We start from the raw sequence: 57234 nt of genomic DNA, 5'->3' as shown, positions 1-57234 counted from the left end.
CACCCAGCTGTGGCGCGAGGCGGTCGAGCTGGGCTGGAGCGCCATCCCGTTCGGCGAGCACCTTGGTGGGCTGGACTTCGGCTGCATGGGCCTGGGGCCGATCTTCGAGGCCAAGGGCCAACACCTGGCGGCGACGCCCCTGTTGTCCAGCGTGGTCCTGGCTGGCTCGTTGCTGGCCTTGGCCGGCTCGGCGCAGCAGCACAACGACTGGCTGCAGGCAGCGATCCTCGGTGAGCGGCGCTTGGCCCTGGCACTGGAGGAGGGTGCCCGTCACCGGCCCAGCGACGTGGCCATGGCGGCGGTCGCCGAGGGCGACGGTTATCGCCTGAGCGGGGAAAAGTTCTGGGTCATCGATGGTGTCGGTGCCGATGCCTACGTGGTGGTAGCGCGCACCGGCGGCCAAGCCAGCGAAGAGGCCGGCATCAGCCTGTTCCTGGTCCCAGCCGACAGCCAGGGCCTGGAATGCACGGCGCTGCCACTGATCGACTCGCGCAACAGCGGGCGCCTGCGCCTGGACCAGGTGCGTGTCGGTCGCGAGGCGCTGCTGGGGGAACCCGGGGCAGCCTGGGCGGTGCTCGACGCGGTGCTCGATCGCGGCCGCGCGTGCCTGGCGGCGGAGCTGCTGGGGGCGGCGCAGCAGCTGTTCGCGACCACCGTGGACTACCTCAAGACCCGGGTCCAGTTCGACGTGCCGATCGGCTCGTTCCAGGCCCTGCAGCACCGCGCCGCGCACCTGTACACCGAGCTGGCCCTGGCGCGCAGTGCGGTAATGGCTGGCTTATCGGCGCTCGACGACCCGCAACTGGACGCCGCCCGGCGTGGGCGGCTGGTCAGCCTGGCCAAGTGGAAGGCCGGCGATACCGCACTGCAGGTCGCCAACGAAGCGGTGCAGATGCATGGCGGCATCGGCGTCACCGACGAGTTGGATGTCGGCCTGTACCTCAAGCGGGTACGGGTGGCCCAGGCCTGCCTCGGTGACCGCGACTTCCATTGCGAACGTTATGCCGCCCTCGACGCGGCCTGCGCCTGAGCGCAGCGGCTGGAGATCCCTGATGAGCATTGACCATTGGCGGCATGCCTGGGCGCAGTTGATCGGCCCCGGTTCACCGTTTGAAGTGATGACCCCGGCCGCGGATGGCCCGCGGCATTTTCGCCATGCGCCACGCAACCTGATGCAGGTGTTCGACGCCGCACGGGCGCATGGCGACAAGGAGTTCGTCGTCTGGCAACAGCAGCGCCTGAGCTTTGCCGACTATTTCGACGCGGTCGACCGCCTGGCTGGCCAGCTGGCGGGCCGTTTGGGCCTGCGCCCTGGCGAGCGGGTGGCGATTGCCATGCGCAACCAGCCGGCCTGGCTGGTTGCGTTTGCCGCCATCCAGCGCTGCGGCGCGGTGTGCGTGCCGCTCAACAGCTGGGGCCTGCATGATGAGCTGTTGCACGGCGTGGAGGACAGCGGTGCGCGCCTGCTGATCGGCGACGAGGCGCGTCTGGCCGTGCTCCAGCACGACCTGGCCGCGGCCGGGCGGACCTTCATCGTGGTCGGGCGCGCCGCCGACGCCGGGTTGCCTGCGCACTGCCTGCGCTACGAGGACCTGCTGGCGGCCGAACCGCTGCCGCTGGCGCCAGTCGACCTGGAGCCTGATGCGCCGGCGCTGATCCTCTACACCTCCGGCACCACCAGCCGCGCCAAGGGCGTGTTGTCCAGCCATGGGGCGATCTGCCAGGCGCTGACTGCGCTGGAGTTCCAGGGCGCATTCTGCGCGATGACCTCGCCCGAGCGTGTGGCCGGCATGCTCGGCAGCGGCTTCGCCTCGACCAGCCTGATGGCGGTGCCGCTGTTCCATGTCAGTGGCCTGCACGCGCAGTTCCTGTCGGCCTTGCGCGGTGGCCGGCGCCTGCTGCTGATGTACAAGTGGGATGCCGAACAGGCGCTGGACCTGATCCGCGACGAGCGCTGCACCCAGTTCAATGGCGCCCCGGTGATGATGCAGCAGCTGCTGGCCTCGCCGCGCTATGACGGCGCCGACACCGCCAGCCTGTTCGGCCTGGGCCTGGGCGGCGGAGCCTCGTCGGCCGGGCTGCTGGATGAGATGCTCGTGCGCAAGCCCGAGGTGATCGCCGGCAGTGGCTATGGCCTGACCGAAAGCAACGGCATCGGCGCGGCGATTGGCGGTGACCTGTTTGCCTATCGCCCGGCCACGGCCGGCTGGCCGTTGCCGATTGTCGAGGTGTGCATCGGCGATGATCCCTTGCAATCGTTGCCGACCGGCCGCGAAGGGCTGATCTGGCTGCGCTCGCCGACCTTGATGCAAGGCTACTGGAACCTCGCCGAGGCCAGCCGGCAGACCCTGCGCGACGGCTGGCTCGACACCGGTGACCTCGGGTACCTGGACGACGAAGGCTTCCTGTTCATCAGCGGCCGGGTCAAGGACCTGATCAACCGCGGTGGCGAGAAGATCTCCGCGGCCGAGATCGAAACCTGCATCAGCGACATGCCCGGCGTGCTGGAAGCAGCGGCGTTCGCCGTCGCCGACCCGCTGCTCGGGGAAGTGGTGGCGCTGGCGATCCACGGCGCTGCGGCCAGCCTGCCGGCCGACGAGCAGATACGCGCGTTCATCGCCCAGCGCCTGGCCGCCTACAAGGTGCCGGCCCAGGTCTACCGCGTCGACCAGCCCTTGCCACGCAATGCCACCGGCAAGGTGCTCAAGGCCGAGCTCAAGGCCCGTCTGGTCAGTGCCTGATGCTTAGTCCCTCCGGACGATGCCGTGCCGGCAGGAACCGGAACAATGAAGCCATACCACAAGCTTTATCAGCGAAGGAGGCAGTACATGAAAACAACAACAACTGTGATGCTCGCAGCCGCTCTGACCCTCAACAGCGGGCTTATCACCAGCGCCAACGCCGCCGTGCCACCTGCGCAGGCCGCCCGCCTGGGCAAGGACCTGACCTGCGTCGGCGCCGAGCAGGCCGGCAATGCCGAGGGCACCATCCCGCCCTACACCGGCAAGTACCTGGGCGAGGTGCCGGGCTGGAACCACGTCAAGTTCTCCGGTGACCAGCCGGTGGACCCGTACGCCAATGAAAAGCCGATCCTGGTGATCACCGCGCAGAACATGGACCAGTACGCCGCGCACCTGACAGACGGGCAGAAGGCGTTGCTGAAGAAGTACCCGACCAGCTACAAGATGAACATCTACCCGGGACACCGCGACTTCCGCTACCCCGACTACGTGTGCCGACGCGTGATGGACAATGCCCTGCATGCCCAGCTGGTCAACGATGGGCTGGGTGTCGAGGGCCTGGGCCAGGTGCCGTTCCCGATTCCCAAGAACGGCATGGAGGTGCTGTGGAACCACCAGCTGCCGGCGCGTGCCTACACCGAGGAGAAGATCTCCGACCTCGCCTCGGTACTGCCCAACGGCAGCATCGGCTGGGGCCGCGCCCATGCGCGCAACCTGTCGCAGGCCAACTCGCCGACCGTGGAGCCAAAGACCTCCGATATGGTCCAGGCGATGAGCTACAACACCACGCTCAAGCCGGCCCGTGACAACGGCGTGATCAGCATTGCGCACGAACCCTACAACTTCGTCACCTCGTCGCGCCAGGCCTGGTCCTACAGCCCGTCAACCCGGCGTGTGCGGCAGATGCCGGGGTACGGTTACGACCAGCCGATGATCGGCACCAACGGCACCATGACGGTGGACGAGGACCGCCTGTTCAACGGCGCCCCGGAGCGTTACACCTGGAAGCTGCTGGGCAAGCGCGAGATCTACAGCCCGGCCAACGCCTTCAAGGCCAACGCCGGCACGGTCAAGTACGCCGAACTGCTGACCCCGAACCATCCCAACCCTGAGTTCATGCGTTATGAGCTGCGTCGGGTATGGGTGGTCGAGGCCGACCTGAAGGAAGGCTACCGCCATGTGTACGGCAAGCGCGTGCTGTTCATCGACGAGGACACCTGGAACGCGGTGATGGCTGACAACTACGATGCCCGTGGGCAGCTGTGGAAGCATGCGATGGTCAACTACTACTACCACCCGGACATGAGTGGCTGGCAGGCGGGGTCGCAGTTCTTCATGGATCTGAACTCGGGGCAGTACACCGGGTATGGCATGACCAACGAAGCGAAGAAGGGGCCGATTCTGAACGAGAGCAAGTTTACGCCGGATATGTATACCGCGGATGCGGCGCGGGCGATTGGGCGTTGATGGGCTGAAATCCCGGACGTGAACAAGGCCTGGCAGGGGAGACCCTGCCAGGCCTTTTTGATGTTTGTGTGATGTGGGGCCTGTCTTGGGATGTGCAGGGGGGCGGAAATCGAGCGCCGCGCGGGCGGCGCTCGATCTCACAGGCGCTGAACTACTCGAGGCAGGCACTCCGGCCCCTACACCGCCACCGCGCCAACCACCTTGCCACCTGCCAACCCCTTGATCTGCGCCCGATACCGCGGCAACGCCAGCGCCAGAAACACCGTCGCCAACACCAGCAACACCACCGAAGCCGCCAGTGCATACCGCAGTGACTCCCCCTGCAAACTCGGCAGGAACAGGTCACTGAGCATCCCGATCAACAAAGGCCCCAAGCCAACCCCCAGCAAGGTCATGGCCATGACAAAGATCGCCGTGGCCTGGGCCAGGCGGTTGGCCGGAAACAGATGGGTGATCGCACCCAGGCACGGCGTCGCCCACCACACCCCAAAGAAACCGAACGCACTGTAGAACAGAAACGCCTGTGGCACCGGCGTGTCGCCAATATAAAACGCAGTCCCCTGTGGCCAAAGAAAGTAGGCCAGCGCAAACGGAATGCTCAGCAGCGTACCCAGCAGCGGCACGCCAATCTGCCAACCCACATCACGCCGGGCCAGGCGGTCGGTGAGCATGCCGCACACCAAGGTACCGATGGTCGAACCACTGCCGCCGATCACCCCCACCAGAAAGCCCGCCTGCTGCATGTTCAGGCCATGTGAACGGATCAGGAAGCTCGGGCTCCAGGTGCCGATGGCATAGCCGGCAATCGCCGCCGCGCCGCCAGTCAGCACCAGCCACAGGAACGACGGCATGCGCAGCAGCTCGCCGAGGGTCTGCAGCCAGCCTTCGGCTGGCGCGGCGCTGGCCTGCTGCGGCCGCACCGGCTTGGGGGCGCGCACGGTCAGCAACAGCAACAGGCCGAGCAAAATGCCGGGCGCGCCGATCAGCAGGAACGCGTAGCGCCAGCCGTGCTGCTGGGCAATCCAGCCCCCCAGGCCGAGGCCGACGATGGCGCCCAGGCTCGAACCGAGCATCAGCACCGCCAGGGCGGTGGAGCGGCGCTGTGGCGGGTACAGGTCGGAGACCATCGCCACCGACGGCGCGGTGCCGCCGGCTTCACCGATGGCCACGCCGATCCGCGCCAGCACCAGGGTGAAGAAGCTGCCGGCCATGCCGCAGAGCATGGTCATCAGGCTCCAGGCCATGCAGCTGAAGGCGATCACCGGCTTGCGCCCGATACGGTCGGACAGCCGCCCCAAGGGTAGGCCGAACACCGTGTAGAACACCGCGAAGGTCACCCCTGAAAGCAACCCGATGCCAGTGTCGGAGATGCCGAATTCGAGCTTGACCGGCTCGATCAGGATCGCCATCAGCTGGCGGTCGATGTAGTTGAAAACGTAGATGCTGGCCAGCACCAGCAAGGCGTAGTGGGTACGCCAGGTCACGGGAGGGGATGGGTTCACAGCACAGCTCCGTTTCTTGTTTTAGGTGCGCCCGATGCTCGGCGCATATGGGCACGATTTCATCGTCTGTTCAGACCAGTTTCGCTGCTCGCACACGGCCTTGGCCAGCCCTGCAGCGGGCACTGCAGGACTAGTCTCGACGGACGATGTTTCGCACCTGGCCAGGGTGAATCATTCAGCTCATCTCCGGTGTCGCGCGCCCCTTGCGCACCGGCAACAAGAAGAGTGAAGGAGCTGAAATGAGCATCTTGTTCGAGCCTGTGCGGCTGGGTGACCTGCAGTTGGCCAACCGCGTCGTCATGGCCCCGATGACCCGCAGCCGCGCCGACCGCCAAGGTGTGCCGGGCAGCGATATGGTCGCCTACTACCGCCAGCGGGCCAGCGCCGGGCTGATCGTCGCCGAGGGCACCGCGCCATCGGCCAGTGGCCTGGGCTACTGCCGCACCCCGGCCATCTACAGCGCCGAACAGGTCGCCGCCTGGCGCGAGGTGACCCGTGCCGTGCACGGCGAAGGGGGGCGCATCGTGCTGCAGCTTATGCACGTGGGGCGCGCTGCCAGCCACCATAACAAGCCACTCGGCGCCGCCACGGTGGCGCCCTCGGCGATCCGTGCGCGCACCCAGCTGTTCAGTGACACGGCTGGCATGGTCGACACCGAGATGCCCGAGGCGCTGTCCCTCGAGGGCATTGCCGGGGTGATCGACGACTATCGCCAGGCCGCGCTGAATGCCCGCGAGGCGGGCTTCGATGGCGTCGAGCTGCACTGCACCAGCGGTTACCTGCCCATGCAGTTCATGGCTGCCGGCAGCAACCAGCGCAGCGATGGCTACGGTGGCGACGCTCGGAACCGCGTGCGTTTTGCCAAGGAAGTGCTCGAAGCCATGGCCGCCGCCATCGGCGCGGGCCGGGTCGGTCTGCGCCTGTGCCCCGGCAACCCGTACAACGACATCGACGACCACGAGCCGGCCGTGACCAGTGCGGTGCTGTGTGCGGCGGTGGCGCCGTTGAACCTGGCCTACCTGCATGTCATGCGCTCGCCGGTGCCGGGGCTCGATGCGTTCGCCCTGGCACGCAGCAACAGCGCCCAGGCGCTGATCCTCAACGATGGCTTCGACGGTGCCTCGGCGCAGGCTGCGCTGGCGGCCGGCGAGGGCGCTGCGGTGTCCTTTGGCCGCCACTTCATCGGCAACCCGGACCTGGTCGAACGCCTGCGCGACGGGCGGCCGTTGGCCGGCTTCGACCGCAAGACCCTCTACACCCAAGGGGCACGCGGCTACAGCGATTACCCCAGCTGGCAGGCCAGCGCGGAGGTGGCGCAATGAACCTGCCGCAGCCGTTGCACCTCCCGACCCAGCAGCCAGTCAGCCGCGAACAGACCCAGGCCTTGCTCGACCTGCGTGGCGCCGCAAGCGCGCAGATCAAGCCACGCGACCTTTACACCCTGGCCGACCGCCTGGAAGCGCAGGCCGATCGCCAAGGTGAACGCCCGTTCCTCATCTATGGCGAGCAGGTGCTGAGCTACGCCGAAGTCGACCGCCTCGCCGACCAGGTGGCCCATGCCTGCCTGGCCCGCGGGCTGCGCCCCGGCGACGTGTGCGCCCTGGCCATGGAGAACCGCCCGGCGTTCTTTGCCTGCTGGTTCGGCCTGGTCAAGCTCGGCGTGGTGGTGGCCTTCATCAACACCCAGGTGGCCGGCAAGCCCTTGGTGCATGCGTTGCAGACCACCCACGCCAAGGCCCTGCTGGTTGGCGAGGAGTGCCTGGGCAACCTGCAGGCGACCGAAGGCTTGCCGCCACTGCCGCTGTGGCTGGTCAACGATGCCGAGCAGCCATGGGCGGGTGAGCTACCGACCGGTATCGACACCACCTTCACCGAGGACCTCGCCGCCGCGCCGCGCAGCCGTTTCCCACGGGCGCTGCGTGCGCAGATAGAGGCCCAGGCACCGACCCTGCTGATCTTCACCTCGGGCACCACCGGCCTGCCGAAAGCGGCGCGCTACAGCCATATGCGCTGGATGTCCTCGGGCGACGTGATGGAAGTGACCTTGCAGGCTAGCAGCGCCGATGTGTTCTATTGCTGCCTGCCGCTGTACCACGGCGCGGCCGCCACCTCGGTCACCTCCACGGCACTGCGCGTGGGCGCGAGCATCGTGGTGCGGCGCAAGTTCAGCGTGCGCGAGTTCTGGAGCGACGTGAACCGCCATCGCATCAGCGTGTTCCAGTACATCGGCGAAATCTGCCGGTACCTGCTCAACCGCCCGGTCCAGGCCGGGGAGCGCCAGCACAGCCTGCGCTGCATGCTCGGCGCCGGCCTGTCGGCGGAGGCATGGCAACGCTGGGTCGAGCGGTTCGGCCCGCTCCAGGTGTTCGAGGGCTGGGGCGCCACCGAAGCCAACACCAACCTGATCAACGTCGACAACTACCTCGGTTCCTGCGGCCGGGTGCCGGACTGGAACCGCACCAACCTGCGCCTGGTGCGCTACGACGTCGAAAACGACTGCCACCCGCGTGACGAAAACGGCTTCTACCAGCTGTGCGAAGTCGGTGAAGTGGGCGAGGCCATGGGCTTTATCGTCGACCACCCCGACATCGGCGGCGGCCGTTTCGAGGGCTATACCTGCGCGGCCGCCACCGAAAGCAAGATCCGCCGCGATGTGCTGCAGGCCGGCGATGCCTGGTGGAGCTCGGGCGACCTGCTGCGCCAGGATGCCGATGGTTACTGCTATTTCGTCGACCGCATTGGCGACACTTTCCGCTGGAAGAGCGAGAACGTCTCCACCCAGGAGGTGGCCGACGCTCTCAGCGACCTGCCGGGCCTTGAGCTGATCAACGTCTACGGCGTGCAGGTGCCGGAGCACGAGGGCAGGGCGGGCATGGCCGCGGTGCTGATGCAGCCGGGCGAGGTGTTCGATCCGCAGGCGTTCTACCAGCTGACCGAGGCCCGCCTGCCACGCTATGCCGCGCCGCTGTTCGTGCGGGTGAGTGCGGCAGCGGACCTGACCAGCACCTTCAAGCTGCGCAAGGTCGACCTGCAACGCCAGGGCTACTGCCCGCAAGCCTGCGCCGACCCGCTGTTCATCCGCGACGAAGGCAGCGCCAGCTATCAGCCCTATTCGCTGCAGATGCTGGCCCAGGTCGGCCTGCCAGCGTTCGTCGGTGGCCAGCATGGCTGAATACAACGCCGATGGCCACGAACTGGCGGGCGGCCTGCGCTACCCCTGGCCGCAGGCCCAGTGCAGCGGGGAATGGCGCGAGGTTGCAGACGGCCTGTGGTGGCTGCGCATGCCGCTGCCGTACCGCCTCGACCACATCAACCTGTACCTGCTGCGCCATGGCGACGGCTGGGTGGTGGTGGACACCGGCATGAACACCGAGCAGACCCGTGCCGCCTGGGAGCAGGTGTTTGTCGGGCTGTTCGCCGGGCAGCCAGTGCTGGCGGTGATCTGCACCCACTACCACTCCGACCATGCCGGCGTCGCCGCCTGGCTCGCCGAACGCTACCGCTGCCCGGTCTACATGACCGCCAGCGAATACCGCTCGCTGTACGTGACGGTGCCTGCGGGGCAGGCGCCGGGTTGGGACTTCCACGACTTCCATGCCAAGGCAGGCTTCAGCGGCGAGCAGATCGACGAACTGTACCGGCTGATCCAGAGCGGCCACTTCCGCCCGCTGCATTTCAACAGCTACCGGCGCCTGCAAGACGGCGACCGCCTGCCCATCGGCAATCGCCAGTGGCGTGTGGTGGTGGGGCGTGGCCATTCCCCCGAGCACGCCTGCCTGTATGCCGAAGACGGCAGCGTACTGATCGCCGGCGACCAGGTGCTGCCACGCATCACGCCGACGGTGGGCGTGCATGCCACCGAACCCGAGGCCGACCCGCTGCGTGACTGGCTGGCTTCGCTCGAACACCTGCGCAGGCTGCCCGACAGTGTGCTGGTGCTGCCGGCCCACGAGCGGCCGTTCTACCACCTGCATGCGCGCCTGGACCAGTTGCAGGCCCATCACCAGGCCCAGCTGTCGCGCCTGTTGGCCAGCTGTGACGAGCCGCGCAGTGCGCTCGAACTGATGGCCGTGCTGTTCCCCAAGCTGTCAGGGCGTTTCGACGAACTGATGGCGCTTGGCGAAACGTTGGCCCATGCCAACTACCTCATGGCCGAAGGGCTGCTGGTGCGTGAGCTGCATCAGGGGCGCCACCGCTACCGCCGTGGCACGCCGGGGCAACCCGCAGCTGCGCCCGGCCCGACGGCAACGTTGACCATTCCAGGCAGCCAGCCGGCTGCCCTTCAGGAGAGTCCGTGTGATCGACAAGAACAACAATAACGATACTGGTCTTGCCAGCCGCGGTTTGCCGCTGGCCGGCCTGACGGCGGCGATTGCCCTGGCATCGGCGTCGGCCTGGGCGGGGGAGACCATCGAGTTCGACAATGGCGCCACCATCGACTGGTCGGTCACCACCAGCTACGGCATCGGCGTGCGCCTGGCCAAGCCCAGCGACCGCCTGATGGGCGTCAACGCCGACGACGGCGACCGCAACTTCAACCAGGGCAGCCTGACCACCAACCGCCTGGGCGCACTGGGCGAGATGATCATGCGCATGGACAACTACGGCGCCGTGGTGCGCGCCAGTACCTTCTACGACGACGTCTACCACCGCAAGAACGACAACAACTCGCCGGCCACCGTCAACAAGGACGGTGACAACGACGAGTTCACCAGCGATGCCAAGTACTACAGCGGTGGCCGTACCCGCCTGCTGGATGCCTACGTGTTCGGCGGTTGGCGGTTCGACAACGACTCGATGCTCGACGTCAAGGCCGGCCGCCATATCGAATCCTGGGGCGAGAGCCTGTACTACCCCGGGGTCAACGGCGTGCAGAACCCCTCGGACGCGGTCAAGGCCGCGCAACCCGGTGTCGAGGTCAAGGAAGTGCTGCTGCCGGTGGGCCAGGTCTCGGCCTCGTACCGCTTCAACCCGCAGTTCACCTTCGGCGCCTACCTGCAGTACGAGTGGAAGGGCACCGAGCTGGCCCCGGTGGGCAGCTACCTGTCGGGCACCGACGTGATCGGCCCGGGCCGCGAATTCCTGATCACACCGACCGGCAACATGCCTTACCGTGGCACCGACGAGCCCCGCGACAGTGGCCAGTGGGGCGTACAGCTGCGCTACCGGCCGGTGCCGGCGCTGGAACTGTCGCTGTTCCACGTCAACTACCACGACAAGAACCCGGCCACCGCATTGGTGGGCTACAGCCCGGTGCCGGTGGGTGGCGGCTTGTTCGCCTTCGCCGCCAACGGCTACCGGGTGAAGTACTTCGAGGACATCAAACTTACCGGTATCAGCGCCTCGACCAAGCTCGGCGAGACCCAGATCGGCGGCGAATGGTCGTACCGCGACGGTGCGCCGGTGATGGTCAACACCGGCCTCGGGCCGACCCCGGCGCGCGGCAAGGGCCAGCAGTTCCAGCTCTCGGCGATGCGCGTGCTGGGCGACCGGCCATGGGCCAGCCAGACCACCCTGACCGGCGAGATCATCCACGTGAAAGTCGACAGCGTCGATGCCACCTCCGCGGCCGGCAACCTGCAGGGTGTGGCGCTGCTGCCGAGCCTGGCACCTTTGGTCGCGGCGTCCGACAACTACACCTACAAGACCTCGACCGGCTGGCGCACGCGTGACGCCAGTGCCTACACCGTGGGCGCATCGTTCAGCTACCCGGGGGTGTTCCAGGGCTGGGACCTGGAGGTGCCGGTGCGCTTCTCCAACGTGTTCAGTGGCTCGACGCCCATGGCCGGGAGCATTTCCGGTGTGCAGGGTGACTGCCGTATCAGCGTCGGTACCACCTTCAAGTACCTGGGCAACCTGGAAGCCGCGCTGACCTATGTCGGCTACCTCGGCTCGCCCGACGCGATCAAGCGGCCCTATGCCGACCGCGACTACGCCACCTTCTCGTTGAAATACACCTTCTGACCGATCACCTGACAACGCTGGCGCCTGCGGGCGCTGGCATGGAGGCACCATGGGGCTCAAAGGCCACGCAGCAATAGTCGGTACCGCGCAGTACAAGCCGGAGAAGTACGCCACGGCACCTACAATGTTCCACCTCGAACAGGTCGCCGACCTGGCCGCCCAGGCCCTGCGCGATGCCGGCCTGCAAGCCTCGGACCTGGACGGCCTGGTGATCAACGGGCCGCAGTTCCACGAAGCCTCGGTGTTCGTCCCGGCCATGGCCGCCGAGTACCTGGGTCTGCGCCTGAACTTCGCCGAAGTGGTCGACCTGGGTGGCTGCACCTCGGTCGGCATGGTCTGGCGCGCGGCTGCCGCCATCGAACTGGGCCTGTGCCAGGCGGTGCTGTGCGTGCTGCCGGCGCGCATGGCGCCCTTGGGGCCGGATGAAGACCCAGGCTGGATGGCCAGAGCCATGCGTTTTGGCGGGCATAGCACGGCGTTCGGCGCACCGGAGGCGGAGTTCGATCTGCCGTACGGGCACATGGGCCAGAACACCGGCTACGCGATGATCGCCCAACGCTACGCCTCGCAGTTCGGCTACGACCCACGGGCCTTGGCGAAAATTGCCGTGGACCAGCGCACCAATGCCCAGGCCAACCCGCAGGCGATGTTCTTCGGCCAGCCGCTGACCGTGGAGCAGGTGCTGGCCAGCCGCATGGTCGCTGACCCGCTGCACGTGCTGGAGATCGTCATGCCGGTGGCTGGCGGCGCGGCGCTGATCATCACCAACCAGGAACTGGCAGCGCGTGCGCGCAAACGCCCGGCGTACATCACCGGCTTCGGCGAGCACCTGGCGTTCAAGTCGCCGACCTACGCCGAGGACATGGTGCACACGCCGATCGGCCCGGCCTCGCGCCGCGCCTTCGCCATGGCCGGGCTGAAGCCTGCCGACGTCGATGCCGCGCAGATCTACGACTGCTACACCATCACCGCCTTGCTGACCCTGGAAGACGCCGGTTTCTGCGGCAAGGGCGAGGGCATGGCGTTCGTCCGCGAGCACGACCTGACCTGGCGGGGTGATTTCCCCATGAACACCCATGGCGGCCAGCTCAGTTTTGGCCAGGCCGGCTCGGCCGGCGGCATGTCCCAGGTCATCGAGGCGGTCACGCAGATCGCCGGGGCCGCGGGCGAACGCCAGTTGCAGCGCTGCGACAGCGTCTACGTCTCCGGTACCGGCGGCGTGATGAGCGAGCAGGGCGCATTGATTCTTCAGGGAGCATGACGATCATGTCGAACAACAAACCGATGCCCGTGGCGACCGAGATCTCCGCGCCGTTCTGGGAAGGGCTCAAGGCCCGTCGCCTGCTGGTCCAGCAGTGTGGCGGCTGTGCCCAGTGGCTGTTCTACCCGCGCCGGCACTGCCCGGCCTGCCTGGCGCCGGACCCGGCGTGGCGCAAGGTGAGCGGCCAGGCGACGCTGTACAGCTACACCCTGACGCGCATCCCGACGCTGCCGGACTTCATCGATGAAATGCCGCAGAAGCTGGCGGTGGTGGAGCTGGCCGAAGGCGTGCGGGTCAACACCACCCTGGTGGGGCTGGAGGAAGACCAGATCCGCATTGGCATGCCGCTTCAGCCGGTGTTTGCCCAGGTCGATGGCAAAGGTACCCGGCTGTTGCGCTTCACTGGCCTTGCGCAGGACGCCGCAGCGCTGGAGGCAGCACCGGTGGTCGAGGCAGTGGCGCCTGCCGAGGTGCCCGATAACCGCCTGCAGGTCGATTGCCAGGACCAGGCCGCGCTGCAGGCGCTGGTCAGCGAACAGTACAGCGGTTGGAGCAACAGCCTGCTGGTGGATCAGGCGCTGATCGATGCCTTTGCCGAGCTTTCGGGTGACGACTACTGGATCCACACCGACCCTGAGCGGGCCCGGCGCAGCAGCCCGTTCGGCGGCACCATCGCCCACGGCGCGCTGGTGCAGGTGCTGCAGTCGCGGCTGAAGCTGGCGCTGGGCTTCGAGATCACTGGCTTCACCACGCAGATCAACTACGGCTCCGACCGCCTGCGCTTCCCGGCGCCGGTGCCGGCCGGCTCGCGCATTCATGCCCGGGCACGGGTCAAGGCGGTCGAGCTGAACCAGCGTGGTACCCAGATGACGCTGGAGATCAACATTCACGTTGTTGGCCAGGAGCGGCCGTCGGTGATCAACGACCTGGTGATCCTCTACCAGCGTTGATGCATGGATGGCACCGGCTGCGCCGGTGTTCGCGGGCATGCCCGCTCCCACAGGTACTGCGCAAATCTCAAGGGCTGTGCAGATACCCGTGAGAGCGGGCGTGCCCGCGAAGAGGCCCACGCCGGCCCACAGATGACAGGTCGATTCCGACAAACCTTAAGCCATTTGGACGATGTTTCCCGGTCGCCCCCGACCGACTATCCCCCATGCCCCCGCCTGACAAGAACAAGAGGAAAGGCTCCATGGCTGCGTTGTACCTGCCCCTCGATCAGGAGCGATGCCCATGCGCTCGGTGATCGGCTACCTGGTCTGCCTGTTCGTCGGCCTGACCATCGTCTTTACCTTCCTGCCCCGCCCCGAAGCCGCACCCGCCGATGCCCCGCTGCGTACCGACCGGGTGCAGGTCAACGCCTTGCTTGACCTCGACACCCGCGTGCTGGCGGTGGGCGAGCGCGGCAGCATCCTGTTCAGCGATGACCAGGGCGCCAGCTGGCAGCAGGCAGTGGTCGAGCCGCAGCGTGAAGTCGCCCTGACCGCGGTGGTGGCCCTCGACCGCCAGCGCTTGCTCGCAGTCGGCCATGACGGCTGGATCCTGCGCTCCGATGATGCTGGCCAGCATTGGCGCGAGGTGCGTCATGACGACCAGCTCGGCGAGCCGCTGCTGGGTGTGTGGGCGGCCGGTGCCGACAGGGTGCTGGCGTTCGGCAGCTTCGGCAAGTTCTACCAGTCCGATGATTCCGGGGCGACCTGGCGGCCGTTGGCGCTGGACATCGACAGCGCCCATCTCAATGGCATGGACGGTGGCGACGATGGCCGGCGCATGCTGGTCGGCGAGCAGGGCCTGGTGCTGCGCAGCCGTGATGGCGGCGGGCAGTGGCAGGCCCTGCCGGCGTTCTACAACGGCTCGCTGTTCGGCGTCGTGCGCCTGAGCGGCAACGACTGGGTGACTTACGGCATGCGCGGGCACGTGTTCGTCAGCCACGACTTTGGCGAGCACTGGCGCCAGCTTGAGCTTGGCAATGCACTGCCGCTGTACGGCCATACCCGCCTGCCGGGCGGTGGCCTGCTGATCGTCGGTGCCGGCGGCTCGCTGGTGCGCCTGGACGGGCGTGGCGAACTGGCCAGCGTCACGCGCTTGGCCGGGCACGGCACGCTGACGTCGGCGGCAATGGTGGGCTCACGGCTGCTGCTGGGCGGTGAGCAAGGGGTTTTCGACGCCAGTGCGGGCAACCTCGCCACGCTGGGCAAATGAGAGGCAAACCATGAAAAAAGCAGACACCCGAACCGCGCGCTGTGTCGAGGCCACTGCCCAGGCGTTGATGAAGGGGCGCAAAGGCCTGCTGTTGCTGTTCGTGCTGTTGACCCTGGGCCTGGGCTTTAGCGCGACCCACACCCAGCTGGACCCGGGCTTCAACAAGCAGATCCCGGTGCGCCACGACTACATGGTCAACTTCCTGCGCTTCAGCCAGTACTTCACCGGCGCCAACCGCTTCCTGGTCAGCGTGCGCTGGAAGGGCGAGGGCGACCTGTACAACGCGCAGTTCCTCGACACCCTGCGCAAGGTCACCGATGACGTGTTCTTCATCTCCGGGGTCAACCGGGCCAGCGTCACTTCGCTGTTCACCGCCAACGTGCGCTACATCGAAATCACCGAGGAAGGCTTCTACGGCGACGTGGTGGTGCCGCCACGCTTCAATGGCAGCGCTGCGGACCTTGCCCAGGTGCGCAGCAATGCCGCGGCCTCCGGGCAGATCGGCCGACTGATCGCCAACGACCTGAAGTCGGCGATGGTGCGTGCCGATCTTCAGGACATCGACCCTCAGACCGGCAAGGCGGTGGACTATGTCGAAGTCGCCAAGCGGCTTGAGGCGCTGCGCCAGAAGTACGCCAGCGACGACATCGAGATCAGCGTGGTGGGCTTTGCCAAGCTGGTCGGCGATGTGGTCGAAGGCCTGAACACGGTGATCGGCTTCTTCGTCATTGCCTTCGCCATCACCGCGCTGCTGCTGTGGCTGTACGCCCGTTCCTGGCGCCTGACCCTGGTCGCGCTGGTCGTGGCGCTGCTGCCGGTGGTGTGGCTGCTGGGCTTGCTGCCGCTGCTGGGGCTGGGCATCGACCCGATGTCGATCCTGGTGCCGTTCCTGATCTTCTCCATCGGCGTGTCCCACGCGGTGCAGATGACCAATGCCTGGAAGCAGGACGTGGTGGCCGGGGCCAGCGCCCGGCAGGCGGCGCACTCGGCGTTCTGCAAGATCTTCATCCCAGGTTCCCTGGCCTTGCTGATGAACGCCCTGGGCTTTGCCGTGATCATGCTGATCGATATCCCCATCGTGCATGAACTGGGGGTCACCGCCTGCATCGGGGTGATGCTGATGATCATCACCAACAAGCTGATGCTGCCGATCATCCTCTCCTGGCTGCGCCTGGAGCCTGCCACGCTGCAGCGGGCCCAAGCCCGCGAGGCCGGGCGCCATCGCCTGTGGTGGCGGCTGTCGGCGCTGGCCGAACCGGGCCCGGCGCTTGCGGTGTTCGCCGTGAGCCTGGCGCTGTTGGTGGGCGGCGCCTGGAAGGCCCGCGAGCTGGCGGTGGGCGATATCGGCGCCGGGGCACCGGAGTTGCGCGGTGACTCGCGTTACAACCAGGACAATGCGCGGATCATCGGCAGTTACTCGATCGGCCTGGATGTGCTGTCGGTGTTCGTCGAGGTCAAGGGCGTGGAAGAAGGCTGCCTGTCGCCCGAGGTGATGCGCGCGGTCGAGGCCTTCGATTTCCGCATGCGTGCGGTCAGTGGCGTGCAGTCGGTGCAGAGCGTGGCCGGCATGGGCAAGCGGGTGATCGCCGGCAACAACGAAGGCAACCCGCGCTGGGCGGCCATCCCCGGGTCGGCACGCGGCCTTAGCCAGGGGGCGCGGGCCTACATGCCGGACGACGGGCTGGTCACCGAAGGCTGTCAGCAGATGCAGATCCTGGTGTTTCTCGCCGACCACGAAGGTGCCACCATCAGCCATGCCATCGGTGAAGCGCGGCGGATCATCGCCGATGTGCGCACGCCGAAGGTCGATTTCCTGCTGGCCGGTGGCAACGTCGGGGTCATGGCGGCTTCCAACGAGGCGGTCAAGCGCGCCGAAGTGACCATGCTGGCGGCGCTGTTCGGCTCGGTGGCGCTGTTCTGCTGGCTGACCTTCTTCTCGCTGCGGGCGGTGCTGTGCATCCTCGTGCCCCTGGCCATCGTCGCCATCCTGTGCAACGCGCTGATGGCCATGCTCGGTATCGGCCTGAAAGTCGCCACCTTGCCGGTAATGGCCCTGGGCGTCGGGGTCGGCGTGGACTACGGCATCTACTTGTACGAGCGCATCCAGCACGAGATGGCCGCCGGCGCCGACCTGCGCGAGGCGTTCTACCGGGCCATGTGCCAGCGCGGCACGGCGGCGGTGTTCACCGCCCTGACCATGTCGATCGGCGTGTGCACCTGGGCGTTTGCGCCGTTGAAGTTCCAGGCCGACATGGGCGTGCTGCTGTCGTTCATGTTCCTGGTCAACGTGCTGGGGGCAATTTTCCTGCTCCCGGCGCTGGCGGCCTGGTTCAACCGTGGGCGACCGCTGGTCGCCCGGCAGGTGGTGCCCAGGCCAGTGCTGGTGGGCCAAGGCGCGGGAGACATTCGCTAATACAAAATAAACCCTGGCGCCCCTATTGTCGGCGCCAGGGCGGCCAGCGAGACTGTGCCGCGGACACATCGCCGAATAAAAATAACAAGGGCCGGCCGAAGCCTGCCCGAGCGAGGAGAAGACTGTGGAAAAAGCTGTCTTGACCCATGATGCGCTGGCCCGACTCGGCTGCGACCTGGCAACCTTCGATCGCCTGGTCGGTGAAGTCTATGAAGGCGCCCTCGACCCCAAGCTGATGGCCCGTGCGCTGACCAGCTTTCGCACCCTGTATGCCGCCAACTACGCGACCCTGATCCTGCGCGTGCCGGACCAGCCGGACATGGGCGTGATGATCATCTCCGGCGACATCGAAGGGGCCGGTGACGTCACCTACATGACCTACCCGCAAACCAACACGCCCTTTACCAACCAGCCGCCGGACCATGTGTTCACGGTCGACGACGTCATGACTTCGGACGAGTGGGAGCGCAGCGCCTATTTCAAGATGTTCTGCAGCCAGCAGGACGTGTACCACGTGATGGGTGCCGACATTTCCACCCCCGATGGCGGCAAGCTGCGTTTCCGCATCACCCGCTCCAAGCGCGAGCCGAATTTCTCGGCCGATGAACGCGCCCTGTGCGGGATGTTCCTGCCGCACCTGCGCCGGGCGCTGCAGGTGCATAACCTGCTCGACCGCAGCGAATCGCTCAGCGAGCTCTATTCCCAGGCCATCAGCCGCCTGTCGGTGGCCACGCTGGTGCTGGACGAGAGCGGCAGCGTGCTGCGGGTCAACCCGGTGGCCCAGGAAATTCTCGCCAGCGCCGACGGCCTGAAGCTGGTGGGCGGGCGCCTGGAGGCGACCTACCCAAGCGACAACCGCGAGCTGCAGCGGCTGATTCGCGCCGCGTTTTCCCCGGATGCGCCCAAGGGCGCCGAAGCCATGTCGGTGACCCGCCCATCTGGCCTGGTCAACCTGGGCCTGGTGGTCGAGTCGATCCCTTCGCTGGACTGGGCCGATGAACGCGGCAAGCCGGCGGCGCTGGTGTACATCCGTGATGCGGCGAGCAAGTCGCTGGCCAGCGAGGTGGTGACCAAGCAACTGTTCAACCTGACCCGCGCCGAAACCGCGCTGGCCATGGAACTGGCCAACGGCCTGTCGCTGGAAGAAGCCGCCGAAGAGCTGAACATCCGCCGCAACACCGCGCGGGCGCACTTGCGCTCGATCTTCTCCAAGACTGGCGTGCGCCGCCAGACCGAACTGGTGCGCATCCTGCTCAACAGCGTGGTCGCCCTCGGCAAGCCCAAGGTGGCGCTGAAGGCGCCCGAGCGTCTCAAGGTGCCGCTGCCGCAACTGGCCGTGGCGCGCCGTGCCTGAGGCACATCCAGCTCGCCAGCCGTAGTCCGCAAGGACGATGCTGGCGCGTTGGCCTTCTGCCGATACTGCACCGACCTATCGTGGAGATCGATCATGTCTGTTACAGCTATCAGCGGCAGTGCCTCGGGCATTGGTGCCGCCGTTGCCGCGGCGTTGCGCGCGGCGGGTCATGAAATCATCGGCATCGACCGTGCCGATGCCGAGGTGGTGGCCGACCTTTCTACCGAGCAAGGGCGCGCGGCGGCGATTGCCGAAGTGCTCGAACGCAGCGGCGGGGTGCTCGACGGCCTGGTCTGCTGCGCCGGGGTTGGCGTGACCGCGCCGTCCTGCGGGTTGATCCTGGCGGTCAACTACTTTGGCGTGAGCCAGTTGCTCGAAGGTTTGCAAGGCGCCCTGGCGCGTGGGCGTAACCCGGCGGCGCTGGTGATTGGCTCGGTGGCCGCCACCCAGCCAGGCGCCGAGCAGCAGGCGATGACCAGCGCCATGCTCGACGGCGACGAAGGGCGGGCACTGGACCTGGCCAATGGCCTGGGCCAGCCCCATGTGGCCTATGCCTGTTCCAAATATGCCATCACCCACCATGCACGCAGCCTGGCCTCGGCCTGGGGCCAGCGTGGCATGCGCCTGAACGTGGTGGCGCCGGGCGCGGTGCAGACCCCGCTGCACCAGGCGTCGCTGGACGATGCGCGCTTCGGCAAGGCGGTGCGCGAGTTCGTCGCGCCGCTGGGGCGTGCCGGGCGCCCAGAGGAAATCGCCGCGTTGGTGACATTCCTGCAGTCCGAGCAAGCGCAGTTCGTGCATGGCAGCGTGGTATTCATCGACGGCGGTATGGACGCGATGGTGCGCGCGCCGCGTTTCTGACAAGGATTCCCTATGAACAAAGTGGCCTTCATTACCGGTGCCAGCCGTGGCATCGGCCGGGCGGCGGCGCTGGCGTTCGCCCGTGCCGGTTACGACGTGGCGATCAGCGCCCGCACGCTCGAGGAGGGTGAGCAGCATCAGCACGCCCTGCGCGATGCTGCGGGCGCGCCGTTGTCCGGCAGCCTCAATGGCACCGCCGAGGCAATCCGGGCGCTGGGCGCACGCGCCTTGGTGGTACCGATGGACCTGCTCGACAGCGCCACCGCCGAACAGGCCTGTGCGGCGGTGCTGGCTGAGTACGGGCGCATCGACGTGCTGGTGAACAATGCCATCTACCAGGGCAGCGACCTCAATTCGACCTTCCTCGCGCTGCAGCCGGACACCCTGGAACGGATGTTCAAGGGCTACATCCTGACGCCCTTGCTGCTGACCCAGGCCGTGGTGCAACGCATGCTCGGGCAGGGCGGCGGGGTAGTGATCAACGTTACCTCCGGCGCTGGCGAGAGCGACCCGCCGGTGGCGGCGGACAAGGGCGGCTGGGGTTATGCCTACGGCGCCGGCAAGGCGGCCGTGTCGCGACTGTCGGGCATTTTGTCGACCGAGCTGGGCGAGCGGGGGATTCGTGCCTATACCCTGAACCCTGGAGTGGTGACCACCGAGGCGTTGAAAGTGACCATTGGCGAGCAGGGGGTGATTGCCTTGCGCGCTGGCAGCGCACCGCCTGAGGTGCCGGCGGCGGTGATGTTGTGGTTGGCCACCGACCCGCAGGCGACGCAGTACCAGCGGCGGACGGTGGCGGCGCAGGGGTTGGCCCTAGAGCATGGGATCGTCGCCGACTGGCGGTGATAAGGCTGTGGCAATTCCTGTAGGCGCGACACAAGGCCGCTCCTACAGGGCAGCCATGCATCGCGCTGTACTGCAGGAACCGAATCAGGCCCGGCGCTTGGCCAGGGTCATCGCCGTATCTTCGATCATGTCTTCCTGCCCGCCGACCATCCCGCGCCGGCCCATCTCCACCAGAATCTCCCGCGCCGAAACCCCATACTTCTGCTCGGCCCGCTTGGCAAACAGCAGGAACGAGCCATACACCCCGGCATAGCCCATGGTCAGCGCATCGCGGTCACTGCGGATGGGAAAGTCCATGATCGGCACCACCAGGTCCTCGGCCACGTCCTGGATGGCGAACACATCCACCCCGGTGTCGATGCCCATGCGCTTGCACACCGCCACCAGCACCTCCATCGGCGTGTTGCCGGCACCGGCACCCAACCCCGCGCAGGCCGCGTCGATACGGCTGGCGCCCGCAGCGATCGCGGCGATCGAGTTGGCCACGCCCATCGACAGGTTGTGGTGGCCATGGAAGCCGATCTCGGTCTCCGGGCGCAGCGCGGCACGCATCGCCGCCACCCGCTCGCTCACCTGGTGCGGCAGCAGGTAGCCCGCCGAGTCGGTCAGGTAGATGCAGTTGGCGCCGTAGCTTTCCATCAGCTTGCCCTGGGTGGCCAGGCCTTCGGGGCTGTTCATGTGCGCCATCATCAAGAAGCCCACGGTGTCCATGCCCAGGTGCCGGGCATGGGCGATGTGCTGTTCGCTGACATCGGCCTCGGTGCAGTGGGTAGCCACCCGCAGGGTGCTCACGCCCAGGCCGTGGGCCATCTTCAGGTGCTCCACCGTGCCGATGCCCGGCAGCAGCAGTGCGGAGACCTTGGCCTGTTTCATCAGCGGGATCACCGCCGAGAGGTAGGCCTCGTCACTGTGGGCGGGGAAGCCGTAGTTGACCGAACTGCCGCCCAGGCCATCGCCGTGGGTAACCTCGATCAGCGGTACCCCGGCGGCATCCAGGCCGCAGGCGATGCGCTGCATCTCGTCGAGGCTGATCTGGTGGCGCTTGGGGTGCATGCCGTCGCGCAGGCACATGTCATGTACGGTGATGCGTTTGCCGTTGAGGTCCATGGTCGGCTCCTTAGGCCAGGGCAGTGGGGGCAGGGCGCAGCAGCAGCTCGCCCTTGAGGATTGCTTCGGCGTACAGCTCGGCGGTACGCGCCGCTGCCGCCGTCATGATGTCGAGGTTGCCAGCGTAGCGCGGCAGGTAGTCGCCCAGGCCTTCCACCTCCATGAAGATCGACACGCGCTTGCCGTCGAACACCGGCCCGTTGACCAGCCGGTAACCCGGCACGTAGCGCTGCACCTGTTCGATCATCGCCTCGATCGCGGCGCGGATCGCCGGCTGGTCCGGCTCGTCGTCGGTCAGGCAGTGCACGGTGTCGCGCATGATCAGCGGCGGCTCGGCCGGGTTGATGACGATGATCGCCTTGCCCTGCCGGGCGCCGCCCACCTGCTCCACGGCATTGGCGGTGGTGCGGGTGAATTCGTCGATGTTCTTGCGCGTGCCCGGGCCCACCGATTTCGACGCGGCGGTGGCGATGATCTCGGCGTAGGCCACCGGCTGCACGCTGGACACCGCCGCCACCAGCGGGATGGTCGCCTGGCCGCCACAGGTGACCATGTTGACGTTCATCACCCCCAGCCCGAGGTTGGCCTTGAGGTTGACCGGCGGTACGCAGTAGGGGCCGATGGCCGCTGGCGTGAGGTCGATCATCAGCACGCCCAGGGCGTTGAGCTTCTGGCTGTTCTGCGCATGCACGTAAGCTGAGGTGGCATCGAAGGCGATCTGGATATTGTCGTCCAGCACGTGCGGCAACAGGCCGTCGACGCCGTCGGCGGTGGTTTTCAGGCCCAGCTCGCGGGCCCGTGCCAAGCCTTCGGAGCTGGCATCGATGCCGACCATCCAGACCGGCTCCAGCACCTCGCTGCGCTTGAGTTTGTACAGCAGGTCGGTGCCGATGTTGCCCGGCCCGATCAACGCACATCGGATTTTCTTGCTCATGTTCAACGCTCCACGCAAAGGTCAGGGCACGAAGCGCAGGCTGGACTGGCCCAACCCGCTCATGCTCAGGCTGATATGGTCGCCGGCGGTCACCGGCACCAGTGGCGCCAGGGCGCCGGAAAGAATGATTTCGCCACGGCGGAACGGGATGCCCAGCTCGCCCAGGGTGTTGGCCAGCCAGGCCACCGCTGCGCAGGGGTGGCCCTGCACCGCCGAGCCCAGGCCGCTGCCGGCCGGCTGGCCGTTCTTCTGCAGTTGCATCTGCACCTTGGCCAGGTCCAGCGTGCGCGGGTCGAGGCGTTGCGTGCCGAGGGCGAACACGCCGCACGAAGCGTTGTCGGCCACGGTGTCCTGGATGCGGATCTGCCAGTTGTCGATACGCGAGTCGACGATCTCGAAGCACGGCATCACCCACTGCGTGGCAGCCAGCACGTCCTCGGCCGTGATGCCGGGGCCGTGCAGGTCCTCGCCGAGGATGAAGGCGATTTCGCCTTCGGCACGCGGCTGGATCAGCTGGTGCCGGGCCAGGCTGACCTCGCTGCCGTCCTCGACCTGCATGGCATCGGTAAGAAAGCCGAAATCCGGCTGGTGCACGTCGAGCATTTCCTGCACGGCGCGGCTGGTCACGCCGATCTTCTTGCCGACTACCCGCTCGCCCAAGGCCTCGCGGCGCTGCAGGAAGGCCAGCGAGATGCGGTAGGCCTGGTCGAGGGTCAGGTCAGGGTAGCGGCGGGTCAACGGTTGCAGGGGATGGCGGCCGCGCAGGGCGTCGAACAGCTCGTTGCCGAGCGCGGTGATCAGATGGGCGTCCATGGCTGGGCTCTCTTCTTAAGGGGCAGCTACTGTCAGGAATAAAAAAAGCCGGCCCGAGCAGAAGGTTGGCCGGCTTGAGAAAACGGCGAGTCAGCCGACCCAGACGCTAGAGTCGGCACCGCCGTCGACGTCGATGATCTTGCCAGTGACCCAGGCCGACGCCGGCGAGGCCAGATACAGCGCGGCGGCGGCGATGTCTTCGGGGCTGCCCAGGCACTTGAGCGGGGTGTTGGCCTCCATGGCCTGGCGCATGGCCGCGGGCATCACGCTGTTCAGCGCGGCGGTGAGGGTCGGGCCGGGGGCCACCGCGTTGACCCGCACCTGCGGCGCGAAGTCCTGGGCCAGCAGGCGGGTCAGGTGGCTGAGCGCCGCCTTGGCTGTACCGTAGGCGCTGAAGTGGCGCTGCGAATAGCGCGCCGCCACGGAGCTGATGTTGACGATGTTGCCGCCTCCGGCGTCGCGCATCAGCGGCACGCACAGCTGGCAGAACGCGTAGGCGCTGGACACGTTGAAGCGCAAGATCTCGTCGAACTGTTCCGGGCTCAGCCCCAGCGGGTCGTTGGGGCCACCGCCGCCGACATTGTTGACCAGGTGGGTGATGCGCCCGAGGTGCTCGTGGCTCTGGCGCACCAGCGCCTGGCGCTGCTCGGCGTCGTTGACATCACAGGCGAAGGCCAGGCCGTTGCGGCCCAGCGCACGCACCTCTTCGGCCACCGCCTGGACATCGTCCAGCGAACGGGCGGCGCAGACCACGTCGGCGCCGGCTTCGGCATAGGCCAGGGCAATGGCCCGGCCGATGCCGCGGCCACTGCCGGTGACGATGGCCACGCCGCCGTCGAGACGGAATCGCTGCAGGATGCTCATGACGGTCTCTCCTTATCAGGGCTGTCGATGGCACCGACTATGGTCACGCCGCTGGCCCCCGGCATCGTCTCAACGGACTAGCGCCCAGGGCGCGTCGGCACTAGTCCGCTTTGACGATGATCGATTGCCTGGCCGCCCCGATGATCGATCCCAGCTCGCGCAGTGGCGCAGCGAGACCGGGAGAGACCAGTGATGCACAGCTTGCGAGAAAAGAGCCAGGAAGAAGTCGAACTGATCGAACGTGCGCGGCGCATGGTGCCGCAGCTCAAGGAACGTGCGGCGCAGGCCGAGCGCGACCTGCGCATTCCCGACCAGACCATCGCCGAACTGCAGTCGGCCGGCCTGCTGCGCGCCCTGCAACCGCGCGCCTTCGGCGGCTATGAAGTGGACCCGCGGACCTTCTTCGAAATCCAGATGATCCTCGGTGAAGGCTGCATGTCGACCGCCTGGGTCTACGGCGTGATGGGCGTGCACCCGTGGCAGGTGGCGCGCTACCCGATCGAGGCGCAGCGCGAGGTCTGGGAGCAGGACCATGGCGCGCTGATTTCCTCGACCTACATGCCGGCGGCCAAGGTCAGCGTGGTGCCGGGCGGCTACCGCATCAGCGGGCGCTGGGGCTTCTCCAGCGGCAGCGAGCACTGCCAGTGGGTGCTGCTCGGCGGCATCCTGCCGGCCGACGGTGACTTTGCCAGCGAGCACGGCACCTTCCTGCTGCCTCGCGCCGACTACCGCATCGAACCCAACTGGGATGTGCTTGGCCTGCGCGGCACTGGCAGCCACGACATCGTGGTCGACGATGCCTTCGTCCCGGCTCATCGCGTGCAGCGCACCAACAACTGGCAGATCGAGGCGACCCCGGGGCGACTGGTGAACACCAACCCGATCTACGCGATCCCGTTCGCCCAGGTGTTCTCCCGCGCGGTCTCGACTTCGGCCATCGGCGCCCTGCAAGGGGCGATCAATACCTTCCGCGACAACGCCGCCCAGCACATCGGCAAGCACGGTGCGCGCACCGCCGACGACCCGGTCGCGCAAACCGCGGTGGCCGAGGCGGTGATCACCGTCGACAGCCTGAAGCTGGTGCTCGAACGCAACTACGAGCACCTGATGCAACTGGCCCGCGCCGGCGAGTACCCGGACACCGAAACGCGCCTGCTGTACCGCTACCAGTCGTCCTATGTCACCAACATCTGTGCCGAACGCATCAGCGACCTGTTGCGCAGCATGGCGGCGTCGGGCCTGTACAACAGCAACCCGGTGGCGCGGCTGTTCCGCGACCTGCACCAGGCGCGCGGGCATATCGCCAACAACTTCATGGCCTACGGGCGCAGCTTCGGCGCGGTGCAGCTGGGCCTGCCCAACCCGGACCCGTTCGTCTGAGCCAGGTGACAGCGAGTACCTGAACCATGAATGACTATCTTGCCTTGCGTGTGGCGCGGGTGATCGAAGAAACCGCCGATGCCCGGTCACTGGTGTTCGACGTGCCTGCGTCGCTGGCCGAGCGCTTTCACTACAAGCCCGGCCAGTTCCTGACCCTGCGCGTGCCATACGACGGTGGCTGGCTGCCACGCTGCTATTCGCTGTCGAGCACGCCGCTGCTCGATGAGCCGTTGCGGGTCACTGTGAAGCGGGTGCGCGACGGGCGCGCCTCGAACTGGTTGTGCGAGGAATTGCAGGAAGGCCAGACCCTGCAGGTGCTGCCGCCGGCCGGAGTGTTCGTGCCCCGCGACCTGCAAGGCGACCTGCTGCTGTTCGGTGGCGGCAGCGGCGTCACGCCGGTGCTGTCGATCCTGCGTTCGGCGTTGCTGGCCGGGCAGGGGCGGGTACTGCTGATCTATGCCAACCGCGACGAACAGTCGGTGATCTTCCGCGATGAGTTGCGCTTCCTCGCGGCGGCCCACCCGCAGCGCCTACAGGTGGTGCACTGGCTCGACTCGGTGCAGGGCGTGCCGGCCGTGGCGCAGCTGGCCGAACTGGCCCGGCCGATGGTCGATGCCCAGGCGTTCATCTGTGGCCCGGGGCCGTTCATGGACGCCGCCGTGCAGGCGCTGGCCAGCCTCGGCATGCCCAGTGCCCGTGTGCATGTGGAGCGCTTCGTTTCGCTGCCGGGCGAAGGCGAGCTGCCCCAGGCCAGCCACAGCGAGGCGGCGATGGCCGCACAGCTGGCGGTGCGCCTGGACGGCGAAGACCACCAACTGGACTGCGCCAGCGGCGAGACCCTGCTCGATGCCATGCAGCGCGCCGGCCTCGAACCGCCCAGCGCCTGCCGCGTGGGCGGCTGCGCCTCGTGCATGTGCACCCTGGAGAGCGGCGCGGTCGAGTTGCTGCACAACGATGCCCTGGATGCCGACGAGCTGGCCGAAGGCTGGATTCTGGCCTGCCAGGCCGTGCCCACCAGCCCGCTGCTGCGTATCCGCTTTCCCGAGTGATGCCGATGAGTGAGCCTTGCATGAACCCGAACTTCGCTACCCCCCAAGCGCCGGTCGCCGCGCCGGCCACCATCGCCCGTCTGCTGTTCGACAGCGCACAGCGCTTTGCCGGCCATGTCGCCATCGAAGAGCACGGCGAATGCCTGGACTACGCCGACCTGCCGGAGCAGGTTTTGAAGGTGACCCGCGGGCTGATGGCACTGGGCATCCAGCCGGGCGACCGGGTCGGCCTGTGGGCGCCGAACAGCCGCGAGTGGATCCTCGCCGCGCTGGGCATCCACTGCGCCGGCGCGGTGCTGGTGCCGGTCAATACCCGCATGAAAGGGGCAGAAGCGGCGGACGTGCTGGCCCGCAGTGGCTGCCGAGTGCTGTTCGTGCAGCAGCGCTTCCTCGACGTCGACTACCCGGCGCTGCTCGCCCCCCATCGCCCGGCGACCCTGGAGCACCAGGTGATCTTCGCCTGCGACCAGGCCGCCGCTGCCCACGACCTGAGCCATGAGCGTTTTCTGCTCGGCGCGGCGACCATTGAGCCGCTGACGGCCAGGCGCCGGGCCCTGAGCATCCAGCCAGAGTCCATCTGCGACTTGCTGTTCACCTCGGGCACCACTGGCAAGCCCAAGGGCGTGATGAGCGCCCATGGCCAGAACCTGCGGGCCTTTGCCGAGTACGTGCGGGTGCTGGGGCTGGTGCCGGGCGACCGCTACCTGATCGTCAACCCGTTCTTCCATGCCTTTGGCTACAAGGCCGGCTGGCTGACCTGCCTGATCGCCGGGGCGACCATCCTGCCCCACGCAGTGTTCGACGCCGAAGCGGTGTTCCAGCGCATCGCCCGCGAGCGCATCAGCGTGCTGCCCGGCGCGCCGACCCTGTACCTGTCGCTGCTGGCCCACCCGCGCCTGGCCGAAACCGACTTGTCCAGCCTGCGCATTGCCGTGACCGGCTCGGCGAGCATCCCGCCGAGCCTGATCGAACGCATGCGCAACGAGCTGGGCTTCAGCGTGGTGACCACCGCCTATGGCCTGACCGAGTGCGGTGGCCTGGCCACCCTGTGCGACCCGCAGGCGCCGGCCGAAGTGATTGCCGGCACCAGCGGACGGCCGTTGTCGGGCACCGAAGTGAGCATTCGCGATGCCGCCAACCGCGCCGTGGCCGAGGGTGAAACCGGAGAAATCTGCCTGCGTGGCTTCCACGTCATGCAGGGCTACTTCCAGGATCCGGCCGCCACCGCCGAGGCAATTGACGCCGAGGGCTGGCTGCACACCGGCGATGTCGGGCGCCTGGATCCGCAGGGCAACCTGGCCATCACTGACCGCCTCAAGGACATGTACATCGTCGGGGGCTTCAACTGCTACCCGGCGGAAATCGAGGCGGCGCTGCTGGCCCACCCGGCCATCGCCCAGGTGGCGGTGATCGGCATTGCCGACGCGCGCATGGGTGAGGTGGGTTGCGCCTGCGTGGTGCTGCGCGAGGGCCAGCAGCTCGATGAGCAGGCACTGATCGGCTGGAGCCGCGAGCGCATGGCCAACTACAAGGTGCCGCGCCAGGTGCGGTTCTTTACGGCATTGCCGCTGAACCCGTCGAACAAGGTCGCCAAGAACGACCTGAGGCAGGCCGTGGCCCAGGCCTGAATGCTCAGGCAGCGGACGAGAACAATAACAACAAAGGAGAGCAGCATGACTACCGCGAACACGGGCCTGGCCCGGCGCCGCTGGCTGGCCGTGGCCATCGGCCTGGCCAGTGGCGGCGCCAGTGCCGGGCCGACCCTGGAGCTGGGCGAGGACACCACCCTCGACTCGTCGCTCACGGTCAACTACACGGCGTCGATGCGGACCGCCAAGCAGGCCAACCAGTACCTCGACGACATCAACAACGACGACGGTACGCGCAACTTCAAGCGTGGTTCGCTGATCACCAACCGCCTCAGCCTGTTCGGCGAACTGCGCCTGCGCCACGACAACATCGGCGCGGTGGTCCGCGGCAGCCACTTCTATGACGACGTCTATCACGAGCGCAATGCCAACGACTCGCCACAGACGGTGAACAAGGTCGGCCGCCCCGACGGCTTCGTCGAGGACACCCGGCGCCTGAGCGGCAGCAAGGCGCGCCTGCTCGATGCCTATGTGTATGGCAACTACCAGCTGGGCGACACCCAGTACCTGTCGCTCAAGGCCGGCCGCCACCTGGTGGCCTGGGGCGAGAGCCTGTTCTGGGCCAACATCAGCCAGGGCCAGGCGCCGGTGGATGCGACCAAGTTCAACGTGCCGGGCACCGAGGCCAAGGATGCTTATCTGCCGGTTGGGCAAGTGTCGGCCTCATGGTCGCTGAACGAAGACCTGGCGCTGGTCGGCTTCTACCAGTACGAGTGGGAGAAGACCGAGCTCAACCCGGTCGGCGACTACTTTGGCAGCGATTACTTCGGCCCCGGCGCCGAGTTCTTCCGGCTCAATGCCGGGGTCATCGACAGCCTGCCGGAGAAGCGTTTCACCGGCGTCAACTATGCCGGCGAGGTCAAGCCCCGTGACGGCGGCCAGTGGGGCATGGGCGTGCGTTACCGGATCACCGAGAACACCGAGGTGGGGCTGTTCCACTACCGCTACCACGAACGGGTCGGCTCGCTGTACTTCGACTTCACCGGGCAGACCCGATACTCGTCCAACTCGCGCATCAGCGCCCGCGCCAACACCGGGGCGGCGCCGGCCTACCGCCTGGGCTACTTCGAGGACGTCGAGCTGACCGGGGTGAGCTTCAGCTCCAAGGTCGGTGATTCGGTACAGTACGCCGGCGACCTCAGCTACCGCAACGGCGCCTCGGTGTACCTGAACAATGGCGCGCCGACCACCGGGCAGATCTCGCAAGGCAACCTCAACGCCTCGTACATCCTCGGCCCGAGCTGGCTGGCGCAGCAGACCACCTTCATGGGTGAAGTGGTGCACCAGTACATCGAGGGGGTCGACACCCTGGTCATCAGCGGGGGCGGCGCGGGTGTGGACGGCAGCTTCAACGACTTCCAGTCCAAGACCCAGACCCGCGGCTCGACCCTGCTCGGCGTCGGCGCCTACATGGACTACCCGTCGATCGCCGATGGCCTGGACCTGACCACCCGGGTGATCTGGCAGCAGAACGTCGACGGCAGCGCCTACCAGGGCCTGGGCCGTGCCGAGAAGCGCCTGACCGTCGGCGGCGACTTCAAGTACCTGGGCAACTTCCAGGTCGGCCTGACCTACGTCGCCTACCTGAGCTCCCCGGACGTCGCCCAGGGCCGCCTGCTGGCGGACCGTGACTACCTGTCGTTCAACGCCAAATACACCTTCTGAGTCCACCCCACCGAGGACGAGGCCTGATATGCACCAGAACCCCGATCGATCGCCGTTCCGCCCGCTCAGCATTGGCCCGCTGACCCTGAAGAACCGCTTCATCAAGGCCGCCACCAACGAGGGCATGAGCGCCCAGGGCGTGCCGTCCAGGCAACTGGCCAAGCTGCATGCGGGGCTGGCCGGCGGCGGCGTGGCGCTGACCACCGTGGCCTACTGCGCGGTCAGCCGCGATGGCCGCACACTGCCCAACCAGCTGATCCTGGAGCGTGACAGCCTGCCGCATTTCAAGGCCCTGACCGATGCGGTGCACCGCGAAGGCGGCAAGGCCAGCGCGCAGATTACTCACGGCGGTTGCTTCACCTTCATCCGCGAGCGCTCCACCCCCAGGCCGCTGTCGGCCAGTGGCGGCTTCAACAAGATCGGCATGATGAGCGGCATGTTCTTCAAGCAGGCGATGAACGAAGCCGACATGCAGCAGGTGGTGCGCGATTTTGCCCAGGGTGCACGGCTGGCCCGCGAGGCCGGTTTCGACGCCGTGGAAATCCACATGGGCCATGGCTACCTGCTCAGCCAGTTCATCTCGCCGCTCTACAACAAGCGCCGCGACCAGTACGGCGGCAGCCTGGAAAACCGCCTGCGCTTCCCGCGCCGGGTGCTGCGGGCGGTGCTCGATGCGGTCGGCCAAGACCTGGCGGTAGTGTGCAAGTACAGCATCACCGAGGGCGTGCGCGCCGGCAACAGTGCCGAGGACGGCGCGCAGATCGCGCGCATGCTGGAGCAGGAGGGCGCGCACCTGCTGGTGCTCAGCGCCGGGATGAATGCCGAGTCGATCACCACCATGTTCGGTTCGTCGTTCCCCAAGGAAAACCGCGTGCAGCAGAAGAACCCGCTGATTGCCCTGGCGATGGCACTGCAGCGGCGCATGGACCCGGTTGTCGAGTTTCGCGAGCTGTACCTGCTCGAACATGCGCGCAAGGTGCGGGCGGCGGTGAAGATGCCGCTGGCCTACCTGGGCGGGGCCAAGAGCCTGGCCAGCATCGAGCAGGTGATGGCCGAGGGCTTCGACCTGGTGGCCATGGGGCGGGTGCTGATCGCCGAACCGGATTACGTGAACAAGCTGGGCAGCGGCGCGAGCCGCAACTCGATCTGCACGGCGTGCAACCGCTGCGTGGCGATGATGTACACCCCGGGGGGCACCTCCTGTGTGCTCGGCCAACCAGGGGATGCCCAGCTCAACAGCCAGCGCGCTGCTGGCTGACTGGATGTGGGTGCTACTGCCTGATCCCTGTGGGAGCCGCGCTTGCCGGCCATGAGCCGCGAAGCGGCCCCGGCAATCTATGCAACAACCTTGAAATCGTGGGGCCGCTTCGCGGCCCATCGCCGGCAAGCGCGGCTCCCACCCGTACAGCGCACGCCTGGACGCAGTGGGAGTGGCCTGTCAGCCGTGCTGCAGGAACTCCAGGCAGCTACGGTTGAACAGCTCGCGGTGTTCCACCTGCACCCAGTGCCCGCAGCGGTTGAGCACGATGAACCGCGCCTGGCGTGCGCCGTCGATGATGTACTGGGCGCCACTGACCGGGTTGAAGTTGTCGTTGCTGCCCCAGAACCCGAGGATCGGGCATTCGATCTCGCCCAGGCGCGCGCGCATGTTCGGCACCAACATCGTGCTGAAGAGGTTCTTCGGCTGGGTCACCGCCACCGCCACTCGCTCCAGCAAGAGCTCTTCGGGCAGGATCGAGTCGTCGAACAGCTGCAGGCGCATCATGCTGCGCATTTCCTCAAGGCCGATGGGGCCGGCATTGAACAGCCCGACCATGCGCAGGATGCCCGGCATCTGAAAGTAGGTCTCGCGCTCTTCGACACCACCGGGTGCCAGCAGGATCAGGCGCTCCGCCCGTTGCGGCTGGCGCAGGGCCAGGCCCAGGGCAATGGCGCCGCCCAGGGAGTTGCCGAGCAGGGTGCAGCGGCTGATGCCGAGCTGGTCGAGCAAGGCCGCCACGCAATCGACGAAGAAATCCAGCTCGTAGCGCACGTCTTCGGGTTTGTCGGAGCGGCCGAAGCCGGGCAGGTCGAGCAGGATGTTGCGGTAGCCGGCCGCCACCAGCTGCGGGTAGTTGCCCTTGAAGTTGCTGAAACCGCTGGCGCCCGGGCCGCTGCCGTGCAGCCACAGCACCACCGGGCCCTGGCCTTCGTCCAGGTAGTGCAGGCGCAGGCCGTTGGGCAGGGTGGCGTAATGGCCGGTGGACAGGGGCAGGTCGACGGGTTGGTTCATGCCGGTTCTCCAGTTCGCGAATGGGTGAGGGTCGATCCTCTGCCGCCCAGGCCAGGCCGGCATCGTCCATCCGGACCACGACGCGCGCATGGCGCTAGTCCTATCGGACGATGTTCGGCACTGGCAGGCGCCCAATGATGGTGAAAACCAAAAGGCGTCAACCAAGGAGAACGCTATGAAACTGCAGAACAAAGTGGCCTTCGTCACCGGTGCCGGGCAGGGCATGGGCCAGGCCATCGTGCGCCGCTTCGTCGCCGAAGGGGCCAAGGTGGTGGCGGTCGACCTCAACCAGGCCGCGCTCGCCGCCAGCCTTGCCGACCTCGGCGAGCAGGTGCTGGCGCTGGGCTGCAACGTCGCCGATGGCGCGTCGGTGGCCGATGCCATGGGCCAGGTCGAAGCGCATTTCGGTGGCCTGGACATCGTCGTCAACAACGCCGGCGTCGGTGCCCTCGATGCCTTCCTCGACACGCCGGACGACAGCTGGGCACGGGTGATCGGGGTCAACCTGGGTGGCACCTTCCTGTGCTGCCGTGAGGGTGCCCGGCTGATGCTCAAGGGCAAGCGCCAGGGCGTGCTGATCAACCTGTCGAGCACCGCCGCGCTGACCGGCGAAGGGCCAAGCCATTACTGTGCCTCGAAGGCCGCAGTGATGGGCCTGACCCGTTCGATCGCCCGTGAACTGGCGGCCCGGGGCATCCGCGTCAACACCCTGGTACCGGGCCCGACCAACACGCCGATGATGGCCGGCATTCCCGATGAACACATGCAGGCGCTGCTCAAGAACGTGCCGCTGGGGCGCATGTGCGAAACCGACGAGATCGCCCGGGTGGCGGTGTTCCTGGCCGGTGATGACGCCAGCTTCATCACCGGGCAGAACATTGCCGTCAACGGCGGCATGGCCTTTATCTGACAGGAGCGCGACCGATGAGCAAACGTCTGCAAGGCAAGATCGCCTTCGTCACCGGGGCCGGCTCCGGCATTGGCGAGGCGACCGCACTGCGCTTCGCCGAAGAGGGCGCCCTGGTGGTGCTGTGTGGGCGCCGCCGCGAGCCGCTGGAAGGGGTACGCGAGCAGATCCTCGCCCGCGGCGGCTGCGCCGAGGTGGCGGTGGCCGACGTCAGTGACGAACAGGCCTATGTCGCCGCGCTGCACGCCACTGCGCAGCGCCACGGCGGCCTCGACATCCTGGTCAACAACGCCATGGCCTACACCTGGGGTGGCATCGACGGCATGAGCACCGCAGACTGGCACGCCAACTTCGCCACTACCGTGGATGGCACCTTCTGGGGCACGCGCACGGCGATGCAGCTGATGAAAGGCAAGGGCGGCTCGATCGTCAACATCGCCTCGATCTGCGGCCTGTTCGGCACCGCCTGGATGGCCGGTTACTCCGCCGCCAAGGCGGCGGTGATCAACTTCAGCCGGGCCGCGGCCAGCGAGGGCGCGGTGGACAACATCCGCTGCAACGTGATCATCCCTGGGGTGGTCGACACCCCGGCGACCGCGGGCATGCTCGGCGACGCCAAGGCGCGGGCGAATACCGAGAAGGTCATCCCGATGCGCCGGGTCGGCCTGCCGCAGGAGCTGGCCAATGCCATCCTGTTCCTGGCCAGCGACGAGGCCTCGTACGTGACCGGGGCGAGCCTGGCGGTGGACGGCGGGCGCGGTTCGGACCTGTACACGGTGCTGGAATGACCGCCATGGAGAGCAGCACCACGCTGCTGCAGCGCATCGACCGCCTGGAGTCACTGGATGCGATCCGCCAGCTGGCCGGCAAGTACGCGCTGGCCCTGGACATGCGCGACATGGACGCCATGGCCAACTGCTTTGCCGAGGACGTGCGGGTCGGCCGCGACAAGTTCGGCCGCGCGCACCTCAAGGCCTGGCTCGACGAGACCATGCGCAAGCAGTTCCACGGCACCTCGCACCACCTGGGCCAGCACATCATCGAGTTCAGCGATGCCGACCACGCCACGGGCGTGGTGTATTCGAAGAACGAGCATGAGACCGGGCCGGAGTGGGTGATCATGCAGATGCTGTACTGGGACGACTACGAGCGCATTGACGGGCGCTGGTGCTTCCGCCGACGGCTACCGTGCTACTGGTACGCCACTGACTTGAACAAGCCACCGATAGGGGGCCTGAAGATGCGCTGGCCGGGGCGTGAGCCCTATGCCGGGAGCTTCCACGAGCTGTTCCCGTCGTGGGATGCCTTCTGGGCCCAGCGGCCGGACAAGGATGCCCTGCCGCAGATTGCCGAGCCGGCGCCGCTGGAGGGCTTTCTGCAGGCCATGCGGCGTGGGGCGGGGGATCCGAAGATACGCGTTCGGTAGGCGTATTTGTGATGCGCTGACCGTGTGGGGGCGCCCCGGCAAGGCCGCTCCCACAAGCTCTCCTCTCGACCGTGAAATCTACTGAAGCAGGCTTGTCTGCTAAAGGGGGGGCTCAGCGCCCCTTCACCTCCCGCGGCATGCCCAGCGCCCGTTCGGCAATCACGTTACGCTGGATCTCGTTACTCCCCCCGTAGATCGTATCCGCCCGGGTAAACAGGAACAGCGACTGCAACCGGTTCAACCCGTACGGCGCGCTATCCAGCACTTCAGCAGCATCCCCCAGCACATCCATCGCCAACTTGCCCAGCTCGACATGCCAGTTCGACCAGGCCAGCTTGTAGATCATCGCTTCACGCGCCAGGCTGCCGTCCTGCGGCCCGGAGAGCATGCGCAGCGAGTTGTAGCGCAGTACCTTGAGCCCCGACCAGGCCTGGGCCAGGCGCTGGCGCAGCAGTGGGTCGCGGGCGGCGCCGTTGGCGCGGGCGATGCGCAACACCTCTTCGAGCTCGTTGTGGAACTGCATTTGCTGGCCCAGGGTCGACACGCCACGTTCGAAGCCCAGCAGGGCCATGGCGATCTTCCAGCCTTCGCCGGGCTGGCCGACCAGGTTGCTTGCCGAGGTCTCGGCCTGGTCGAAGAACACCTCGTTGAACTCGCTGGTACCGGTCAGTTGCTGGATCGGCTGCACGCGAATGTTCGCCTGGGCCATGGGCACCAGCAAGAACGACAGGCCATGATGGCCGACGCTGCCGGGCTCGGTGCGGGCCAGCACGAAGCACCAGTCGGCCTCATGGGCCAGCGAGGTCCAGACCTTCTGCCCGCTGATCAACCAGCGCTCGCCGTCGGCATCGAGGCGGGCGCGGGTCTGTACGTTGGCCAGGTCCGAGCCGGCGCCAGGCTCCGAGTAACCTTGGCACCAGAACGCCTCGCCCTTGAGAATGCCCGGCAGCAGGCGCTGGCGTTGCTCGGGCGTGCCGAATGCGGCGAGGGTAGGGCCGACCAGCCCTTCGCCGATATGGCCCATGCGCCCAGGGCCGCCAGCGCGGGCGTATTCCTCGTGGAAGATCACCTGCTGGCTGATGCTCAGGCCACGCCCGCCGTCTTCCGCCCGCCAGCCCACACCGACCCAGCCACTGCCTGCCAGCTCGCGCTCCCAAGCCTTGCGTTCTGCTGGGAAGCTGTGTTCGTCGCCAGGGCCGCCACGAAAGCGCAGTTGGGCGAACTCACCTTGCAGGTGCGCCGCCAACCAGCTGGCAACCTCCTGGCGGAATGCTTCGTCTGCCTTGCTGAAACCGATCTTCATGTACGTTCTCCCAGTAGTTCGCTGGCCAGGCACTCACGGTGCCAAGCCGGGTTGCCCAGCAGTTGTTCACTGGCCCTGGCGCGTTTGAAGTACAGGTGCGGGTCGTATTCCCAAGTGAAACCGACCCCGCCGTGCATCTGGATCGACTCGGCTGCACAGTGGAAGAACGTCTCGCTGGCATGGGCCTTGGCGGTGGCTGCGGCGGCGAGCAGTTCGCCGCGCACCATCGGGTCACCGTCTTCGGCCAGGTATTCGCGGGCCACGCAGGCGGCGTACCACACCGCCGAGCGGGTGCATTCGATGTGCAGCATCATGTCGGCGCAGCGGTGCTTGATGGCCTGGAAGCTGGCCACCGGCCGGCCGAACTGGTGACGTTCGGCGGTATAGGCCAGGGTCAGGTCCAGTGCCTGCTGGGCGCCGCCCAGCTGTTCGGCGGCCAGGCCGATGGCGGCGATACGCTGGGTGGCCTGCAGCAATGGCCAGGCCTGCTCGATGGCGCACAGGCGCTGCGCCTCGCCGACTTGCACCTGATGCAGCTCGATGCGTGCCAGGCGGCGGGTCTGGTCGAGGGTGTGTAATGTAGTACGTACTACGCCTGGTGTGTCGGCCGGTACGGCGAACACGCTGATGCCTTGTTCGCCCGTACTGCCTGGGCGGCGTGCGGCGATCAGCAGCAGGTCGGCCTGGGCGCCATCGACGACCTGGGCGTGGCAGCCTTCGAGGCGGTAGCCTTCGCCATGGGGGCGCAGTTCAGCCTGCATCTGCGCGACCTCCAGCGGGCAGGCCAGAGTGGCGTGCAGCTGGCCGCTGGCGATGGCCGGCAGCCAGCGGGCTTGCAGCGCCGGGTTGTCGGCCAGCAGCAGGGCCGGGGTGGCCAGGCAAGTGGTGGCGAACAGCGGCGAGCCGAGCAGAAAGCGCCCGCATTGCTCCAGCAGCACGGCCAGTTCGACGAAGCCCAGGCCCATGCCGCCGTGGGCCTCGGGAACCAGCAGCGCCGGCCAGTACAGCTCCTGGCCGATCTGCCGGCACAGCTCGGGGTCGTAATCGGCAGCGCGGCTCATGCCTGCGCGTACTGCATGTGAATCGCTGGCCTGGGCGAGGAAGCGCTCGGCGCTGTCGCGAATCAGCAGCTGATCCTCGGTGAAAGCGAACTCCATAGGGGGCATCTCTAGGCTGGTGGGGCTGCAGCGCGGCCCCGGGATTCAGGGGGACAACATCGCGAATCTAGGGCTGGGCCACACACCGCGAATCATTGAAACGGACTAGGTCCACAGCCCGCTGCACCACGTATTGCGCTTAGTCTCAACGGACGATGAGCATGGCGTTGGCGCTTTGCACAATGGTCCCCAGGCAACCCTTTGAGCCTGGAGGAACACGGGCATGATCGACATTCGTGGTTTGAGCTACTTCGTCGCGCAGATCGAGAACCTTGGCCAGTGGCAGCGTTATGCCGAACAGGTGCTCGGCATGCAGGTGCAGGCCGCACCCGGCGGCGGCCTGTACGTGAAGATGGACGAGCGGCCTTACCGCATGCTGGTGGTCGAGGGGGATTCACCGCGCTACCTGGCCAGCGGCTGGGAGCTGGCCAGCGAGCAGGCCTTCGAGCAGGCCCTGCAGCACCTGGAGCGCTGCGGCGTGGCCTGGCAGGTCGGCAGTGCGCAGGCCATCGAGCAGCGCGGGGTGCAGGCGCTGGTCACCGTCAGCGACCCGTCCGGTAACCAGCATGAGCTGAGCTGGGGCCACCGCTCCGACTGCCAGCCGTTTGTCTCGCCACAAGGGGTGCCGCGTTTCGTCACCGGTGACATGGGCCTTGGCCACACCGTGCTGCCGGCACCGGATTTCGACGCCACCCTTGCGTTTGCCAAGGACGTGCTTGGCTTCGGCCTGTCGGACATCTTCAACTTCCGCCCCGACCCGTCGGCGCTGCCGGTGCGCATCCACTTCCTGCACTGCGCCAATGCCCGCCACCACAGCCTGGCGCTGGCCGAGTACCCGGTGCCGTCCGGCTGCGTGCACGTGATGGTCGAGGTGGACTCGATGACCGAGGTCGGCCGCGCCCATGACCGTCTGCTGGCGCACGGTGGGCAGCTATCGGCGACCCTCGGCCAGCACCTGAACGACCGCATGACCAGTTTCTACATGAAGACACCGTCCGGCTTCGACCTGGAGTACGGCTATGGCGGGCTGCAGGTCGACTGGGCCGAGCACTCGGCCTTCGAGTTCACCCGCGTGAGTATCTGGGGCCACGACTTCTCGGTTGGCCACCAGTAAGGAGCAGTTGAGCATGAACAAGCAAATGACCAGTGCCGACGCCGTCGCCCAGCTGCGTGACGGCATGACCATCGGTTTCGGTGGCTGGGGCCCGCGGCGCAAGCCGATGGCCATCGTCCGGGAAATCCTCCGTTCGCCGGTCAAGGACCTGACCGTGGTCGCCTATGGCGGTCCGGAAGTCGGCATGCTGTGCGCGGCCGGCAAGGTGCGCAAGCTGGTGTTCGGCTTCGTCACCCTCGATGCCATCCCGCTTGAACCTTATTACCGCAAAGCCCGAGAGGCTGGCGAGCTGGAGCTGATGGAACTCGACGAGGGCATGTTCCAGTGGGGCCTGCGCGCTGCCGGCATGCGCCTGCCGTTCCTGCCCACCCGCTGTGGCCTGGCCACCGATGTGACACAGCTGAACCCTTCGCTGAAAACCGTCCGCTCGCCTTATGACGACGGTGAGGTGCTGCTGGCCATGCCGGCGCTGGAGCTGGACGTGGCGTTCCTGCATGTGAACGTTGCCGACCTCCTGGGCAACTGCCTGGTGACCGGCCCCGACCCGTATTTCGACCACCTGTTCGCCCGTGCCGCCAAGCAGTGCTTCGTTTCCTGCGAGCGTCTGGAAGAGCGCCTGCAGCTCGATGCCGGGCAAGCCCGCGCCAACACCTTCGAGCGCTACCTGGTGACCGGCGTGGTGCATGCACCGCTCGGTGCCCACCCGACCTCCTGCCCGTCGGATTACGGCTGGGATCTGGAGCACCTCAAGGGCTATGTCGCCAGCGCCCAGGAAGAGGGCGGCTGGCAGCGCTACGTCGAGGCCTGCGTGGCCGGCGGCGAACAGGCCTATCAAGCGCACAACGGCGGTGCCGCGCGCATGGGCGCCTTGCCCCTTCCCGTGTTCTGAGGATTCCAGCATGACTGCCACCCCTGAATTCACCCTTGCCGAACTGCTGATCGTGGCCGCCGCCGAAGCCTGGCGCGGCAATGGTGAGGTGATTGCCTCGGGCCTGGGCGTGATACCGCGCCTGGGCGCCAGCCTGGCCAAGCTCACCCACAGCCCTGAGCTGCTGATGACCGACAGCGAGGCGTTCCTGGTCGAGGAGCCGATCCCGCTGGGACCGCGCGGCGAGCAGACGCCACGCTACAGCGGCTATCTGTCGTTCGAGCGGGTGTTCGAATGTGTGTGGGGCGGCCGCCGCCACGCCATGATCGGGCCGACCCAGGTCGACCGCTGGGGCCAGACCAACCTGTCCTGCGTCGGCGACTACCACAAGCCGCGCACCGCGATGCTCGGCGTGCGTGGCCTGCCGGGCAACAGCATCAACCACCTCAACTCGTTCTTCGTGCCCAACCACAGTACCCGGGTGTTCGTCAGTGGCGAGGTGGACATGGTCTCCGGCGTCGGTTTCAAGGCCGAGCGCTGGCCCGAGGGCGCGCGCCGCGACCTGATGGACATCCGCCAGGTCATCACCGACCTGTGCACCCTGGACTTCGACGGCCCTGACCGCGCCGCGCAGGTGCGCACCCTGCACCCGGGCGTGAGTTTCGACGAAGTGCAGGACAAGACCGGCTTCCCGTTGCTGCGCTCGGCGCAGCTGCGCGAGACCGTGCACCCGACTGCCGAGCAGCTGGCGCTGATCCGCCGTCTCGACCCCCATGGCCTGCGTACCAGCGCGATCAAGGGCAACCCGCCTGGCATCCGCGCCGCCTGAGGACACCCGCATGCACAGCAGCGACAGCCAATTCGTCAGCCGCGAGGACGCGGCGGTGTACGAGACCCAGGACCCGGTGTTGTATGCCGTGGCCGACGGTATCGCCACGCTCACCCTCAACCGCCCGGCGTTCAACAACGCGCAGAACTCGCAGATGACCTACGCCCTGGACGCGGCCTTGCGTCAGGCGGTGGACGACGACAGCGTCAAGGTCATCGTGCTATGCGGTGAAGGCCGGCACTTTTCCGCCGGCCACGACATCGGCACCCCCGGGCGCGACATCAACAAACCGTTCGAGCGTGCGCACCTGTGGTGGGACCACACCAACAAGCCCGGTGGCGAGCAGCTGTATGCCCGTGAGCAGGAAGTCTACCTTGGCATGTGCCGGCGCTGGCGCGAGCTGCCCAAGCCGACCATCGCCATGGTCCATGGCGCCTGTGTGGCCGGCGGGCTGATGCTGGCGTGGGTGTGCGACCTGATCGTCGCCAGCGACGATGCGTTCTTCCAGGACCCGGTGGTGCGCATGGGCATCCCGGGGGTGGAGTACTTCGCCCACCCCTACGAGCTGAACCCACGCATCGCCAAGGAATTCCTGTTCTGCGGCGAGCGCATGAGCGCCGAGCGTGCCTACCAGATGGGCATGGTCAACCGCGTGGTGCCACGTGACCAGCTACAGGCGGTGACCTACGCCCTGGCGGCGGGCATCGCCCGCCAGCCGCGCATGGGCCTGGCCCTGACCAAGCAGGCGATCAACCACGTCGAAGACCTGCAAGGCAAGCGCACGGCCATGGATGCGGCATTCGCCTGGCACCATTTCGCCCACGCCCACAATGAACTGCTGTCGGGCGACAAGCTTGGCGGTTTCGACGCCAAGGGCATGGCTCAGGCCAACAAGCAGGCGCTGCGCGCCGAAGGGGGCGAGCGGTGAGCCGCTGGATGAACACCGCGCTGACCGAGGCGCTGGGCTGCCGTTACCCGGTGGTGCAGACGGCCATGGGCTGGGTTTCCGATGCCAACCTGGTGATCGCCACCACCCAGGCCGGCGGCTTCGGCTTCCTGGCCGGGGCAACGATTGCCGCCGATGCCCTGGAAGGCGAGATCCGCAAGGTGATCGACGCCACCGACGGCAGCAACTTCGGCCTCAACTTCCACATGTTCCAGGACAACGCCGCGCAGTGCGTCCACCTGGCCATCCGTTATCGCTTGCGCGCCGTGAGCTATGGGCGCGGGCCGGATGCGCAGACCATCGCCCGCTTCAAGGCGGCCGGGGTGCTGTGCATTCCCACCGTGGGCGCCCTCAAGCATGCGCTCAAGGCGCAGCAGTTGGGCGCCGACCTGATCACCCTGCAGGCGGGCGAGGGCGGTGGCCATACCGGTGGTGTGCCGGGCTCGATCCTGTTGCCACAGGTGCTGGCAGCGGTAAACGTGCCGGTGATCGCAGCGGGTGGGCATTCCACCGGGCGTGGCCTGGCCGCCGTGCTGGCGGCCGGTGCCAGTGGCATCGCCATGGGCACGCGGTTCCTCATGACCCGCGAATCGCCAACCCCGGCCAGCACCCTGGCGCGCTATCTCAAGGTCGACGACCCGCAGCAGGTGCGGGTGACCACGGCGGTGGACGGCATGCGCCACCGCATGATCGAGAACCGCTTCATCAATCGCCTCGAACAGGCCGGGCCGTTCGGCCGCCTGCGCATTGCCCTGGCCAGCGCCTGGCAGTGGAAGCAGCAGACCGGCATGAGCCTGGCGCACATGGGCGCGGTGTTCGTGCGCGCCCTGCGCGAAGACCCGGCGGCGCTGTCGCAGGTGGTCATGGCCGCCAACCAGCCGGTGCTGCTGCAGCGCTCGATGGTCGATGGCGAGCCGGACGCCGGCATCCTGCCCAGTGGCCAGGTGGCGGCGGCGATCAGCGAGCTGCTGAGCTGCCGCGAAGTCATCGAAGGCATCGTCGCCGAGGCCAGCCAGTGCCTGGACGCCTTGCTTGCCCGCTGCCCGGCCGAACCCTCGGCCACCCCCAACGACAGACTTGCCCACAGCGGAGAACACTCATGAACCCGGCCTTCACCACCCAGATCGACCAGGGCATTGCCGAACTGGTCATCGACAAACCACCGGTCAACGCCCTCGACAGCCAGCAATGGCGCGCCCTGGCCGCACAGATCACGGCACTGGGCGCCGACCCCGAGGTACGCGTCATCGTCATCCGCGCCGAGGGCCGCGGCTTCTGTGCCGGCGTCGACATCAAGGAGCTGGACGCCCACCCCGAGCGCATCGTCGAGGTCAACGCCGGCAACTATGAGACCTTCAAGGCCGTGCACCGCAACCCGGTGCCGGTGATCGTCGCGGTGCACGGCTTCGTGCTGGGCGGTGGCATCGGCATCACCGGTGCCGCCGACATCGTCGTGGCCGCCGACTGCGCGCGCTTTGCCCTGCCGGAAGTGGACCGTGGGGCCATGGGTGGCGGTGCGCACCTGCAGCGGCTGTTCCCGGTGCAGAAGGTGCGCTACCTGTTCTTCACCGGCGACAGCATCGACGCCACCCAGGCCCAGGCCTACGGCTTCATCGAGCGCGTGGTGCCCAAGGCGCAGCTGCGGGAAACGGCGCTGGAGATTGCCGCCCGCATCGCCGCCAAGAGCCCGGGGATGATCCGCATCGCCAAGGAGGCCTTGAACGGCATCGAGGACGGCAACCTGGAAGACAAGTACCGCTGGGAGCAGGGCTTCACCTTGCAGGCCTACGCCAGCCCCGACTCGGCGGAAACCCGCCGGGCGTTTGTCGAAAAACGCGACGCCAAGTTCTGAGGGAACGCCATGCAACTGACCTATACCCCCAAGCAGCAGGCCTTCCGCGCCGAAGTGCGGGCATGGCTCGCCGACAACCTGCCACGCGAACCGCTGGCCAGCTACGACACCCGCGAGGGCTTCGAGCAGCACCGGGCCTGGGAAGCCAAATTGTTCGAGAGCCGCTGGTCGATGGTGATGTGGCCGGCCGAGCTCGGCGGGCGCGGCTGCGACCTGACCGAATGGCTGATCTTCGAGGAAGAGTACTACGGTGCCGGGGCGCCGATGCGGGTCAACCAGAACGGCCAGCTGCTGCTCGGCCCGACCCTGATGGAGTTCGGCACGGCCGAGCAGAAGCGTCGCTTCCTGCCGCGCATGGCGGCCAGCGTCGACATGTGGGCGCAGGGCTGGTCGGAGCCCAACGCCGGCTCGGACATGGCGGCGATCACCAGCAAGGCGCTGCTCGACGGTGACCACTACGTGCTCAATGGCCAGAAGACCTGGTCGACCCGGGCGATCTTCGCCGATTGGCTGTTCGGCCTGTTCCGCAGCGAGCCCGGCTCTAGCCGCCACCATGGCCTGTCGTTCCTGATGGTGCCGCTGGATGCGCCCGGAGTCAGCATTCGCCCGATCAAGGCGCTCAACGGCAAGGACGCCTTCGCCGAAGTGTTCTTCGACGACGTGCGCGTGCCGGTGGCCAACCGCATCGGCGCCGAGGGCCAGGGTTGGCATGTGGCGATGGCCACCGCCGGCTTCGAGCGCGGGCTGCTGCTGCGTTCGCCGGCGCGCTTCCAGTACACCGCGCGCAAGCTGGTGGAGCTGTTCAAGGCCCACCCTGCAAGCGCCGTGCGCGACCCGGCGCTGGGCGATGCGGTGATCGACTGCTGGATGGGCGCCGAAGCCTATGCCCTGTCGGCCTACCACACGGTCGGACGCCTGGCCCGGGGCGAGCAGATCGGTGCCGAGTCGAGCATCAACAAGATCATCTGGTCGGAGCTCGACCTGAAGATGCACGAAACCGCCATGCGCCTTCTGGGCGCCCGTGGCGAGCTGCTGGCCGGTGCCCCGGCGGCCGGCGATGCGGTGGGCTGGCTGGAGGGCTTCTTGTTCGCCCAGGCCGGGCCGATCTACGCCGGTACCAACGAGATCCAGCGCAACATCATCGCCGAGCGCATGCTCGGCCTGCCCAAGTAAGGACCAGGCCATGGACTTCACCTTTACCGATGACCAGCTGTCGTTTCGCGAAGCCATCAGCCGTTTCCTGATGACCGAAGCCGCCCCGGAGATGCTCCGGGAAATCTGGGAAACCGACGCCGGCCGCTCGCCGGACCTGCGCAACCGCATCGCCGCCCAAGGCCTGACCGCGCTGTCGGTGCCCGAAGCCGAGGGTGGGCTGGGCATGGACGACGTGGCCTGGGCACTGATGACCCAGGAGCTGGGCTACTACGGCATCCCCGACTCGCTGGCCGACACCGCCTACGTGGCCGCCGGCCTGCTGGCCAGCCTCGACCCCGGCCACCCGGCGCGGGCCGAGCTGCTGCCGCGCATTGCCGAGGGCAGCGTGCGCCTGGCGATCAGCCACGGCATCAACCCGCTGGTCAGCGATGCCCAGCTGGCCGAAGTGCTGATCCTGCCAGTGGGTGACGACCTCCACCTGGTGCCGCGGGCGGCGGTGGATGTGCAGGCCAACCCGAGCATCGACGCCTCGCGGCGCCTCGGCCTGGTGAGCTGGAACCCGACGCCGCAGACGTTGCTGGCCAGTGGCGAGCAGGGCCGGCGCCTGCAGGCGCAGCTGCTCGACCGCGGCGCACTGGCGGTGGCCGGGCAGCTGCTCGGCCTGGCCCAGCGCATGCTCGACCTGTCGGTGGACTACGTGGCCCAGCGCAAGCAGTTCGGCCGGCCGATCGGCAGTTTCCAGGCGGTCAAGCATCACCTGGCCGACGTGGCGCGCCAGATCGAGCAGGCCAAGCCGGTGCTGTACCGCGCCGCCCATGGCCTGGCCCAGGGCGAGGCGAACGCCTCGGTGTGGGTCTCGCAGGCCCGCCTGGCCTGCTGCGAGGCTAGCTGGCTGGCGGCGCGCCAGGGCATCCAGGTGCATGGCGCGATGGGGTACACCTGGGAAGTCGACCTGCAGATGTTCATGAAGCGGGCCTGGGCGCTGGATGCGTCCTGGGGCGACCGCGGTTTCCACAAGTCCCGTGTCGGCGCGTTCCTGTTCGCCGACAGCACCCGGCTCGGGCCGGGGCATACCTTCGAGGAGTAGCACATGGCAGAGGCATATATCGTCGATGCGCTGCGCAGCCCCACCGGCAAGCGCAAGGGCGCGCTGGCCGAGGTGCACGCCATCGACCTGGGCGCGCACGTGCTCAAGGCCCTGGTGGCGCGCAATGCCATCCCGGCCGAGGATTACGACGACGTGATCTTTGGCTGCGTCGATACCATTGGCGCCCAGGCCGGCGACATCGCCCGCACCAGCTGGCTGGCCGCCGGGCTGCCGCTGTCGGTGCCGGGGACCACGGTCGACCGCCAGTGCGGTTCGTCGCAGCAGGCATTGCACTTTGCCGCCCAGGCGGTGATGAGCGGCACCCAGGATGTGGTGGCGGTCGGCGGCGTGCAGACCATGACCCGCATTCCGATTTCCTCGGCGATGCTGGCCGGGCAGCCGCTGGGTTTTGCCGACCCGTTCAGCGGCAGCGAGGGCTGGCATGCGCGCTTCGGCACGCAGCCGGTCAACCAGTTCTATGCCGCGCAGCGTATCGCCGACCATTGGCAGCTCAGCCGCGAGCAGATGGAGGTGTTTGCTCTGGAGAGTCACCGGCGAGCGTTGGCGGCCATTGCCAGCGGGCGCTTTGCCCGTGAAATCGTCGGCTATCAGGGCTTGGCCGTAGACGAAACGCCGCGCCAGAGCAGCTTGGCGAAAATGGCCGAGTTGCAGCCGGTCGATCCGCAGTTCCCGTCGATCACGGCAGCGGTGTCGAGCCAGACCTGTGATGCCTCGGCGGCCTTGCTGGTGGTCTCCGAGGCCGCGCTCAAGCGCTACGACCTGACCCCGAGGGCGCGTATCCACCACCTGACGGTGCTGGGTGACGACCCGATCTGGCACCTCACCGCGCCCATCGCCGCCACCCGCAGGGCCTTGCAACGCACCGGCCTGCGCATGGCCGACATCGACCGGGTGGAAATCAACGAAGCCTTCGCCTCGGTGGTGATGGCCTGGAGGAAGGAGCTCGACTACGACCCGGCGCGCACCAACGTCAATGGCGGCGCCATCGCCCTCGGCCACCCGCTCGGCGCGACCGGCGCCCGGCTGACCACCACGCTGCTCAACGAACTGGAATGCAGTGGTGGCCGCTATGGCTTGCAGACCATGTGCGAGGGCGGCGGCCAGGCCAACGTGACGATCATCGAGCGCCTTTGAGCTGCGCTCTTCATTCCAAGCAAAAGGATTCAGACATGGCGATATGTGAAGGCCGCACTGTGATCATCACCGGTGCCGGCGGCGGCCTGGGCCGCGCCTACGCACTGGCATTTGCCGCGCAGGGCGCCCAGGTGGTGGTCAACGACATCCGTGCCGAGGCGGCCGAGGCGGTGGCCGAGGAGATCCGCGCAAACGGTGGCCAGGCCATCGGCAACAGCGACGACATCACCAGCCTGGCCAGCGCCCAGCGCATCATCGACGCCGCGCTGGCGGCGTTCAGCGAGGTGCACGTGCTGGTCAACAACGCCGGGGTGTTGCGTGACCGCATGTTCATCAGCCTGGAGGAAGACGACTGGGACCTGGTGATGCGCGTGCACCTCAAGGGCCATTACTGCCTGGCCAACCTGCTCGGGCGCCGCTGGCGCGACCTGGCCAAGGCCGGCACGCCGGTGGCCGGGCGGATCATCAACACCAGCTCCGGGGCTGGCCTGCAGGGCTCGATCGGCCAGTCCAACTATGCCGCGGCCAAGGGCGGCATCGCCGCGCTGACCCTGGTGCAGGCGGCGGAGCTGGCGCGCTACGGGGTCACGGCCAATGCCCTGGCACCGGCCGCACGCACGGCGATGACCGAAAGTGCGATGCCCGATGTGGTCAAGGCGCCGGAGGACGGCAGCTTCGATGCCTGGGCGCCGGAAAACGTTGCGCCGCTGGTGGTGTGGCTGGGCAGTGTCGAGTCCGCCCAGGTGACCGGGCAGGTGTTCGAAAGCCAGGGCGGGCGGATCTCGTTGGCCGATGGCTGGCGCACCGGCACCACCCAGGACAAGGGCGGGCGCTGGCAGGTCGAGGAGATCGGCCCGGCCGTGGCGCAGATTCTGGCCCAGGCACCCGCCGCACAACGGGTCTGGGGCAGCTGACCAGCGCCTGCAGACCATCGAACCGAGGAAAGCCCCATGAAACACGTTCCCCCTTATGTCCCCGGCCATCAGCTGCTGGCCGGCAAGTCGGTGCTGGTCACTGCCGCCGCCGGTGCCGGTATCGGTTATTCGGCGGCCCGGCGCAGCGCCGAGGAAGGCTGCCGGGCCTTGATGATTTCCGATGTGCACCCACGGCGCCTGATCGATGCGGTAGAGCGCCTGAAGGCGGAAACCGGCCTGCAAGCCATTTATGGCCAGCTGTGCGACGTCACGGTGGAAGCCGATGTACAGGCCTTGGTCGACCGCGCCGAGGGCCTGCTGGGCGGCGTCGATGTGCTGATCAACAATGCCGGGCTCGGCGGCCAGAAGGCGGTGGTCGAGATGACCGACCAGGAGTGGTCGCGGGTACTGGATGTGACCCTGACCGGCACTTTCCGCATGACCCGGGCGATGCTGCCGCACATGCAGCGGCGCGGTACCGGGGCGATCGTCAACAACGCCTCGGTGCTCGGCTGGCGGGCGCAGAAGGAGCAGGCCCACTATGCCGCGGCCAAGGCCGGAGTGATGGCGCTGACCCGCTGCAGCGCGCTGGAGGCGGCCGAGCATGGCGTGCGCATCAACGCGGTGTCGCCGTCGATCGCCCTGCACGACTTTCTCAAGAAGGCCTCCAGCGAAGCGTTGCTCGCCAGCCTGGCTAGCCGCGAGGCCTTTGGCCGCGCCGCCGAGGTCTGGGAGGTCGCCAACGTGATGATGTTCCTGGCCAGCGACTACGCGTCGTACATGGTCGGTGAAGTGCTGTCGGTCAGTTCGCAGCAAGCCTGAGGAGCGCCCCATGAATCATGTCTTCAACAGTGCCCAGGCCTTGCTCGCTGCCGAGGGCATGGACCTTGGCCACAGCGAGTGGCTGATCATCAGCCAGCCGCGCATCGACCTGTTTGCCGAAGCCACGGGCGACCACCAATGGATTCACGTCGACCCGCAGCGGGCCGCGCAAGGCCCGTTCGGTGCGTGCATTGCCCACGGTTACCTGACCCAGTCGCTGGTCAACCTGTTCCTGCCGCAACTGCTGACCATCGATAACCTGGCCATGGGAGTGAACTACGGCAGCGACCGGGTGCGCTTCCCGGCGCCGGTGCGCGTCGGTGCACGGGTACGTGGCCATGGCCAGATCCTGCGCGCCGAGCAGTTGGCCGACAGCGTGCAGTTGGTGGTGCGGGTCAGCGTGGAGATCGAAGGCGAAAGCCGCCCCGGCTGCGTGATCGACACCATCAGCCGTTACACCTTCAACCCCGTTAGCGAGTGAGCCGTCATGGACCAGAATGAAGCCGTCATCGTTGCCACCGCCCGTACCGCGTTGGCCAAATCGTTCCGTGGGTCGTTCAACGACACCGAGGCCCCTGTGCTGGGCGGGCACGTGGTGCGTGCAGTGGTCGAGCGCAGCGGGGTCGAGGCCGCGGCCATCGACGATGTGATCATGGGCGCCGCCGTGCAGCAGGGCACCCAGGGCTACAATATCGGCCGCCTGTGTGCCTATACCGGCGGGCTGCCCCACGGCGTGCCGGGCATGGCCGTGGACCGCATGTGCGCCTCTGGCCTGATCAGCATCGGCATGGCCGCCAAAGGCATCGTCACGGGCGAGCTGAACATTGCCATCGGCGGTGGCGTGGAGTCGCTGTCGCTGACCCAGACCAAGCACAAGAACAGCTACCGGGCCCAGTCCCAGGCGGTGCAGGTGGTAATGCCGGACGCCTACATCCCCATGCTGGAAACCGCCGAGATCGTGTCGCGCCGATACGGCATCAGCCGCGCCGCGCAGGACGAGTATTCGTTGCAGAGCCAGCTGCGCACCGCGGCGGCCCAGCGTGACGGTTTGTTCGACGAAGAGCTGGTGCCGCTGGAGGTCGACAAGCTGCTGTTCGACCAGGACGGCCAGCCCTCCGGGCATCAGCGGGTGCGCGTCGAGCGTGACGAATGCAACCGCCCGGGCACGCGCCTGGAGGACCTGGCCGCGCTGAAGCCGGTGTGGAAGGACGGCAAGTGGGTGGGGCAGGGCGCGTTCGTCACGGCGGGCAATGCCTCGCAGTTTTCCGACGGTGCGTCGGCCAGCCTGTTGATGAGCCGGGCCGAAGCGCGCAGGCGCGGGCTAACGCCGTTGGGCATCTATCGCGGTATCGCCCTGGCCGGGTGTGCACCGCAGGAGATGGGCATCGGGCCGGTGCTGGCGGTGCCGAAGTTGCTCAAGCGCTTTGGTTTGGGCGTAGCGGATATCGGCCTGTGGGAGATCAATGAGGCATTTGCCTGCCAGGTGCTGCATTGCCGGGATGCGCTGGAGATCCCGCCGGAGCGGTTGAATGTGAATGGCGGGGCGATTGCCATTGGACACCCGTTTGGCATGTCGGGGGCGCGGATGGTCGGCCATGCCTTGCTGGAAGGGCGCCGTAGAGGGGTGCGCTATGTGGTGGTGGCGATGTGCATCGGTGGTGGGATGGGGGCGGCGGGGTTGTTCGAGTTGCCTTAAGCCATTTGGACGATGTAACCCAGGGCGGGTCGGCTGGATGATCCAGGCACAATTCCAAGAGGGTTCCCCCCAATGAAGCCTGCCTCGCGCCAGCTGACCGGCTATGTCATGAGCGCCATTGTCATCGCCGCCGTGGTCTTTGCCTTCGCCCCCCGCCAACCCACGCCCCTGGCGGTCACCGAGGTGCTGGCCGACCGGGTCCAGGTCAATGCGCTGATCAGCAGCGGTGACCGGCTGATCGCCGTCGGTGAGCGCGGCACGCTGCTGGCCAGCCGCGACAGCGGTCGCAGCTGGCGGGCCAGCCAGCCTGGCGTCGGGCGCGAGGTGACGCTGACCGGCGTGGTCGCCCTGAACGATCAAGTCCTGGTCGCGGTGGGCCATGATGGATGGATCCTGCGCTCGGCCGATGGCGGCCAGACCTGGCAGGAAAAACACTACGACGCCGACCTCGGCGAGCCGCTGCTGGGCGTGTGGAGCGCAGACGGCAAGCAGGTGGTGGCCTATGGCAGCTATGGCAAGTTCCTGGTCTCGAACGATGCCGGTGAGCACTGGGCTGCGCGCGAGATGCCGGGTGACAGTGCCCACTTCAACGGCCTCGATGGCGGCGCCGACGGCCACCAGATGCTGGTCGGCGAGCAGGGCCTGGTGCTGCGCTCCGGCGATGGCGGCCAGCACTGGCAGCAGCTGCCAGCCTTCTACAATGGTTCGCTGTTCGGCGTGGTGCGCCTCTCGGCCAGCACCTGGCTGGCCTACGGCATGCGTGGCCATGTGTTTCGCAGCCACGACTTCGGCGACAGCTGGGAACGGGTCGAGGTCGGCAGCAGCCAGCCGATCTACGGCCACGCCCGCTTGCCGGGGCAGGCCGGGCTGGTGCTGGTGGGTGGCGGCAGCCGGCTGATTCACCTGGATGGCGAGGGTGACCTGCTCGGTATCGACCAGCTCAGTGGCCTGGGTACCTTGACTTCGGCGGTCGGCCTCAGTGGCCGCCACCTGCTGGTAGCCGGTGAACGGGGCGTGTTCCAGGGCGCACAACCTGACGTGGCGCTGAGCCAGGAGGCGCGGCCATGAGCGGCGCCCGCAGCGAACGCTGGGTGCGCCGTTGTGCCGACCGCTTGCTCGGCGCCAGGCGGGCCTGGCTCGGGGTGTTCCTGCTGGCCACCCTGGCGCTGGGCTACAGCGCCACCCAGGTGCGCCTCGACCCTGGGTTCAACAAGCAGATCCCGGTACGCCACGACTACATGCGCAATTTCCTCGATTTCGGCCGGGTGTTCACCGGGGCCAACCGGCTGCTGGTGAGCGTGCGCTGGAAGGGCGAGGGCGACCTGTACAACCCGCAGTTCCTCAAGGTGCTGCAACAGGTCACCGATGACGTGTTCTTCATCCCCGGCGTCAGCCGGCCGAGCGTAACTTCGTTGTTCACCCCTAACGTGCGCTATGTGGAGGTGACCGAAGAGGGCTTTGTCGGCGACCTGGTGGTGCCACCGCAGTACGCCGGCACTACCGAGGACTTGCAAAGGGTGCGCAGCAATGCCGCCCGTGCCGGGCAGGCCGGCCGCCTGCTGGCCAACGACCAGCGGGCGGCGCTGGTGCGCGCCGACCTGCAGGACAGCGACCCGCGCAGCGGCCAGCCAATATCGTATGTGGAGGTCGCCAGGCGCCTGGAAGACATCCGTGCGCACTATGGAAGCGCCGACATCGAGATCAGTGTGGTGGGCTTTGCCAAGCTGGTGGGCGATGTGGTGGAAGGCCTGAGCACGGTGCTGCTGTTCTTCGTTGTCGCCTTCCTGATCACCGCCGCGCTGCTCTGGGCCTACTCGCGCTCGCTGCGCCTGACCCTGGTGGCCTTGCTGGTGGCGCTGCTGCCGGTGGTCTGGCTGCTGGGCCTGTTGCCGTTGCTGGGCCTGGGCATCGACCCGATGTCGGTGCTGGTGCCGTTCCTGATCTTTTCCATCGGCGTGTCCCATGCGGTGCAGATGACCAATGCCTGGAAACAGGACGTGCTGGCCGGTGCGACGGCGCGGCAGGCGGCGCATACGGCGTTCTGCAAGATCTTCATTCCGGGCTCGCTGGCCTTGCTGATGAATGCCCTGGGGTTTGCGGTGATCATGCTGATCGACATCCCCATCGTCCATGAGCTGGGCGTGACCGCCTGCCTGGGGGTGATGCTGATGATCATCACCAACAAGATGCTGCTGCCGCTGGTGTTGTCGTACCTGCCGGCCGCGCCGGGGCGGGCAGTGCAGCCACAGGTGCGCCAGCATCCGCTGTGGTGGCGCCTGTCGGCACTGGCGCAGCCGCGGCCAGCGCTGGCGGTGTTCGCGGTCAGCCTGGTGCTGCTGGGCGTGGGTGTGTTCAAGGCGCGGCAGCTGGCGGTGGGCGACATCGGCCCGGGCGCGCCGGAGTTGCGCGCCGATTCACGCTACAACCAGGACAATCAGCGCATCGTTGGCAGCTATGCCATCGGCCTGGATGTGCTGGCGGTATTCGTGCAGACCCACGGCAGCGACGAAGCCTGCCTGGACCCGGCGGTGATGCGCGCGGTGGAAGCGTTCGACTTCCAGATGCGCCAGGTCGCGGGTGTGCAGTCGGTGCAGAGCGTCGCGGGTTTGGGCAAGGCGATGATTGCTGGCAACAACGAAGGCAACCCGCGCTGGGCCGCCATCCCCGGTTCCTCGCGTGGCCTGCAGCAAGGCTCGATGGCCTATGCACCGGACTCCGGGCTGGTCACCGAAGGCTGCCGACGCATGCAGGTGCTGGTGTTTCTCAACGACCACGAGGGGGCGACCGTGGCCCATGTGGTCAACGAGGCCCGGCGCATCATCGCCAGCGTCCAGGTACCGCAGGCGAGCTTCCACCTGGCCGGGGGCAATGTCGGGGTCATGGCGGCGTCCAGTGATGCGGTCAAGCATGCCGAGGCGTGGATGCTGGCGGCGCTGTTCTGCTCGGTGGGGCTGTTCTGCCTGCTGACCTTCCGCTCGCTGCGTGCGGTGCTGTGCATCCTGGTGCCGCTGGGCATCGTTGCGATCCTGTGCAATGCGCTGATGGCGCTGCTGGGCATCGGCCTGAAGGTCGCCACCCTGCCGGTGATGGCGCTCGGCGTCGGGGTGGGCGTGGATTACGGTATCTACCTCTACGAGCGCATCCAGCATGAAATGGCGGCCGGCCAGCCGCTGCGCAACGCCTTCTACCTCGCCATGTGCCAGCGCGGCACGGCGGCGGTGTTCACCGCCGTGACCATGGCGATCGGGGTTGGGACCTGGGCCTTGGCACCGCTCAAGCTGCAGGCCGACATGGGCATCCTGCTGGCGTTCATGTTCCTGGTGAACGTGTTCGGCGCGATCTTCCTGCTGCCGGCGCTGGCCGCCTGGTTCGACGGCGACCGGCCGCTGGTGGCCCGCGCTCCCGATCTGGAGCCTGCCCATGCTGTCTAACGCCCAGGTGTTGGAGCAGTTGGGCATCGAGCTCGGCGAGTATGAGCGCCTGATCGGCAACATGTACGATGCGGCGCTCGATACCCAACGGCTCAACGACGCCCTGCGCCAGCTGCGCGGGCTGTTTGCGGCCAGCTACGTGACGCTGATCCTGCGGGTGCTCGATGAGCCGCTGCTGTCACCGATGATGGTCGCCGGCGATGTCGAACCGGGGGAGGGCGGCGTCAATCATTTTGCCTACTGCGAGAAGGCCTCGTTGTTCGACCGGCTGCCGGTGGACACGGTATTCACCATCGACGGGCTGCTGAGCGATGCCGAGTGGGCCGGCTCGTCGTTCTACCTGTTGTACTGCGCGCCCTATGGCTGTTTCCACATGCTCGGCGTCGACATCAGCATGCCCGACGGTGGCACCCTGCGCCTGCGCATCAACCGCCCCCGTGGGCAGGCGCGCTTCGGCGAGCTGGAGCGGGCGCTGTGCGCGATGCTGGTGCCGCACCTGCGCCGGGCCCTGCACATGCATGCACTGCTCGACCGCAGTGCCTCGCTGGGCACGCTGTATTCCCACGCCATCAACCGCCTGGCCGTCGCCACCATCATGCTCGACGAGACCGGCAGTGTGCTGCAGCTGAACCCGGTGGCCCGCGAGATCCTCGACAGCAACGACGGGCTGAAACTGGTGGGCGGCCGCCTGGAGGCCACCTACCCGAGCGACAACCGCGAGTTGGGCCGGCTGGTGCGCAGCGCCTTCCTGCGCAGCCGGCAAGGCCACCTGGCCGCCCAGGGCGCCGAGGCGATGTCGGTGTCGCGCCCGTCCGGGCAGGTCAACCTGGGTGTGGTGGTCGAGCTGGTGCCGTCCCAGGAACTGGTCGAGGGCAAGGGCAAACCGACCGTGGTGGTGTACGTGCGCGATGCGGTGGGCAAGTCGCTGGCCAGCAACAGGGTGACCGCGCAGCTGTACAACCTCACCCCGGCGGAAACCGGCTTGGCCCTGGAGTTGGCCAACGGCTTGTCCCTGGAGGAGGCTTCCGAACGGCTCAACATCCGCCGCAACACCGCACGCGCGCACCTGCGCTCGATCTTCTCGAAGACCGGGGTGCGGCGCCAGACCGAGCTGGTGCGGATCATGCTCAACAGCGTGGTCGCGCTGGGCGAGCCCGGCAGTTTGCCGGCGCAGATGCGTTAGTCCGAGCGGACGATGCTGCTGCCGCGAGGGCCTGCCGATACTGGGCCACCGCTATCGGTAACCAAGGAGAACAACAATGACCGAGAGTATTCTGGCGCGCCACGGCCTGGCCATGAGCCTGTTGCTGGTGGTTGCGGCGCCGGGTGCCGTGCTGGCCGCCCCCGAGGATGTCGAACGCCTGGGCAAGGACCTGACCTGCGTCGGCGCCGACCCCAGCGGCAATGCCGACGGCAGCATCCCGCCATTCTCCGGCAAGTGGCTGGGCGTGCCGCCGCACGTTGCGTTCAAGGGCACCGGCCAGCACCCGGTCGACCCGTACCCTGATGAAAAGCCCTTGTTCGTGATCACTGCCGACAACCTGGGGCAATACGCCGATGCGCTGTCTGACGGGCAGAAGGCGCTGTTCAAGTTGTACCCGACCACCTTCAAGATGCCGGTCTACCCCAGCCACCGGGATTTCCGCTTCGACGATGCGGTGTGCCAGGCAACCCGCGAGAACGCCAGGGTAGCCAAGCTGGTGGACGATGGCGAAGGTGTGGTCGGCAAGACCGGCGGCACGCCATTCCCGGTGCCGCGCAGCGGCCTGGAACTGCTGAAGAACGCGTCGACCTTCACTCTGCGGGCCTGGACCGAGGAATACACCTCCGACAACGCCTACGTGCTCAAGGACGGCAACATCAACTGGGGTCGCGTGCATTCGCGCAACCTGGCCCCGGCGCTGGAGCCCGGCAAGGTCGGTGACACGGTAGGCAACTCGTCGTTCTACCTCAATGAAACCCTGTTGCCGCAACGCGACAAGGGCGAGATCAACACCGGCACCGAGTTCTGGAACGACAAGACCGAACCGCGCCAGGCCTGGCGCTACGACCCGGGCACGCGGCGGGTGCGGCAGTCGCCCGGCTATGGCTTCGACATGTCGTTCCCTGGCAGTGGTGGCTCGATCACCGTTGACGAGGTGCGCCTGTTCAACGGCTCGGGGCAGCGTTACGACTGGAAGATCGTCGGCAAGCGGGAAATGTTCATCCCCTACGACACCTACCGCCTGCATGCCCCGGACCTCAAGTACGCCGACCTGCTCACCCCCGGGCACATCAACCCGCAGGCCATGCGCTACGAGCGCCACCGGGTGTGGGAACTGGAAGGCACACTGAAGCCGGGTTACCGCCACTTGTACGGCAAGCGCAAGTTGTACATCGACGAGGACACCTGGTTCCCGATGCTGGCCGACAACTACGACAACCGTGGTGAGCTGTGGCGCACCTCGATGGTCAACTACTTCTACGCCTACGAGTCGCAACGGCCCCAGGCCGGCGTGGGCCTGTACCACGACCTCAATGCCGGCAGCTACCTGGCGTTCAACCTGATCAACCAGCAGCGCACCGGCTACCTGCTCAACCGTCCAGGCTTCAGCCCGCGCGACTTCGGCCCGGAGGCGGCGCGGCGCTTTGGCCAATGAGGCCCGGCCTAGTCCGATTGAAGGATGAGGGCCCGGCACGGCTGCTCAAAGATAGCGGCCAGGTAATCCCCCCGGCATCGCAGGGGTATTGCCGGTGATTGGCGTACCCCCTACAGGAATAACAACAACATGACCAAACTCGCCGAACTCTCCATCGACAGCGCCCAGCGCACCCACCGCTACGCCCGGGGCTGGCATTGCCTGGGCGTGGCCGACGACTACCGTGATGGCAAGCTGCACACCTTGAACGTGTTCGGCACGCGCCTGGTGGCCTTCGCCAACAGCGCCGGTGCCATCAGCATCCTCGACGCGTTCTGCCCGCACATGGGTGCCGACCTGTCCCAGGGCACCATTGAAAACGACGCCGTGGTCTGCCCGTTCCACCACTGGAAGTACGACACCAGCGGCAAGTGCGTGGACATCCCTTATTGCAAGCGCATACCGCCCAAGGCCAAGACCCGCAGCTGGCTGACCTGCGAGGAAAACAACCTGCTGTTCGTCTGGAACAACCCGGAAGGGCGCCCGCCGAAGGAGGGCGTGGTCATTCCGCACCTGCCGGAAATGGACGACCCGGAGTGGATCCATGACTGGAACATCGACACCATGCTGATCGAGACCAACCCGCGCGAGCTGGTCGACAACCTGGTCGACGCCCAGCATTTCGGGCCGGTGCACGGCACCCCGACCAAGTATTTCGCCAACGAGTTCGAAGGGCATATCGGCCGGCAGATCTTCCATGGCGACTCCGAGCGCTTGGGCGGCGACCTGATTGCGCCGTCGGCGTACTACGGGCCGGCCACCCACTTTACCGAGCTGAGCTCGATGTTCGGCGAGGTGCGGGTGCACGCGATCCTGCTCAACAGCCACGTGCCGGTGACCCCGGACAGCTTCGTGCTGCGCTTCGGTTGCATGGTCAAGCGTGTGCCGGGCCTGACCGACGAGCAGAACGGCGAGATCGCCAAGGCCTACGTCAAGAGCAACCGCGAGTCGTTCTACCAGGACGTGGTCATCTGGAAGCACAAGGTGCGCATCGACAAGCCGGTACTGGCCGAGAACGATGGCCCGGTGTATCACCTGCGCGAGTGGTACCAGCAGTTCTTCACCGACGAAGACCAGGTGCCAGCGAGCATGGCCGAGCGGCGCGAGATCATCACGGTGGATGAACGCTGAGTGCTTGCGCCCTGCCAGCCAGCCTGGCAGGGCGGCAGATCGAGAGGTGGGTCATGAAGATTCAGCGTTTTCTGGCGTACTGCGTGCCGCTGTCGGTGGTGCTGATCATCGGCCTGACGTTGTTGGCCTCGGCTGCGCCCGAGTCTGCCGGGGCCAGGGCCTGCCGGCAGATTCCGGGCTGCATGAGTATCCTGCCGAGCTTCCAGGGGTTTCCCGGGGTTCGTTGAGTGGTACAGGCGCAATAAAAAGCCCGGCCCTCGTTTGAGGACCGGGCTTTTGCATCCGTGGATCAGGCCAGCTGTTCCAGCTCGGGAACCGCTTCGAACAGGTCGGCGACCAGGCCGTAATCGGCCACCTGGAAGATCGGCGCTTCTTCATCCTTGTTGATCGCGACGATCACCTTGGAATCCTTCATGCCG

At 67.2% G+C, this 57234-nt stretch carries 49 protein-coding genes and 1 pseudogene (1 of these 50 only partly in view); 41 read left to right on the top strand and 9 right to left on the bottom strand.

Annotated elements, in window-relative coordinates:
- The 3 genes from CAF78_RS23600 to CAF78_RS23590 form a co-directional block, all read left to right on the top strand.
- On the top strand, positions 1-1030 hold the 3' portion of the coding sequence (locus tag CAF78_RS23600; protein ID WP_085677296.1) for an acyl-CoA dehydrogenase family protein. 125 nt of this gene lie to the left of the window's left edge; the window shows 1030 of its 1155 coding nt (coding positions 126-1155); its start codon lies off the left edge, out of view; the stop codon is at positions 1028-1030.
- Positions 1031-1052: 22 nt separating this feature from the next.
- Positions 1053-2741, top strand: coding sequence for a class I adenylate-forming enzyme family protein (locus CAF78_RS23595; protein ID WP_085677295.1), 1689 nt, complete (start codon positions 1053-1055; stop codon positions 2739-2741).
- Positions 2742-2849: 108 nt separating this feature from the next.
- Complete coding sequence (locus CAF78_RS23590; protein WP_085677294.1) at positions 2850-4208, top strand: DUF1329 domain-containing protein; 1359 nt, start codon at positions 2850-2852, stop codon at positions 4206-4208.
- A 176-nt stretch (positions 4209-4384) separates the two neighbouring features.
- Here CAF78_RS23590 and CAF78_RS23585 read toward each other — a convergent pair whose 3' ends face one another.
- Positions 4385-5710, bottom strand: coding sequence for an MFS transporter (locus CAF78_RS23585; protein ID WP_085677293.1), 1326 nt, complete (start codon positions 5708-5710; stop codon positions 4385-4387).
- A gap of 239 nt (positions 5711-5949) precedes the next feature.
- Between CAF78_RS23585 and CAF78_RS23580 the strand changes: the two genes are divergently transcribed.
- The 11 genes from CAF78_RS23580 to CAF78_RS23530 all read left to right on the top strand — a co-directional run bounded on the left by CAF78_RS23580 (position 5950) and on the right by CAF78_RS23530 (position 20611).
- Positions 5950-7032: an alkene reductase gene (locus CAF78_RS23580; RefSeq protein WP_085677292.1), complete on the top strand. Its 1083-nt coding sequence runs from the start codon at positions 5950-5952 to the stop codon at positions 7030-7032.
- Positions 7029-8882 carry a long-chain-acyl-CoA synthetase gene (locus tag CAF78_RS23575; protein WP_085677291.1) on the top strand — a complete coding sequence of 618 codons (1854 nt, stop codon included), beginning with the start codon at positions 7029-7031 and terminating at the stop codon, positions 8880-8882. Before CAF78_RS23580 ends, CAF78_RS23575 begins: the two co-directional genes overlap by 4 nt.
- Positions 8875-10029, top strand: coding sequence for an MBL fold metallo-hydrolase (locus tag CAF78_RS23570; RefSeq protein WP_085677290.1), 1155 nt, complete (start codon positions 8875-8877; stop codon positions 10027-10029). The genes CAF78_RS23575 and CAF78_RS23570 overlap by 8 nt, the downstream gene beginning before the upstream one ends.
- The gene (locus CAF78_RS23565; RefSeq protein ID WP_085677289.1) at positions 10007-11674 is read left to right on the top strand and encodes a DUF1302 domain-containing protein; all 1668 of its coding nucleotides are present in this window, start codon (positions 10007-10009) and stop codon (positions 11672-11674) included. The genes CAF78_RS23570 and CAF78_RS23565 overlap by 23 nt, the downstream gene beginning before the upstream one ends.
- Positions 11675-11723: 49 nt before the next feature.
- Positions 11724-12935, top strand: a complete 1212-nt coding sequence (locus tag CAF78_RS23560; RefSeq protein WP_085677288.1) for a thiolase family protein — start codon at positions 11724-11726, stop codon at positions 12933-12935.
- Positions 12936-12940: 5 nt separating this feature from the next.
- Complete coding sequence (locus CAF78_RS23555; RefSeq protein ID WP_085677418.1) at positions 12941-13885, top strand: OB-fold domain-containing protein; 945 nt, start codon at positions 12941-12943, stop codon at positions 13883-13885.
- A gap of 283 nt (positions 13886-14168) precedes the next feature.
- Complete coding sequence (locus CAF78_RS23550) at positions 14169-15137, top strand: YCF48-related protein (RefSeq protein WP_085677287.1); 969 nt, start codon at positions 14169-14171, stop codon at positions 15135-15137.
- 10 nt (positions 15138-15147) lie between these two features.
- Positions 15148-17550 (top strand): MMPL family transporter, encoded by a 2403-nt coding sequence (locus CAF78_RS23545; RefSeq protein ID WP_085677286.1) that lies wholly within the window; start codon positions 15148-15150, stop codon positions 17548-17550.
- 124 nt (positions 17551-17674) lie between these two features.
- The gene (locus tag CAF78_RS23540) at positions 17675-18904 is read left to right on the top strand and encodes a helix-turn-helix transcriptional regulator (RefSeq protein WP_085677285.1); all 1230 of its coding nucleotides are present in this window, start codon (positions 17675-17677) and stop codon (positions 18902-18904) included.
- A gap of 93 nt (positions 18905-18997) precedes the next feature.
- Complete coding sequence (locus CAF78_RS23535; protein WP_085677284.1) at positions 18998-19765, top strand: SDR family oxidoreductase; 768 nt, start codon at positions 18998-19000, stop codon at positions 19763-19765.
- 12 nt (positions 19766-19777) lie between these two features.
- On the top strand, positions 19778-20611 hold the full coding sequence (locus CAF78_RS23530) for an SDR family NAD(P)-dependent oxidoreductase (protein ID WP_085677283.1): 834 nt from the start codon (positions 19778-19780) through the stop codon (positions 20609-20611).
- A gap of 84 nt (positions 20612-20695) precedes the next feature.
- Here CAF78_RS23530 and dmpG read toward each other — a convergent pair whose 3' ends face one another.
- The 4 genes from dmpG to CAF78_RS23510 form a co-directional block, all read right to left on the bottom strand.
- Positions 20696-21718, bottom strand: coding sequence for a 4-hydroxy-2-oxovalerate aldolase (gene dmpG, locus CAF78_RS23525; RefSeq protein WP_085677282.1), 1023 nt, complete (start codon positions 21716-21718; stop codon positions 20696-20698).
- Positions 21719-21728: 10 nt separating this feature from the next.
- Entirely contained in the window at positions 21729-22652 is a 924-nt protein-coding gene (locus tag CAF78_RS23520; protein ID WP_085677281.1) for an acetaldehyde dehydrogenase (acetylating), read from the bottom strand.
- Between the two features lie 21 nt (positions 22653-22673).
- A complete protein-coding gene (locus CAF78_RS23515; RefSeq protein ID WP_085677280.1) occupies positions 22674-23465 on the bottom strand; it encodes a fumarylacetoacetate hydrolase family protein in 792 nt (263 codons plus the stop codon).
- A gap of 90 nt (positions 23466-23555) precedes the next feature.
- Positions 23556-24329: a glucose 1-dehydrogenase gene (locus CAF78_RS23510; RefSeq protein WP_085677279.1), complete on the bottom strand. Its 774-nt coding sequence runs from the start codon at positions 24327-24329 to the stop codon at positions 23556-23558.
- Between the two features lie 192 nt (positions 24330-24521).
- Between CAF78_RS23510 and CAF78_RS23505 the strand changes: the two genes are divergently transcribed.
- Genes CAF78_RS23505 through CAF78_RS23485 form a run of 5 tightly spaced genes read left to right on the top strand, consistent with a single transcriptional unit; the run spans position 24522 to position 31330 of the window.
- A complete protein-coding gene (locus CAF78_RS23505; protein WP_085677278.1) occupies positions 24522-25709 on the top strand; it encodes an acyl-CoA dehydrogenase family protein in 1188 nt (395 codons plus the stop codon).
- Between the two features lie 26 nt (positions 25710-25735).
- Positions 25736-26758: a ferredoxin--NADP reductase gene (locus CAF78_RS23500; protein ID WP_085677277.1), complete on the top strand. Its 1023-nt coding sequence runs from the start codon at positions 25736-25738 to the stop codon at positions 26756-26758.
- 20 nt (positions 26759-26778) lie between these two features.
- Positions 26779-28386 (top strand): FadD3 family acyl-CoA ligase, encoded by a 1608-nt coding sequence (locus CAF78_RS23495; RefSeq protein WP_085677276.1) that lies wholly within the window; start codon positions 26779-26781, stop codon positions 28384-28386.
- 45 nt (positions 28387-28431) lie between these two features.
- Positions 28432-30072, top strand: coding sequence for a DUF1302 domain-containing protein (locus CAF78_RS23490; RefSeq protein WP_085677275.1), 1641 nt, complete (start codon positions 28432-28434; stop codon positions 30070-30072).
- Between the two features lie 28 nt (positions 30073-30100).
- Positions 30101-31330 carry an NADH:flavin oxidoreductase gene (locus CAF78_RS23485; RefSeq protein ID WP_085677274.1) on the top strand — a complete coding sequence of 410 codons (1230 nt, stop codon included), beginning with the start codon at positions 30101-30103 and terminating at the stop codon, positions 31328-31330.
- A 180-nt stretch (positions 31331-31510) separates the two neighbouring features.
- On the opposite strand, the gene CAF78_RS23480 is transcribed toward CAF78_RS23485, so the two are convergent.
- Entirely contained in the window at positions 31511-32344 is an 834-nt protein-coding gene (locus CAF78_RS23480; protein ID WP_085677273.1) for an alpha/beta fold hydrolase, read from the bottom strand.
- A gap of 175 nt (positions 32345-32519) precedes the next feature.
- On the opposite strand from CAF78_RS23480, the gene CAF78_RS23475 reads away from it, so the two are divergent.
- Genes CAF78_RS23475 through CAF78_RS23465 form a run of 3 tightly spaced genes read left to right on the top strand, consistent with a single transcriptional unit; the run spans position 32520 to position 34677 of the window.
- Entirely contained in the window at positions 32520-33254 is a 735-nt protein-coding gene (locus CAF78_RS23475; RefSeq protein ID WP_085677272.1) for an SDR family NAD(P)-dependent oxidoreductase, read from the top strand.
- A gap of 14 nt (positions 33255-33268) precedes the next feature.
- Positions 33269-34039, top strand: coding sequence for an SDR family NAD(P)-dependent oxidoreductase (locus CAF78_RS23470; RefSeq protein ID WP_085677271.1), 771 nt, complete (start codon positions 33269-33271; stop codon positions 34037-34039).
- 5 nt (positions 34040-34044) lie between these two features.
- Complete coding sequence (locus CAF78_RS23465; RefSeq protein ID WP_143515101.1) at positions 34045-34677, top strand: nuclear transport factor 2 family protein; 633 nt, start codon at positions 34045-34047, stop codon at positions 34675-34677.
- A gap of 112 nt (positions 34678-34789) precedes the next feature.
- Here the strand turns inward: CAF78_RS23465 and CAF78_RS23460 are convergent, their stop codons facing one another.
- Both CAF78_RS23460 and CAF78_RS23455 read right to left on the bottom strand, forming a co-directional pair.
- The gene (locus CAF78_RS23460; RefSeq protein ID WP_085677269.1) at positions 34790-35980 is read right to left on the bottom strand and encodes an acyl-CoA dehydrogenase family protein; all 1191 of its coding nucleotides are present in this window, start codon (positions 35978-35980) and stop codon (positions 34790-34792) included.
- On the bottom strand, positions 35977-37137 hold the full coding sequence (locus tag CAF78_RS23455) for an acyl-CoA dehydrogenase family protein (protein ID WP_085677268.1): 1161 nt from the start codon (positions 37135-37137) through the stop codon (positions 35977-35979). Before CAF78_RS23455 ends, CAF78_RS23460 begins: the two co-directional genes overlap by 4 nt.
- Before the next feature lie 223 nt (positions 37138-37360).
- Between CAF78_RS23455 and CAF78_RS23450 the strand changes: the two genes are divergently transcribed.
- The 19 genes from CAF78_RS23450 to CAF78_RS28505 all read left to right on the top strand — a co-directional run bounded on the left by CAF78_RS23450 (position 37361) and on the right by CAF78_RS28505 (position 57042).
- Complete coding sequence (locus tag CAF78_RS23450; protein ID WP_085677267.1) at positions 37361-38251, top strand: VOC family protein; 891 nt, start codon at positions 37361-37363, stop codon at positions 38249-38251.
- A gap of 13 nt (positions 38252-38264) precedes the next feature.
- The gene (locus CAF78_RS23445) at positions 38265-39140 is read left to right on the top strand and encodes a CoA transferase subunit A (protein ID WP_085677266.1); all 876 of its coding nucleotides are present in this window, start codon (positions 38265-38267) and stop codon (positions 39138-39140) included.
- A gap of 10 nt (positions 39141-39150) precedes the next feature.
- Positions 39151-39948, top strand: a complete 798-nt coding sequence (locus CAF78_RS23440; protein WP_085677265.1) for a CoA-transferase subunit beta — start codon at positions 39151-39153, stop codon at positions 39946-39948.
- A 10-nt stretch (positions 39949-39958) separates the two neighbouring features.
- Positions 39959-40876: an enoyl-CoA hydratase gene (locus tag CAF78_RS23435; protein WP_085677264.1), complete on the top strand. Its 918-nt coding sequence runs from the start codon at positions 39959-39961 to the stop codon at positions 40874-40876.
- A complete protein-coding gene (locus CAF78_RS23430) occupies positions 40873-41997 on the top strand; it encodes a nitronate monooxygenase family protein (RefSeq protein ID WP_177408567.1) in 1125 nt (374 codons plus the stop codon). Before CAF78_RS23435 ends, CAF78_RS23430 begins: the two co-directional genes overlap by 4 nt.
- Positions 41994-42746 carry an enoyl-CoA hydratase family protein gene (locus CAF78_RS23425; protein ID WP_085677262.1) on the top strand — a complete coding sequence of 251 codons (753 nt, stop codon included), beginning with the start codon at positions 41994-41996 and terminating at the stop codon, positions 42744-42746. Before CAF78_RS23430 ends, CAF78_RS23425 begins: the two co-directional genes overlap by 4 nt.
- Before the next feature lie 9 nt (positions 42747-42755).
- The gene (locus tag CAF78_RS23420; RefSeq protein WP_085677261.1) at positions 42756-43919 is read left to right on the top strand and encodes an acyl-CoA dehydrogenase family protein; all 1164 of its coding nucleotides are present in this window, start codon (positions 42756-42758) and stop codon (positions 43917-43919) included.
- Between the two features lie 10 nt (positions 43920-43929).
- Positions 43930-44988, top strand: a complete 1059-nt coding sequence (locus CAF78_RS23415; RefSeq protein WP_085677260.1) for an acyl-CoA dehydrogenase family protein — start codon at positions 43930-43932, stop codon at positions 44986-44988.
- 3 nt (positions 44989-44991) lie between these two features.
- On the top strand, positions 44992-46143 hold the full coding sequence (locus CAF78_RS23410) for an acetyl-CoA C-acetyltransferase (RefSeq protein ID WP_085677259.1): 1152 nt from the start codon (positions 44992-44994) through the stop codon (positions 46141-46143).
- 35 nt (positions 46144-46178) lie between these two features.
- Positions 46179-47057 carry an SDR family oxidoreductase gene (locus CAF78_RS23405; protein WP_085677258.1) on the top strand — a complete coding sequence of 293 codons (879 nt, stop codon included), beginning with the start codon at positions 46179-46181 and terminating at the stop codon, positions 47055-47057.
- 36 nt (positions 47058-47093) lie between these two features.
- Positions 47094-47879: an SDR family oxidoreductase gene (locus CAF78_RS23400; protein WP_085677257.1), complete on the top strand. Its 786-nt coding sequence runs from the start codon at positions 47094-47096 to the stop codon at positions 47877-47879.
- Between the two features lie 10 nt (positions 47880-47889).
- A complete protein-coding gene (locus tag CAF78_RS23395; RefSeq protein WP_085677256.1) occupies positions 47890-48360 on the top strand; it encodes a MaoC family dehydratase in 471 nt (156 codons plus the stop codon).
- A gap of 6 nt (positions 48361-48366) precedes the next feature.
- Positions 48367-49575: an acetyl-CoA C-acyltransferase gene (locus CAF78_RS23390; protein WP_085677255.1), complete on the top strand. Its 1209-nt coding sequence runs from the start codon at positions 48367-48369 to the stop codon at positions 49573-49575.
- Between the two features lie 72 nt (positions 49576-49647).
- On the top strand, positions 49648-50643 hold the full coding sequence (locus tag CAF78_RS23385) for a YCF48-related protein (RefSeq protein ID WP_085677254.1): 996 nt from the start codon (positions 49648-49650) through the stop codon (positions 50641-50643).
- Complete coding sequence (locus CAF78_RS23380; protein ID WP_085677253.1) at positions 50640-53006, top strand: RND family transporter; 2367 nt, start codon at positions 50640-50642, stop codon at positions 53004-53006. Before CAF78_RS23385 ends, CAF78_RS23380 begins: the two co-directional genes overlap by 4 nt.
- Positions 52996-54189 carry a helix-turn-helix transcriptional regulator gene (locus tag CAF78_RS23375; protein WP_085677252.1) on the top strand — a complete coding sequence of 398 codons (1194 nt, stop codon included), beginning with the start codon at positions 52996-52998 and terminating at the stop codon, positions 54187-54189. Before CAF78_RS23380 ends, CAF78_RS23375 begins: the two co-directional genes overlap by 11 nt.
- A 112-nt stretch (positions 54190-54301) precedes the next feature.
- Positions 54302-55645, top strand: a complete 1344-nt coding sequence (locus CAF78_RS23370; protein ID WP_085677417.1) for a DUF1329 domain-containing protein — start codon at positions 54302-54304, stop codon at positions 55643-55645.
- 129 nt (positions 55646-55774) lie between these two features.
- On the top strand, positions 55775-56815 hold the full coding sequence (locus CAF78_RS23365) for a Rieske 2Fe-2S domain-containing protein (protein WP_085677251.1): 1041 nt from the start codon (positions 55775-55777) through the stop codon (positions 56813-56815).
- 53 nt (positions 56816-56868) lie between these two features.
- Positions 56869-57042, top strand: coding sequence for a hypothetical protein (locus tag CAF78_RS28505; RefSeq protein WP_156340919.1), 174 nt, complete (start codon positions 56869-56871; stop codon positions 57040-57042).
- Between the two features lie 62 nt (positions 57043-57104).
- On the opposite strand, the pseudogene CAF78_RS23360 reads toward CAF78_RS28505, so the two are convergent.
- Positions 57105-57234: pseudogene (locus CAF78_RS23360) on the bottom strand (electron transfer flavoprotein subunit alpha/FixB family protein); the annotation flags it as partial.

The organism is Pseudomonas sp. R28(2017) (assembly GCF_002112505.1).
Taxonomy (GTDB): Bacteria; Pseudomonadota; Gammaproteobacteria; order Pseudomonadales; family Pseudomonadaceae; genus Aquipseudomonas.
Note: the sequence above shows the minus strand (reverse complement) of the source record. Positions and strands in the feature narration are given on the sequence as shown.

What these genes read in the sequence shown, in the direction of transcription:
- CAF78_RS23595 (WP_085677295.1), top strand. Translation starts at nt 1,053, where the DNA reads ATGAGCATTGACCATTGGCGGCATGCCTGGGCGCAGTTGATCGGCCCC.
- CAF78_RS23590 (WP_085677294.1), top strand. Translation starts at nt 2,850, where the DNA reads ATGCTCGCAGCCGCTCTGACCCTCAACAGCGGGCTTATCACCAGCGCC.
- CAF78_RS23580 (WP_085677292.1), top strand. Translation starts at nt 5,950, where the DNA reads ATGAGCATCTTGTTCGAGCCTGTGCGGCTGGGTGACCTGCAGTTGGCC.
- CAF78_RS23575 (WP_085677291.1), top strand. Translation starts at nt 7,029, where the DNA reads ATGAACCTGCCGCAGCCGTTGCACCTCCCGACCCAGCAGCCAGTCAGC.
- CAF78_RS23570 (WP_085677290.1), top strand. Translation starts at nt 8,875, where the DNA reads ATGGCTGAATACAACGCCGATGGCCACGAACTGGCGGGCGGCCTGCGC.
- CAF78_RS23560 (WP_085677288.1), top strand. Translation starts at nt 11,724, where the DNA reads ATGGGGCTCAAAGGCCACGCAGCAATAGTCGGTACCGCGCAGTACAAG.
- CAF78_RS23555 (WP_085677418.1), top strand. Translation starts at nt 12,941, where the DNA reads ATGTCGAACAACAAACCGATGCCCGTGGCGACCGAGATCTCCGCGCCG.
- CAF78_RS23550 (WP_085677287.1), top strand. Translation starts at nt 14,169, where the DNA reads ATGCGCTCGGTGATCGGCTACCTGGTCTGCCTGTTCGTCGGCCTGACC.
- CAF78_RS23545 (WP_085677286.1), top strand. Translation starts at nt 15,148, where the DNA reads ATGAAAAAAGCAGACACCCGAACCGCGCGCTGTGTCGAGGCCACTGCC.
- CAF78_RS23535 (WP_085677284.1), top strand. Translation starts at nt 18,998, where the DNA reads ATGTCTGTTACAGCTATCAGCGGCAGTGCCTCGGGCATTGGTGCCGCC.
- CAF78_RS23530 (WP_085677283.1), top strand. Translation starts at nt 19,778, where the DNA reads ATGAACAAAGTGGCCTTCATTACCGGTGCCAGCCGTGGCATCGGCCGG.
- dmpG (WP_085677282.1), bottom strand. Translation starts at nt 21,718, where the DNA reads ATGGACCTCAACGGCAAACGCATCACCGTACATGACATGTGCCTGCGC.
- CAF78_RS23520 (WP_085677281.1), bottom strand. Translation starts at nt 22,652, where the DNA reads ATGAGCAAGAAAATCCGATGTGCGTTGATCGGGCCGGGCAACATCGGC.
- CAF78_RS23515 (WP_085677280.1), bottom strand. Translation starts at nt 23,465, where the DNA reads ATGGACGCCCATCTGATCACCGCGCTCGGCAACGAGCTGTTCGACGCC.
- CAF78_RS23510 (WP_085677279.1), bottom strand. Translation starts at nt 24,329, where the DNA reads ATGAGCATCCTGCAGCGATTCCGTCTCGACGGCGGCGTGGCCATCGTC.
- CAF78_RS23505 (WP_085677278.1), top strand. Translation starts at nt 24,522, where the DNA reads ATGCACAGCTTGCGAGAAAAGAGCCAGGAAGAAGTCGAACTGATCGAA.
- CAF78_RS23500 (WP_085677277.1), top strand. Translation starts at nt 25,736, where the DNA reads ATGAATGACTATCTTGCCTTGCGTGTGGCGCGGGTGATCGAAGAAACC.
- CAF78_RS23495 (WP_085677276.1), top strand. Translation starts at nt 26,779, where the DNA reads ATGAACCCGAACTTCGCTACCCCCCAAGCGCCGGTCGCCGCGCCGGCC.
- CAF78_RS23490 (WP_085677275.1), top strand. Translation starts at nt 28,432, where the DNA reads ATGACTACCGCGAACACGGGCCTGGCCCGGCGCCGCTGGCTGGCCGTG.
- CAF78_RS23485 (WP_085677274.1), top strand. Translation starts at nt 30,101, where the DNA reads ATGCACCAGAACCCCGATCGATCGCCGTTCCGCCCGCTCAGCATTGGC.
- CAF78_RS23480 (WP_085677273.1), bottom strand. Translation starts at nt 32,344, where the DNA reads ATGAACCAACCCGTCGACCTGCCCCTGTCCACCGGCCATTACGCCACC.
- CAF78_RS23475 (WP_085677272.1), top strand. Translation starts at nt 32,520, where the DNA reads ATGAAACTGCAGAACAAAGTGGCCTTCGTCACCGGTGCCGGGCAGGGC.
- CAF78_RS23470 (WP_085677271.1), top strand. Translation starts at nt 33,269, where the DNA reads ATGAGCAAACGTCTGCAAGGCAAGATCGCCTTCGTCACCGGGGCCGGC.
- CAF78_RS23465 (WP_143515101.1), top strand. Translation starts at nt 34,045, where the DNA reads ATGGAGAGCAGCACCACGCTGCTGCAGCGCATCGACCGCCTGGAGTCA.
- CAF78_RS23460 (WP_085677269.1), bottom strand. Translation starts at nt 35,980, where the DNA reads ATGAAGATCGGTTTCAGCAAGGCAGACGAAGCATTCCGCCAGGAGGTT.
- CAF78_RS23455 (WP_085677268.1), bottom strand. Translation starts at nt 37,137, where the DNA reads ATGGAGTTCGCTTTCACCGAGGATCAGCTGCTGATTCGCGACAGCGCC.
- CAF78_RS23450 (WP_085677267.1), top strand. Translation starts at nt 37,361, where the DNA reads ATGATCGACATTCGTGGTTTGAGCTACTTCGTCGCGCAGATCGAGAAC.
- CAF78_RS23445 (WP_085677266.1), top strand. Translation starts at nt 38,265, where the DNA reads ATGAACAAGCAAATGACCAGTGCCGACGCCGTCGCCCAGCTGCGTGAC.
- CAF78_RS23440 (WP_085677265.1), top strand. Translation starts at nt 39,151, where the DNA reads ATGACTGCCACCCCTGAATTCACCCTTGCCGAACTGCTGATCGTGGCC.
- CAF78_RS23435 (WP_085677264.1), top strand. Translation starts at nt 39,959, where the DNA reads ATGCACAGCAGCGACAGCCAATTCGTCAGCCGCGAGGACGCGGCGGTG.
- CAF78_RS23425 (WP_085677262.1), top strand. Translation starts at nt 41,994, where the DNA reads ATGAACCCGGCCTTCACCACCCAGATCGACCAGGGCATTGCCGAACTG.
- CAF78_RS23420 (WP_085677261.1), top strand. Translation starts at nt 42,756, where the DNA reads ATGCAACTGACCTATACCCCCAAGCAGCAGGCCTTCCGCGCCGAAGTG.
- CAF78_RS23415 (WP_085677260.1), top strand. Translation starts at nt 43,930, where the DNA reads ATGGACTTCACCTTTACCGATGACCAGCTGTCGTTTCGCGAAGCCATC.
- CAF78_RS23410 (WP_085677259.1), top strand. Translation starts at nt 44,992, where the DNA reads ATGGCAGAGGCATATATCGTCGATGCGCTGCGCAGCCCCACCGGCAAG.
- CAF78_RS23405 (WP_085677258.1), top strand. Translation starts at nt 46,179, where the DNA reads ATGGCGATATGTGAAGGCCGCACTGTGATCATCACCGGTGCCGGCGGC.
- CAF78_RS23400 (WP_085677257.1), top strand. Translation starts at nt 47,094, where the DNA reads ATGAAACACGTTCCCCCTTATGTCCCCGGCCATCAGCTGCTGGCCGGC.
- CAF78_RS23395 (WP_085677256.1), top strand. Translation starts at nt 47,890, where the DNA reads ATGAATCATGTCTTCAACAGTGCCCAGGCCTTGCTCGCTGCCGAGGGC.
- CAF78_RS23390 (WP_085677255.1), top strand. Translation starts at nt 48,367, where the DNA reads ATGGACCAGAATGAAGCCGTCATCGTTGCCACCGCCCGTACCGCGTTG.
- CAF78_RS23385 (WP_085677254.1), top strand. Translation starts at nt 49,648, where the DNA reads ATGAAGCCTGCCTCGCGCCAGCTGACCGGCTATGTCATGAGCGCCATT.
- CAF78_RS23380 (WP_085677253.1), top strand. Translation starts at nt 50,640, where the DNA reads ATGAGCGGCGCCCGCAGCGAACGCTGGGTGCGCCGTTGTGCCGACCGC.
- CAF78_RS23375 (WP_085677252.1), top strand. Translation starts at nt 52,996, where the DNA reads ATGCTGTCTAACGCCCAGGTGTTGGAGCAGTTGGGCATCGAGCTCGGC.
- CAF78_RS23370 (WP_085677417.1), top strand. Translation starts at nt 54,302, where the DNA reads ATGAGCCTGTTGCTGGTGGTTGCGGCGCCGGGTGCCGTGCTGGCCGCC.
- CAF78_RS23365 (WP_085677251.1), top strand. Translation starts at nt 55,775, where the DNA reads ATGACCAAACTCGCCGAACTCTCCATCGACAGCGCCCAGCGCACCCAC.
- CAF78_RS28505 (WP_156340919.1), top strand. Translation starts at nt 56,869, where the DNA reads ATGAAGATTCAGCGTTTTCTGGCGTACTGCGTGCCGCTGTCGGTGGTG.